This window comes from Arcticibacterium sp. (assembly GCF_055134445.1).
In genome coordinates, this window is the sequence record NZ_JBSRVI010000035.1 from 1 (window position 1) to 57,671 (window position 57,671).

At 37.4% G+C, this 57,671-nt stretch carries 50 protein-coding genes and 1 tRNA gene (1 of these 51 running past the window's edge); 31 read left to right on the forward strand and 20 right to left on the reverse strand.

Annotated elements, in window-relative coordinates; translation table 11 throughout:
* Window positions 1-114: 114 nt before the first annotated feature.
* Window positions 115-187 (reverse strand) — tRNA-Phe (locus ACTBZY_RS04335).
* Window positions 188-371: 184 nt separating this feature from the next.
* On the opposite strand from ACTBZY_RS04335, the gene ACTBZY_RS04340 reads away from it, so the two are divergent.
* From ACTBZY_RS04340 to ACTBZY_RS04355, 4 genes are all read left to right on the forward strand, one after another.
* The gene (locus ACTBZY_RS04340; protein ID WP_463045112.1) at window positions 372-1,697 is read left to right on the forward strand and encodes a 4Fe-4S dicluster domain-containing protein; all 1,326 of its coding nucleotides are present in this window, start codon (window positions 372-374) and stop codon (window positions 1,695-1,697) included.
* Window positions 1,698-1,772: 75 nt separating this feature from the next.
* Window positions 1,773-2,954, forward strand: a complete 1,182-nt coding sequence (locus ACTBZY_RS04345; protein WP_463045113.1) for an anhydro-N-acetylmuramic acid kinase — start codon at window positions 1,773-1,775, stop codon at window positions 2,952-2,954.
* A 50-nt stretch (window positions 2,955-3,004) separates the two neighbouring features.
* Complete coding sequence (locus ACTBZY_RS04350) at window positions 3,005-4,561, forward strand: DUF1800 family protein (protein ID WP_463045114.1); 1,557 nt, start codon at window positions 3,005-3,007, stop codon at window positions 4,559-4,561.
* A 1-nt stretch (window position 4,562) separates the two neighbouring features.
* The gene (locus tag ACTBZY_RS04355; protein ID WP_463045115.1) at window positions 4,563-6,200 is read left to right on the forward strand and encodes a DUF1501 domain-containing protein; all 1,638 of its coding nucleotides are present in this window, start codon (window positions 4,563-4,565) and stop codon (window positions 6,198-6,200) included.
* Between the two features lie 3 nt (window positions 6,201-6,203).
* Here ACTBZY_RS04355 and msrA read toward each other — a convergent pair whose 3' ends face one another.
* Window positions 6,204-6,752: a peptide-methionine (S)-S-oxide reductase MsrA gene (gene msrA / locus ACTBZY_RS04360; protein ID WP_463045116.1), complete on the reverse strand. Its 549-nt coding sequence runs from the start codon at window positions 6,750-6,752 to the stop codon at window positions 6,204-6,206.
* A 247-nt stretch (window positions 6,753-6,999) separates the two neighbouring features.
* Here msrA and ACTBZY_RS04365 point away from each other — a divergent pair, with 247 nt between their 5' ends.
* From ACTBZY_RS04365 to gldJ, 3 genes are all read left to right on the forward strand, one after another.
* The gene (locus tag ACTBZY_RS04365) at window positions 7,000-7,887 is read left to right on the forward strand and encodes a PPK2 family polyphosphate kinase (protein WP_463045117.1); all 888 of its coding nucleotides are present in this window, start codon (window positions 7,000-7,002) and stop codon (window positions 7,885-7,887) included.
* 83 nt (window positions 7,888-7,970) lie between these two features.
* Window positions 7,971-11,333: a transcription-repair coupling factor gene (mfd, locus tag ACTBZY_RS04370; protein ID WP_463045118.1), complete on the forward strand. Its 3,363-nt coding sequence runs from the start codon at window positions 7,971-7,973 to the stop codon at window positions 11,331-11,333.
* A gap of 60 nt (window positions 11,334-11,393) precedes the next feature.
* Complete coding sequence (gene gldJ / locus ACTBZY_RS04375; protein WP_463045119.1) at window positions 11,394-12,650, forward strand: gliding motility lipoprotein GldJ; 1,257 nt, start codon at window positions 11,394-11,396, stop codon at window positions 12,648-12,650.
* Between the two features lie 61 nt (window positions 12,651-12,711).
* On the opposite strand, the gene ACTBZY_RS04380 is transcribed toward gldJ, so the two are convergent.
* On the reverse strand, window positions 12,712-13,398 hold the full coding sequence (locus tag ACTBZY_RS04380; RefSeq protein WP_463045120.1) for a ComF family protein: 687 nt from the start codon (window positions 13,396-13,398) through the stop codon (window positions 12,712-12,714).
* 11 nt (window positions 13,399-13,409) lie between these two features.
* On the opposite strand from ACTBZY_RS04380, the gene ACTBZY_RS04385 reads away from it, so the two are divergent.
* The 10 genes from ACTBZY_RS04385 (at window position 13,410) to ACTBZY_RS04430 (ending at window position 29,080) form a co-directional block, all read left to right on the forward strand.
* Complete coding sequence (locus ACTBZY_RS04385; protein ID WP_463045121.1) at window positions 13,410-13,775, forward strand: hypothetical protein; 366 nt, start codon at window positions 13,410-13,412, stop codon at window positions 13,773-13,775.
* Between the two features lie 9 nt (window positions 13,776-13,784).
* On the forward strand, window positions 13,785-14,549 hold the full coding sequence (locus ACTBZY_RS04390; RefSeq protein ID WP_463045122.1) for an exodeoxyribonuclease III: 765 nt from the start codon (window positions 13,785-13,787) through the stop codon (window positions 14,547-14,549).
* Window positions 14,550-14,559: 10 nt separating this feature from the next.
* Window positions 14,560-17,859 (forward strand): DUF4175 family protein, encoded by a 3,300-nt coding sequence (locus tag ACTBZY_RS04395; RefSeq protein ID WP_463045123.1) that lies wholly within the window; start codon window positions 14,560-14,562, stop codon window positions 17,857-17,859.
* Window positions 17,860-17,984: 125 nt separating this feature from the next.
* Window positions 17,985-19,847 carry a tRNA uridine-5-carboxymethylaminomethyl(34) synthesis enzyme MnmG gene (gene mnmG, locus ACTBZY_RS04400; RefSeq protein ID WP_463045124.1) on the forward strand — a complete coding sequence of 621 codons (1,863 nt, stop codon included), beginning with the start codon at window positions 17,985-17,987 and terminating at the stop codon, window positions 19,845-19,847.
* A 2-nt stretch (window positions 19,848-19,849) separates the two neighbouring features.
* A complete protein-coding gene (locus ACTBZY_RS04405) occupies window positions 19,850-21,439 on the forward strand; it encodes an Ig-like domain-containing domain (protein ID WP_463045125.1) in 1,590 nt (529 codons plus the stop codon).
* Window positions 21,440-21,837: 398 nt separating this feature from the next.
* Window positions 21,838-23,637 (forward strand): tetratricopeptide repeat protein, encoded by a 1,800-nt coding sequence (locus ACTBZY_RS04410; protein WP_463045126.1) that lies wholly within the window; start codon window positions 21,838-21,840, stop codon window positions 23,635-23,637.
* A 124-nt stretch (window positions 23,638-23,761) separates the two neighbouring features.
* On the forward strand, window positions 23,762-24,880 hold the full coding sequence (locus ACTBZY_RS04415; protein WP_463045127.1) for an MORN repeat-containing protein: 1,119 nt from the start codon (window positions 23,762-23,764) through the stop codon (window positions 24,878-24,880).
* 130 nt (window positions 24,881-25,010) lie between these two features.
* Window positions 25,011-25,856 carry an acetyl-CoA carboxylase, carboxyltransferase subunit beta gene (gene accD / locus ACTBZY_RS04420; RefSeq protein WP_463045128.1) on the forward strand — a complete coding sequence of 282 codons (846 nt, stop codon included), beginning with the start codon at window positions 25,011-25,013 and terminating at the stop codon, window positions 25,854-25,856.
* Window positions 25,857-25,987: 131 nt separating this feature from the next.
* Window positions 25,988-26,446, forward strand: coding sequence for a hypothetical protein (locus tag ACTBZY_RS04425; RefSeq protein WP_463045129.1), 459 nt, complete (start codon window positions 25,988-25,990; stop codon window positions 26,444-26,446).
* 162 nt (window positions 26,447-26,608) lie between these two features.
* Entirely contained in the window at window positions 26,609-29,080 is a 2,472-nt protein-coding gene (locus tag ACTBZY_RS04430) for a tetratricopeptide repeat protein (protein WP_463045130.1), read from the forward strand.
* A 124-nt stretch (window positions 29,081-29,204) separates the two neighbouring features.
* Here ACTBZY_RS04430 and leuB read toward each other — a convergent pair whose 3' ends face one another.
* From leuB to leuC, 5 genes are all read right to left on the reverse strand, one after another.
* Window positions 29,205-30,266: a 3-isopropylmalate dehydrogenase gene (gene leuB / locus ACTBZY_RS04435; RefSeq protein WP_463045131.1), complete on the reverse strand. Its 1,062-nt coding sequence runs from the start codon at window positions 30,264-30,266 to the stop codon at window positions 29,205-29,207.
* A gap of 115 nt (window positions 30,267-30,381) precedes the next feature.
* Window positions 30,382-31,875 (reverse strand): alpha-isopropylmalate synthase regulatory domain-containing protein, encoded by a 1,494-nt coding sequence (locus ACTBZY_RS04440; protein WP_463045132.1) that lies wholly within the window; start codon window positions 31,873-31,875, stop codon window positions 30,382-30,384.
* 78 nt (window positions 31,876-31,953) lie between these two features.
* A complete protein-coding gene (leuD, locus tag ACTBZY_RS04445) occupies window positions 31,954-32,550 on the reverse strand; it encodes a 3-isopropylmalate dehydratase small subunit (RefSeq protein ID WP_463045133.1) in 597 nt (198 codons plus the stop codon).
* Between the two features lie 34 nt (window positions 32,551-32,584).
* Window positions 32,585-32,932, reverse strand: coding sequence for a four helix bundle protein (locus ACTBZY_RS04450; protein WP_463045134.1), 348 nt, complete (start codon window positions 32,930-32,932; stop codon window positions 32,585-32,587).
* Between the two features lie 55 nt (window positions 32,933-32,987).
* Window positions 32,988-34,385, reverse strand: coding sequence for a 3-isopropylmalate dehydratase large subunit (leuC, locus tag ACTBZY_RS04455; RefSeq protein ID WP_463045135.1), 1,398 nt, complete (start codon window positions 34,383-34,385; stop codon window positions 32,988-32,990).
* Window positions 34,386-34,669: 284 nt separating this feature from the next.
* Here leuC and ACTBZY_RS04460 point away from each other — a divergent pair, with 284 nt between their 5' ends.
* From ACTBZY_RS04460 to ACTBZY_RS04480, 5 genes are all read left to right on the forward strand, one after another.
* Complete coding sequence (locus ACTBZY_RS04460) at window positions 34,670-35,050, forward strand: DUF983 domain-containing protein (RefSeq protein ID WP_463045136.1); 381 nt, start codon at window positions 34,670-34,672, stop codon at window positions 35,048-35,050.
* Window positions 35,051-35,100: 50 nt separating this feature from the next.
* A complete protein-coding gene (trxA, locus tag ACTBZY_RS04465) occupies window positions 35,101-35,400 on the forward strand; it encodes a thioredoxin (RefSeq protein ID WP_463045137.1) in 300 nt (99 codons plus the stop codon).
* Between the two features lie 79 nt (window positions 35,401-35,479).
* Complete coding sequence (locus ACTBZY_RS04470) at window positions 35,480-36,451, forward strand: DUF6807 domain-containing protein (RefSeq protein WP_463045138.1); 972 nt, start codon at window positions 35,480-35,482, stop codon at window positions 36,449-36,451.
* A 46-nt stretch (window positions 36,452-36,497) separates the two neighbouring features.
* On the forward strand, window positions 36,498-37,268 hold the full coding sequence (locus ACTBZY_RS04475) for a TerC family protein (RefSeq protein ID WP_463045139.1): 771 nt from the start codon (window positions 36,498-36,500) through the stop codon (window positions 37,266-37,268).
* Window positions 37,269-37,277: 9 nt separating this feature from the next.
* Entirely contained in the window at window positions 37,278-38,033 is a 756-nt protein-coding gene (locus ACTBZY_RS04480; protein ID WP_463045140.1) for a lysophospholipid acyltransferase family protein, read from the forward strand.
* A 5-nt stretch (window positions 38,034-38,038) separates the two neighbouring features.
* Here ACTBZY_RS04480 and ACTBZY_RS04485 read toward each other — a convergent pair whose 3' ends face one another.
* Entirely contained in the window at window positions 38,039-38,542 is a 504-nt protein-coding gene (locus ACTBZY_RS04485; RefSeq protein ID WP_463045141.1) for a YdeI/OmpD-associated family protein, read from the reverse strand.
* 92 nt (window positions 38,543-38,634) lie between these two features.
* On the opposite strand from ACTBZY_RS04485, the gene ACTBZY_RS04490 reads away from it, so the two are divergent.
* The 4 genes from ACTBZY_RS04490 to ACTBZY_RS04505 all read left to right on the forward strand — a co-directional run bounded on the left by ACTBZY_RS04490 (window position 38,635) and on the right by ACTBZY_RS04505 (window position 43,088).
* Entirely contained in the window at window positions 38,635-39,756 is a 1,122-nt protein-coding gene (locus ACTBZY_RS04490; protein ID WP_463045142.1) for a glycoside hydrolase family 26 protein, read from the forward strand.
* Window positions 39,757-39,884: 128 nt separating this feature from the next.
* Complete coding sequence (locus ACTBZY_RS04495; RefSeq protein WP_463045143.1) at window positions 39,885-40,409, forward strand: gluconate 2-dehydrogenase subunit 3 family protein; 525 nt, start codon at window positions 39,885-39,887, stop codon at window positions 40,407-40,409.
* A 42-nt stretch (window positions 40,410-40,451) separates the two neighbouring features.
* Window positions 40,452-42,155 carry a GMC oxidoreductase gene (locus ACTBZY_RS04500; protein ID WP_463045144.1) on the forward strand — a complete coding sequence of 568 codons (1,704 nt, stop codon included), beginning with the start codon at window positions 40,452-40,454 and terminating at the stop codon, window positions 42,153-42,155.
* A 36-nt stretch (window positions 42,156-42,191) separates the two neighbouring features.
* Window positions 42,192-43,088 (forward strand): sugar phosphate isomerase/epimerase family protein, encoded by an 897-nt coding sequence (locus tag ACTBZY_RS04505; RefSeq protein WP_463045145.1) that lies wholly within the window; start codon window positions 42,192-42,194, stop codon window positions 43,086-43,088.
* A 58-nt stretch (window positions 43,089-43,146) separates the two neighbouring features.
* Here the strand turns inward: ACTBZY_RS04505 and ACTBZY_RS04510 are convergent, their stop codons facing one another.
* Entirely contained in the window at window positions 43,147-43,572 is a 426-nt protein-coding gene (locus ACTBZY_RS04510) for a YybH family protein (RefSeq protein WP_463045146.1), read from the reverse strand.
* A 134-nt stretch (window positions 43,573-43,706) separates the two neighbouring features.
* On the opposite strand from ACTBZY_RS04510, the gene ACTBZY_RS04515 reads away from it, so the two are divergent.
* Window positions 43,707-44,627, forward strand: a complete 921-nt coding sequence (locus tag ACTBZY_RS04515; protein ID WP_463045147.1) for a 2OG-Fe(II) oxygenase — start codon at window positions 43,707-43,709, stop codon at window positions 44,625-44,627.
* 5 nt (window positions 44,628-44,632) lie between these two features.
* Window positions 44,633-45,712, forward strand: coding sequence for a glycosyltransferase WbsX family protein (locus tag ACTBZY_RS04520; RefSeq protein ID WP_463045148.1), 1,080 nt, complete (start codon window positions 44,633-44,635; stop codon window positions 45,710-45,712).
* Here the strand turns inward: ACTBZY_RS04520 and ACTBZY_RS04525 are convergent.
* Together ACTBZY_RS04525 and fcl are read right to left on the reverse strand one after the other, a co-directional pair.
* Window positions 45,709-46,353: a TVP38/TMEM64 family protein gene (locus ACTBZY_RS04525; RefSeq protein WP_463045149.1), complete on the reverse strand. Its 645-nt coding sequence runs from the start codon at window positions 46,351-46,353 to the stop codon at window positions 45,709-45,711. The two genes, ACTBZY_RS04520 and ACTBZY_RS04525, sit on opposite strands and share 4 nt — an antisense overlap.
* 40 nt (window positions 46,354-46,393) lie before the next feature.
* Window positions 46,394-47,332 (reverse strand): GDP-L-fucose synthase, encoded by a 939-nt coding sequence (gene fcl / locus ACTBZY_RS04530; RefSeq protein ID WP_463045150.1) that lies wholly within the window; start codon window positions 47,330-47,332, stop codon window positions 46,394-46,396.
* Between the two features lie 98 nt (window positions 47,333-47,430).
* On the opposite strand from fcl, the gene ACTBZY_RS04535 reads away from it, so the two are divergent.
* Complete coding sequence (locus ACTBZY_RS04535) at window positions 47,431-48,420, forward strand: toxin-antitoxin system YwqK family antitoxin (protein WP_463045151.1); 990 nt, start codon at window positions 47,431-47,433, stop codon at window positions 48,418-48,420.
* A gap of 124 nt (window positions 48,421-48,544) precedes the next feature.
* Here ACTBZY_RS04535 and ACTBZY_RS04540 read toward each other — a convergent pair whose 3' ends face one another.
* Window positions 48,545-48,676, reverse strand: a complete 132-nt coding sequence (locus ACTBZY_RS04540; RefSeq protein WP_463045152.1) for a hypothetical protein — start codon at window positions 48,674-48,676, stop codon at window positions 48,545-48,547.
* Window positions 48,677-48,715: 39 nt separating this feature from the next.
* Window positions 48,716-51,049: a ribonuclease R gene (gene rnr / locus ACTBZY_RS04545; RefSeq protein ID WP_463045153.1), complete on the reverse strand. Its 2,334-nt coding sequence runs from the start codon at window positions 51,047-51,049 to the stop codon at window positions 48,716-48,718.
* Between the two features lie 164 nt (window positions 51,050-51,213).
* Between rnr and ACTBZY_RS04550 the strand changes: the two genes are divergently transcribed.
* Complete coding sequence (locus ACTBZY_RS04550; RefSeq protein WP_463045154.1) at window positions 51,214-52,269, forward strand: 2Fe-2S iron-sulfur cluster-binding protein; 1,056 nt, start codon at window positions 51,214-51,216, stop codon at window positions 52,267-52,269.
* 46 nt (window positions 52,270-52,315) lie between these two features.
* Here ACTBZY_RS04550 and ACTBZY_RS04555 read toward each other — a convergent pair whose 3' ends face one another.
* The gene (locus ACTBZY_RS04555; protein WP_463045155.1) at window positions 52,316-53,047 is read right to left on the reverse strand and encodes an outer membrane beta-barrel protein; all 732 of its coding nucleotides are present in this window, start codon (window positions 53,045-53,047) and stop codon (window positions 52,316-52,318) included.
* 208 nt (window positions 53,048-53,255) lie between these two features.
* Here ACTBZY_RS04555 and ACTBZY_RS04560 point away from each other — a divergent pair, with 208 nt between their 5' ends.
* Window positions 53,256-53,747, forward strand: a complete 492-nt coding sequence (locus tag ACTBZY_RS04560) for a DUF4136 domain-containing protein (RefSeq protein WP_463045156.1) — start codon at window positions 53,256-53,258, stop codon at window positions 53,745-53,747.
* A 6-nt stretch (window positions 53,748-53,753) separates the two neighbouring features.
* On the opposite strand, the gene ACTBZY_RS04565 is transcribed toward ACTBZY_RS04560, so the two are convergent.
* The 5 genes from ACTBZY_RS04565 to ACTBZY_RS04585 all read right to left on the reverse strand — a co-directional run.
* The gene (locus tag ACTBZY_RS04565) at window positions 53,754-54,662 is read right to left on the reverse strand and encodes an ROK family protein (protein ID WP_463045157.1); all 909 of its coding nucleotides are present in this window, start codon (window positions 54,660-54,662) and stop codon (window positions 53,754-53,756) included.
* Window positions 54,663-54,786: 124 nt separating this feature from the next.
* Window positions 54,787-55,383, reverse strand: a complete 597-nt coding sequence (gene yihA / locus ACTBZY_RS04570) for a ribosome biogenesis GTP-binding protein YihA/YsxC (RefSeq protein WP_463045158.1) — start codon at window positions 55,381-55,383, stop codon at window positions 54,787-54,789.
* Complete coding sequence (locus tag ACTBZY_RS04575; RefSeq protein WP_463045159.1) at window positions 55,383-55,796, reverse strand: Fur family transcriptional regulator; 414 nt, start codon at window positions 55,794-55,796, stop codon at window positions 55,383-55,385. Before ACTBZY_RS04575 ends, yihA begins: the two co-directional genes overlap by 1 nt.
* 16 nt (window positions 55,797-55,812) lie before the next feature.
* On the reverse strand, window positions 55,813-57,624 hold the full coding sequence (locus ACTBZY_RS04580) for an ABC transporter ATP-binding protein (protein ID WP_463045160.1): 1,812 nt from the start codon (window positions 57,622-57,624) through the stop codon (window positions 55,813-55,815).
* Between the two features lie 3 nt (window positions 57,625-57,627).
* Window positions 57,628-57,671, reverse strand: the 3' portion of a protein-coding gene (locus ACTBZY_RS04585) for a gliding motility protein GldB-related protein (protein WP_463045161.1). The gene runs 928 nt beyond the window's last position; 44 of the gene's 972 nt are visible here — the last part of the coding sequence; its start codon lies beyond the right edge, outside the window; it ends in the stop codon at window positions 57,628-57,630.

A 57,671-nucleotide genomic window follows, 5' to 3' on the forward strand; every position in this document is an offset into this window, starting at 1 on the left:
CTCTCCTACATAAAACTTATTCAGTTTTAACGAAAATATAATGTAAACGTAGTGTGGCATAATCAAAAGCTCTATAAACAAAAAAAGACCACCTCTTTCGAGATGGTCTTTCTGTGGTGATGGACGGAATCGAACCGCCGACACAAGGATTTTCAGTCCTTTGCTCTACCGACTGAGCTACATCACCGACCTGCCCTTGTTTCTAAGGGAATGCAAAAGTAAATAAAAAGTTATATCGAACAAACATTTTCTCAAATTCTGATAAAAATTTTCTTCTTTTTTATTTCATGCATTTTTTAGACCTTTGTTTAGTATGCAAGCATACTATTTTTTACGTTTACATTCATCACCTATTAGTACCTTAAAATACCATGGCCTATATCTCTCAAATACTGTTTGTAATTGCTTTAGGCATTGCAGCCTATTTTATTCTAAGAAGAGTCATACTCATAAAGAAGTCTATTCAGCTTGGAAAGGCGGAAGATCGTTACGACCAACCCGCTAGAAGACTGAAAAACATGATGCTCATAGCTTTCGGACAGAAAAAAATGTTTGAAAGACCCATAGTGGGCCTCCTTCACTTTTTAGTATATGCAGGCTTTATCTTAATAAATATAGAGGTTCTTGAGATTGTCATTGACGGGATATTTGGTACACATCGTGTTTTTGCAGAGCCTTTGGGCAGCTTTTATTCGGTAATTATAAACTTCTTTGAAGTCTTAGCACTAGGGGTTATTGTGGCCTGTGTGGTGTTTCTAGTAAGAAGAAATATTCTAAAAGTAAACAGGCTACATCCAAGCACTTCGAAAGAAATGAATGGCTGGCCAGCCATGGACGCTAACATTATATTGGTTTTTGAAATTATACTTATGGCTGCGTTTCTAAAAATGAATGCCGCAGATGCTATTTTACAAAACAGGGGAGTAGGGCACTTTGCCGAAGTCAACACCGGTAGTTTTCTCATTAGCCAGTCGCTTATTCCTATCTTTCAAAACTTCTCTAGCGATTTTCTGATTTTTACAGAAAGAGCCGCTTGGTGGTTTCATATTTTAGGAATAATGACTTTTGCATTATTCGTCACTTATTCCAAGCATTTGCATATCGCATTAGCTTTCCCAAACACCTATTTTGCGAACCTGGCTTCTAAGGGAGAAATGAAGAATATGCCTGCAGTGACCAAAGAGGTCAAGATAATGATGGAGTTAGAGCAGCCCGGCGACGAAACCGAAGTGGTGGCTCGTTTTGGTGCCAAAGACGTGGAAGATTTAAGCTGGAAAAGCCTGATGGACGCCTATAGCTGCACAGAATGCGGAAGATGTACTTCACAATGCCCTGCAAATCTAACGGGTAAAGCTTTGTCTCCTCGAAAAATCATGATGGACACGCGTGACCGTTTGGAAGACATCCAGAAAGGTTGGCTTAAAAATGGTTATGATTTTAAGGATGAAAAATCACTCAACGGTGATTACATAAAAGAAGAAGAGCTACTGGCCTGCACTACCTGTAACGCTTGTGTAGAAGCCTGCCCTATTCAAATCAGCCCATTAGACATCATCATTGAGCTTCGGAGATATAATGTGATGGAAGAGTCACAGGCACCTCAATCTTGGAATATGATGTTTCAAAACTTAGAAACCAGCATGTCGCCGTGGAAGTTTTCTCCAGACGATCGTTTCAAATGGGCCGAAGATATGTAATCCTCATCCCTAAATTTCTGACATTTTTTAACTCCTGAAAAGCATATAGTCTAAACGGTTAAGTAAGTTTACAATATGAATTCAGAAATTGAAAAGTTATATCAGATAAGTAAAAAACCGGAACGGTTGATCATTGGTCTCATGTCTGGCACATCCATGGATGGTCTAGATGTGGCATTATGTAGGTTTCATGGCTCAGGAGAGCATACTATGGTTGAAGTATTGGAATTCGAAACCGTTCCTTTTGAAGAGTCCGTAAAAACGGAGATCCGTAAAGTTTTTGCGAAAGAAACCATTGACTTCCAATTGCTTTGTATGCTTAATCCTTGGATTGGAAACCTACATGGAGAACTGGTCAATCAATGTCTTGCGAAATGGTCAATTTCTAAGGATGACATAGACCTCATTGCCAGCCATGGCCAAACCGTCATGCACCAACCCAAAAGGCTTCATAAAAACGAGAAATATCCAAATAGCACGCTTCAGATAGGAGATGGAGACCATATAGCTGTAAAAACGGGTATTTTAACCATTTCAGATTTCCGACAAAAACATTGTGCTGTGGGCGGAGAGGGTGCTCCTTTAGCACTTTACGGCGACTATCTTTTATTCAGCTCTTTAGTTGAAAACCGCATACTGATAAACATCGGAGGCATAGCTAATTTTACCTTTCTTCCTTCAGATGGAAATTTTGAAAAAGTCTTTGCCACAGATTCCGGACCAGGAAATACCATTATTGATGCTTATGTTCAGAAATACTTTAATATTCCTTTTGACGAAAACGCAGAACTGGCCTTACAGGGAAGTGTTAATTTAGAGCTATTAGAAAAACTAAAAAGCCATGTTTATTTTAAAGAAAGTATTCCTAAAACCACTGGTCCAGAGCTATTCAATCTATCATATCTGTCGGCATTTGAAAGTAAGGCGAGTCATTTAGACATACTCAGAACGCTCTGTCATTTTACGGCAGAAACCCTCTGCGAATGCATTATTAATAATACAGATATCATCGAAAAAACTGGCATTTATCTAAGCGGTGGTGGTATGCATAACCCGCTAATTGTAGACCTCATAAAACAACGCCTTCCTTCGCTCGTTATTAAAAACATGGATGAATTAGGAATGTCAGGGGACGCCAAAGAAGCTGTTCTTTTTGCTGCATTGGCCAATGAAACCATTGCGAGTAGGTCTGGCTTTAAAAAACCAAATAAAAGTCCAGACTCCTTTTTTATGGGCAAAATCTCACTTTCAAAATAAAATCCTCCATGCAAATATGTACCTTAGTACTTTAATTTCAGTAAAAATTAATGGCAAGCGTAAGTAGTAGACGAGCTTTTTTTGAAAACCTTCTCAATGGTTCTAACGCCCTCGCCGTTACGAGTCTTGACGAACATACTCAGCCTTTGGATATTGCAGATGTGTATCATTTGCTAAGACGTTGTTGTTTTTCTGTGGACGAAACTTTCGCCAATTCCCTTGTTGGGAAAAAAGCATCTGAGGCCGTGCAGCTATTGTTAAATAATGCTCCTGTTTTACAAAAGACCACCCCCGCATTTGATATAAAGCAAGGATTCAAAAATCCTAACCTACTCGGGGTAGGAAGCACGGCATATCAAAACCAAAGAAATGACAACCTGAATGCTCATTTTGCCCAGAACGCTATTTTGAAAGATTGGTGGGTGGACTTAATGAAAAAAGACAGCAAAAGTCTTTCTGAAAAAATGACTTTCTTTTGGCACAGCCATTTTACGACGGAATTTGTAGGAAATGAGCCTATTGCTGCTCAATGGATCTACATACAAAATGAACTTTTCAGAACATTATTCTTACCAAAGTTTAAGGAATTTCTTGAAAAAATAACGGTGGATGGAGCCATGTTACTTTACCTTAATGGTAATGAAAATGTAAGAGAAGCACCCAACGAAAACTACGCAAGAGAACTTTTTGAATTGTTCTCAATAGGCATAGACGATGGAAATTATTCCGAAGATGACATCAGACAAGCCGCCAAAGTATTAACCGGATGGAAGGCAAGCCACTTTATAGAAGATCAGAACTTATATAAGCCTTATTTCAATATTGGAAATTACAGTATCGAAGAAAAAGAAGTTTTTGGCGTGAAATTCACTGTAAATTATGAAGTCACAAAAGATAATGCCTACGTTCACTCCATCCAGAAATTAGCATCTACTATTCTTGAACAAAAGGGAAAGGCTGTATCTACTTTTATGGCCATTAAGTTTTATAGATATTTTGTTTATAGTAAGCCTATTAATAAATCAAACCCCCTTATAGATGAACTAGCCCTAACTTTTAAAAACTCGGGTTATGATTTTAAAGTTATGCTTGTCAAGCTTTTGACGAGTAAGCATTTCTTTGACAAAAATAATAGGGGAGTGCAGATTAAATCCCATTTAGAAAACCTGATTTCTTTCTCTCGTCATTTTGAAATCCCTACGCCTTTAATGAACACTTGGTTGAAAGAATTTGGGCTAGAGCCACTTAACCCTCCCAATGTAAGCGGATGGAAAGGATATAGAAACTGGATTACCACAAAAACACTTCCAGCCTATATTTATGAATATGGGAAAATTGTAACGAACCTTTCCAACCTGGAAGTGGGCAATTGGGCTGCTAAAAATGGTGGTTTTGCCGATTCTCGTAAATTAGTAGAAGAAATTGCATTCAAACTACTTGCGAAACTACCTAATCCGGATAGAATAGAGAAATTAGAAAAAACACTTTTAGGAGGTGCTCCCTACTATGAATGGCCGCAAATAGCTCAAAATAAAGAGAATGCGGGCTTAAGAGTTAAGGCTCTATTAAAAGATATTTTTAAAATGCCAGACTTTTATTTGACTTAATATGGACAGAAGAAAATTCATAAAAAACACTTCTGCTGGTCTGGGAGCAGTGGGCAGCCTGAAAGTAGGTGAAATAAACCTGTCTGCTTTCAATTCATTGTACCAAGTAGGCGAGGAAAACGACAATATTTTAGTCGTTGTGCAGCTTTTTGGTGGCAATGACGCTATAAACACCATCGTCCCTTTTGAATGGCCGGATTATTACAACAGGTTTAGACCTAGAATAAGTATTCCTAACAAAGTATGTATACCTTTTGCCGACCCTAAAGATGGTTCTGCCATGCACCCAGCTTTAGCAAGTGGAGTGAAAGGAGGAATGCACGGACTCTTTAAGGCCGGAAAACTATCCGTCATTCAAGGCGTAGGATATAGCAAACCCAATCTTTCGCATTTCAGATCGACAGATATATGGTTTTCTGGAATAGTGCCTCAATCTGAAGGTCAAGTGCTTTCTACTGGATGGCTAGGAAGATATTTTGACCAATATAAAAATAAAGAACTTCCTGAAAGCCCATACTGCATTCACGTGGGAGACAGCCCACTTTTAATGTTTCAAGGCTCCGAAGAAGAAAATGCCATTCTTTTAGAAGACCCTGAGGAGCTCTTTGAAAGAGGAAAGTCTGTAGAAACAGATATTATAGACGTCAAGGAACAAAACATTTTCTCTGAAGAATTTGACTATATCAATGATGTTGGCGTAAAAATTAATCATTTCTCAAAATCGGTTAAAGCGGCTTTTGACAAAGGAAAAAACACTGAAACTTATCAAAGCGATGAGCTTTCCAACCAAATGAAATTGGTGGCGAGACTGATAGATGGTGGTTTAAAAACTAAAGTTTATTCAGTAAGCTTAAATGGTTTTGACACACACTCTGGACAAGGGGGCTTAGAAGGTGTTCATAGCAGTTTGCTAAACAAAATGAGTGTCGCTATATCTTCTTTTCAGTCTGATCTAGAGTCTTTAGGACATTCTGGAAAAGTAGTGGGTCTAACGGTATCAGAATTTGGAAGAAGACCCTATGAAAATGGTAGCCAAGGAACAGACCACGGTACTTCTAGTGTCATGTTTGCCTTTGGAGATGGCGTGAAAGGGCAAACTTTTGGTGGAAATGTGGCATTTTTACCTTTTTACGACCACGAAAACCTCGCTTACCGTTACGATTTTCAAAGTATTTACCAAGAAGTGCTTAGAACCTGGTTTGGTGCCTCTTCCTTTTTTACCGAGGAAGTTATGGGTGGTAAATTTGCCCTAATTGATAAAATAGGCTTTTTAAAGGATACGAAACTGGATGCAAGTTTACCATCTCAGCCCGTTATACCAGAAATAAATGTGGATCCGCGTTCGCCACAAAACCCTTATAGTCCTTATAATGTCACAGAACAAGATGTTTTCAAGGTTTTTCCTAATCCTACCCCAGATGGAAAAATTGCTTTAAGCATGGTGCTATATGTGGGTTCTAAAATTGAAATTTCTCAATTTGATCTCAACGGAAGACCTTTTGGTATTCTCTTAAAAAGTAAAGAGTATAGACAGGGGAACTACATCGTTAATCTAGAGCTAAAAGGAGGGCATGGCTTTTATTTATTGCACATTAGTGCCAATAATAGAAACCATTACCTCAAAGTAATTAGGTTGTAAGTCCTATTTTAGACTGTTTGCAAACGCTTTTTTAAATTTTTCTACCTTTGGTTTCACCACCATGGCACAGTAAGGGTTGTGCCCATTTTCATTGAAATAATTCTGGTGATAATCCTCCGCTGGATAGAATACAGTTACCGCTTCAAGTGTCGTTTCAATCGGAGCATCGAAAGCTCCTTCGGCCTTAAGCTTTGAAATAACACTTTCAGCAATCAATTTTTGCTCCATGTCATGGAAAAAAACCGCCGAGCGATATTGCGTTCCCACATCATTTCCTTGTCTGTTAAGCGTGGTTGGATTATGAGTTTTAAAAAAAACTTCTAGCAGACCCTCAAAGGATATAACAGACTTATCATAAGTTATTTGAAGCACTTCTGCATGACCAGTTTCTCCTGTACAAACCTGTTTATAAGTAGGATTATCCACATGTCCGCCCATATAACCAGAGACCGCCGTCTCTACCCCGTTTAATTCTTGAAAGACCGCTTCAACGCACCAGAAACACCCTGCTGCCAAAGTAGCCAGCCCTATATTTTTATTCTTAGATTCCATATCGATTTTGTAGATTGCTTATGTAATAAAAACATAAGATTAGGTAAATTTAGTTCTAGAAAACACATCTAGGGTTTCTATTATACCCGGTTTATGCATTGGAGAATTGTAATGAGTAGCTAAAGTATAATAAATCAGACATTTAAGAACTGATTTGAAGCAATTTAGTTACGGTCCCGATAGCTATCGGGAGATTTTCTAATGCATAAAGCGGGTTAAAAAGATTAAAACTTCAATTAAAGCATATATGTCAAAAATAAAGGGAGAACATTACGCCATTAATGGCCATAAGTCATTCAAAATAAAAGAAGTAAAAACCAAAGAAAAGGACTTTTACGATGACAAATCTGACTACAACAAACAACTTGAGGAATTGCAATGTGAGATTGACGCTCTTCAAAACGTGATGTATGCCCATGACAAATACGGTATGTTGGTCATTTTTCAGGCTATGGACGCTGCAGGCAAAGACGGCACCATAAAAAGTGTTTTTGCCAATGTCCATCCTATGGGTACAGGCTTTTACTCTTTTAAAAGGCCTAGTTCAAAAGAATTAGATCATGATTTTATGTGGCGATGTTTCAAAGAACTACCGGAGAGAGGAAAAATCAAGGTGTTTAATCGCTCTTATTATGAAGAGGTTTTAGTGGTGAAAGTGCATCCCGAAATACTGACAGACTACCAGAAAATACCTGGGGAGATTTCCAGTAAAAAAGATGTCTGGGAAAAACGATATAAAGACATCAAAAACTTTGAAGAATACTTGACCAATAATGGTATAGTAGTGGTAAAGTTCTTCCTTAATGTTTCGAAAAAAGAACAAGGTGAAAGATTAATTGCGAGGATAAACGAGCAGGACAAAAACTGGAAGTTTGAAGAAGGAGATATCAAAGAACGTGGCTATTGGAATGACTACCAACAAGCCTTCGAAGATCTAATAAACAAAACAGCTACAGAAAATAGCCCTTGGCACGTGGTTCCTGCTGACGATAAAAAGAATATGAGGCTCATCGTGGCTACGGTCATACAAGAAAAACTTAAAACTTTGGATATGAAATACCCTGAATCTAGTGAGGAGAGACAAACCGAACTATTATCGTTTATAGATGTTATCAATAAGCAAAATGAGGAGTAAAGGATTTTGTGCTTAAATTTGTGTCGAAAAAGTGAGGCCGTGGCTTCGGATCTTACTTTTCAAATTGATTATAAAAGACTTACGTGGTAACAGCAGAATTCCTAAAAATATTTCAAGAAGATGGTTTTGTTCAAAATATTCATGAACAACTCAAAGGAAGCAAAAGAAGCCAAATTGAGGGACTACACGGTAGTCTGGATGCTGTTTTAGCCTCCAGTTTTTATAATATAAAACCCTATTCTGGACTTTTTATTCTTCCTGAAAAGGAGGAAGCTGCCTATTTTTATAATGACCTCAGAAATCTTCTTGGAGAAGATAATGTATACTATTTTCCTGCTTCTTACAAACGCCTTTTTGAATATCAGGAAGTTGAAAATGCCAATGTACTTCTAAGGGCCGAGCTAATTACCAAGTTAAATCAAGGTATTGAGAATCCTTTAATAGTGACCTATTCCGAGGCCCTGACAGAAAAGGTTATCAACAAAAAAAGCTTAGTTGCCAACACCTTAAAACTTAGATCTGGCGAAACGCTAGACCTGACTTTTATAACGGAACTTTTGGTTTCATATGACTTTGAAAAGACGGATTTCGTCTATGAACCCGGTCAGTTTTCTATTAGAGGAGGAATTGTTGATATCTTTTCATTTGCTTCGGATAAACCCGTAAGGTTAGAATTATGGGGGGATGAAATAGACACAATGAGATTTTTTGACCCCGAAACGCAGCTTTCCATTAAGGTGTTGGAAGAGGTCACTATCATTCCTGATGTGGAACATAAGTTGAAAACTGAAGATAGAGAATCCTTTTTTGAGTTTCTTTCCGACGATACCCAAATCTGGATTAGAGATATAAACTTCAGTCTAGAAAGAGCCAAGGAAAACTTTGAAAGAGCAGTCCAATCTGTTGATTCTATTGTGGCTAAAAGTGGTGATATTCAAGTTGTTTTTAACCCAGAAGTGTCTCTTTTAGATGACAAATCTCTCATAAACGAGATTGAAAAATTCACCATTATTGAGATTGGTAGACAATACTTCTATAATAAATCATTACGATTAAACTATCCTTCTAAATCTCAACCCTCTTTTAACAAAGAGTTCAATCTACTTATTCAGGATTTATCTGAAAGGCAGCTATCAGGATTTACCACACTGATCTGCTCCGACCAGAGTAAACAGCTAGAAAGGTTAAGAAGGATTTTTGAAGAGTTAGACCCCGAGAATAAATTTCTGCCTGGAAACTTTTCGCTTAGAGAGGGTTTTGTAGACCAGCAAACTAAAATGGTTTGTTACACAGACCATCAAATCTTTGAAAGATACCATAGGTTCAATATCAAAGAGAAATTCTCCAAATCTAAAGCCCTTACCATTAAAGAGCTGAAATCACTAAAACCTGGAGATTTTGTCACTCATATCGATTACGGCATTGGTAGGTTTGCGGGTATGGAGTTTATCGATGTGAAGGGTAGGAGGCAGGAAGCCATCAGGTTAATATACAAAGATAATGATTTGCTTTTTGTCAATATTCACTCGCTTCATAAAATAGCCAAATATTCAGGAAAGGAAGGCATTCCTCCTCCTATGAGTAAACTAGGGACTGGCGATTGGGAAACGAAAAAATCTAAAGTTAAAAAGCAGGTTAAGGATATTGCCAAAGAGCTCATTGCCCTATATGCCAAACGAAGATCGGCTCCAGGTTTTGCTTTCAGTGCAGATACGTATATGCAGATAGAACTGGAGTCTTCCTTTTTATATGACGATACACCAGATCAAGCTAAAGCCACTGCGGATGTAAAGGAAGACATGGAAAAACCGAACCCCATGGACAGGCTAGTCTGTGGCGATGTAGGTTTTGGTAAAACTGAAGTCGCGATTAGAGCAGCATTTAAGGCCGTTACAGATGGGAAACAAGCCGCTATTTTAGTTCCTACCACGATATTGGCCATGCAGCACGCCAAAACTTTCAGAGAAAGGCTAGAAAAAATGCCCGTAACCGTAGATTTTATCAACCGTTTTAAATCGGCTACGGCTTCCTCTAAAACGTTGAAAGAACTTAAAGAGGGTAAGATTGATATTATTATTGGGACACATAGACTGCTGAATAAGAAAATTGAATTCAAGGATTTAGGGCTTTTGGTGATTGATGAAGAGCAGAAGTTTGGCGTGAAAGCAAAAGACAGAATTAAAGAAATAAAGCATAATGTAGATGTGCTTACACTTACCGCAACACCAATTCCCCGAACGCTTCATTTTTCTTTAATGGGGGCTAGAGATTTATCGATTATTGCTACGCCACCACCTAATAGACAGCCTGTTACCACAGAAGTAAAAGTTTTTCAAGAAGAGGTTTTAAGAGATGCTCTTTCTCACGAGCTAAGAAGAGGTGGTCAAGCGTTTTTTGTTCATAATCGTATTAAAGATATTGATTCCATTGCTAATATCATCATGAGACTTGTTCCTGATGCCAAAATAGGCGTGGCTCATGGGCAAATGGAAGGTGACAAGTTGGAAAAAATAATGATGTCCTTTATTGAGGGAGACATTGATATTTTAATTTCTACAAATATCATAGAATCCGGATTGGATATTCCCAATGCCAACACCATCATTATTAATCATGCCCACATGTTTGGAATGTCTGATTTACATCAAATGAGAGGTAGGGTAGGGCGTTCTAATAAAAAAGCATTCTGTTATCTGTTAACACCACCGCTTTCAGGTCTTACTAGAGAATCCAGAAAAAGGCTTCAGACACTGGAAGAATTCTCCGATTTAGGAGATGGATTCAAAGTGGCTATGAGAGATTTGGATATTAGAGGTGCCGGAAACCTGTTGGGTGCCGAGCAAAGTGGTTTTGTAAATGACCTGGGTTATGAGCTTTACCATAAAATTTTGGATGATGCAGTTTCAGAATTAAAAGAGAATGAATTCAAGTCTCTTTTTGAAAAAGAATTGTCAGAAAAAGTGTTCAAAGTTGAAGACTGTCAGATTGAAACTGACCAACAAATCTTAATTCCAGATAGTTACATTACTAATATTTCGGAGAGATTATCCGTTTATAATTCAATAGATGGACTTAAAACGCAGGAAGAATTAGATAATTTCAGAGATTCAGTGATTGACCGATTTGGAAAACTTCCTACAGAGGTTGAAGATTTGTTTGAAATTGTAAAGATTCGCTGGAAAGCGGAAGAGCTCGGTTTTGAAAAACTAACATGGAAAAATAATATCCTGAAAGGCTATTTCGTTTCCTCAAAGCATGTTGAATATTATCAAGCAGATAAATTTGGCAGAATTCTTGATTATGTTAAAGTGCATCCTAAACGATGTACTTTAAAACAGATTAAAGAAAAATTGGTTTTAAGCGTTCAAAATGCTGATTCCATACTTAAAATCGAAAACTTCTTGGATTCCGTTTTAGAACATATTAATAATAGAAAATTACCTTAGGGTCAAACTTTAATTACATTTGCGATTGCTTTCGCACGAAATAAATAAATAATAAAACTCATGAAGAGACTATTTTTAGGTGCTTCACTCTTAGCTACTTCGCTTTTTCTTTTCACAGGCTGCAAAGATAACAAAAGGAGCAGTTTAAACCCTGGTAAAACCAATGGTGCCACTGGGATAGCCTATGGGGATAAAAAAACTGATGGTTATAAGGCTGCCAGTTTTCAAGGACAACCTGCTGGTCCTAATTTGGTTTTCATTGAAGGAGGTAGATTCACAATGGGTACCGTAGAAGAGGATATTACTTTCACAAGAGATAACTTGGAGAGAACAGTAACGGTAGCATCATTTTACATGGATGAAACCGAAGTCTCAAATATTGACTGGTTATTCTACCTATACAGCATTCAACAAGATTCTACGCAAGAGTTTGTGCAATCTGCATTGCCAGATACTACCGTTTGGGCTAATTCAATGTCTTTCAACGATCAATACGTAGACCATTATTTAAGATATCCTGGATTTAGAATGTACCCCGTAGTTGGTGTTTCTTGGATTCAGGCTACTGATTTTGCTGCATGGAGATCTAGAGCAGTAAATTCGGCTCTGGAAGGAGATGCTTCTGGCTCTAAAAAGAAACTTTTTTCTTTCGGAAAAAAGAAAAAAGGTGCGGAAGGCTTAGCGGAATCTGCTCCTGTAGCATCTGAAAGCGGTAGAGTGGCTATTGAAACCGGTAGAGTATTACCAAATTATAGGCTCCCTACGGAAGCCGAGTGGGAATATGCTGCAAAAGCGATGATTGGAACACAGTATAACGACGAGAATCAATCGAATCAAAGAATTTATCCTTGGGATGGTTCTTCTTTAAGAGAAGACAGCGGAAGACATAAAGGAAGCATGATGGCTAACTTTAAGCGTGGTCGTGGTGACTATGCAGGTATAGCAGGTCGTCAGAATGACGAAAACATTATTACTGCAGAGGTTTATTCATTTGCTCCTAATGATTTCGGTCTTTATAACATGGCTGGAAACGTAAACGAATGGGTTTATGACCTTTATCGTCCTGGGTCTTACCAAGACTTTAACGATTTAAATCCTATTAGAAGAAACGATTTTCAAGATGAAGCCAAAATGTATGACAGTAAGAACTATAACTCACTGATTGACAACAATCAAAGGGTTTACAAAGGTGGTTCTTGGGCAGATGTAGCATACTGGTTATCTCCTGGAACTAGAAGATATATTGATCAAGATTCTTCTACAGCCACTATTGGTTTCAGATGTGCGATGATTTCTGTAGGAGCTCCTGCGAGATAGAAAATGTAATTTGTCCTATAAATTTTTAGTAAAAAACCCTGGTAGAAATACTAGGGTTTTTTTATAGGGCTGCAGCGATGGTCAGAATAGATAATTCTTTGCAGCCAGAATTTAATACCTCTTTTCCTGCTATTTCTAAGGTCGCACCAGTGGTTAAAACATCATCTACCAAAGCCACTCTCTTTCCTGCAATATTTTCTGGCTTTAAGACCTTGAAAACACCTACTATATTTTCAAACCTCTTATATCTTGATTTATTGGTTTGCGTTTCCGTGTATTTAATACGGGTTATCGTTTCCGAATCAAAAGGCACGTTTAAAATTTCTGCTATTCCTTTTCCTATGTGATCTGCCTGGTTATAACCTCTTCTTTTAAGCTTTATAGGATGCAGCGGAACGGCCAAAATCAGGTCTATTTGTTTCTCGAATCCTATGGAAAGCAACTGGTTACCATACCATTTACCCATAAAATAGGCTAATTCAGGTTTGTTCTTATACTTTAAGTTATGTAGAACATTTTGAACAAGACCGTTTTTGGTAAATTGTAAAAATGAATAAGTATTTTTGATGTTAAGCTTACCCCAGAACTTCTTATCCAGCTTTTTTTGTTCAGACTCTTGAAGGCTGATTTTAGGAAGATCTAAGTGGCATTTGATACATATATGCGTTTCGTAAGCCTCTAAGGTTTTTAGACATGCCGAACAAAGTCTAGGAAAAATAAGATCTTTTGCAAGTTGTAAGGGATTCATTGATTGAAATTATGATAAAAAATACTGATAACCAAAGTATTGAGGAGCAGTGGAAGCAAATTTTAGCTTTTTTTAAACAGAGTATTGGGAAAAAACCGTCCGATTTAAAAGGTGTTCTTTTCCTAATTGGCATACAAGAATTGGGGAAAGGACCTGAACACTTTACGAAAGAACAAAAACAAGATCTTATTCATATTGCTACGTGCAAAGTTTTAAGCAAAGGCGGCTTTTATTCCCTCATAGGCGTAGATGAAGAGGGATGGCCCCATTGGGAGCTGGTTAAGAAACTGCCTCCTTTTGACTTGTTTTCGCAAGAAAACCTTCTTAAGCATTATGTTATCGAATATTTCAAGGACGAGATTGGTCTTCACATATAAACAAGCTTCATGAAAATTTTCACTTTTAATGTAAACGGAATTCGAGCGGCCATTAAAAAAGGTCTATTGGAATGGTTGGAAACGGTTCAACCTGACATTCTTTGTTTACAAGAAATTAAGCTCTCCGAAACGGAGTTAGTTGAAGCATCTTTTATTGAATTAGGTTTTAACTGCTACTGGTATCCTGCCCAAAAAAGAGGTTACAGTGGTGTAGCCATTTTAACCAAAATAGTGCCCGAAAGTGTAATGTACGGTATAGGCGTGGAACAGTTTGACAGTGAGGGACGAGTTTTAACTGCCCATTTTAAGGATTTTAGCCTAGTATGTGCCTATTTCCCTTCTGGCACTACTGGGGGCTTAAGACAAGACCTTAAAATGATATTCCTTAACGACATTCATGTCTATTTAAATGAACTAAGGAGTAAAACAGAAAAGATTGTTCTCTGTGGAGATGTAAATATCTGTCATAATGAGATTGACATTCATAATCCGAAAGGAAATAAAAATAGCTCTGGGTTTCTTCCAGAAGAAAGGGCATGGGTAGGGGAGTTCTTAGAAGCTGGATATATTGACACATTCAGGCTTTTCAACAAGGATCCACATCATTACACTTGGTGGAGTTATAGAGCAGGGTCACGTGGTAAAAATTTAGGTTGGCGAATAGATTATCTTTTCGTAACTGCCGAAATGCAACCATTTCTATTGAATGCTCAAATTCATCCGGAGATCAATATGTCGGACCACTGTCCTGTTTCGTTAGATTTACAGTTATAAACACTAAGTCATGAGCAATTCTTTAGCAACACTGAACCAAAAAATAGAGGAATATAAAGATAAGTTCTACAAAAATCAACTACTCCGTGGAGCATTGATTTGCATAGGACTACTGGTATCTCTGTATATTTTTGTCAATTTCATTGAATATTTCGGCAGGTTTGGAAGTGTTTTTAGAGGCATTTTACTTTTTACCTTTGTTACAGTGGCTTTATACACCATTGTTTTCTTATTGGTAATACCGCTTCTTCATTTTCTTAAAATAAGAAAACGCGTTAGTCATAATGATGCCGCATCCGAAATTGGCAAATTCTTTCCTGAAATAGGGGATAAGCTTCTCAATACTTTACAACTCTCAAATGGAAATGCCTCCAGTGATGCCCTTCTTCTAGCCAGTATAGAACAGAAAAGTAAGTCTTTGAAAGTTTTTCAATTTAGTGATGCCATAAACCTTAAAGAGAATAAAAAGTACCTAAAATACAGTCTTCCACCTCTTGTTATATTACTTTTCATTTCTGCTATTTCTCCTAAATTCTTCAGTAGTAGTGAGCGAATCATCAAGTTTAGAAAGGAATTCGTAGAAGAAGCCCCATTTCAGTTTGAACTCATCAATAAAGACCTTAACGCCTTTAGAAATGAAGATTTTGAACTGCAGCTTCAATTACAAGGAGACGCTATTCCGGAAGAAGTTTTTTTAGTTTATAATGATAGGAGATTCAAAATGACTGCAGCATCAGATAATTCTTTCACCTATACCTTCAATAAATTACAACAAGACGTAAATTTTAATTTTCTAGCCTCTGGATTTCAATCTGAGCATCATGAAATAAGTCTTTTAAATAGGCCAGAACTACTTTCTTTTGACATAGTGGCCGAATACCCGAGTTATACAGGGAAAAGGCCTGAGCGACTAGAAAACGTAGGAAATTTGATTGTTCCTGAGGGAACTAACATACGATGGTTATTCAATACACAATACGCAGATTCTCTTTCCGTCGTGTTCAGTCCTAATCAAAATTCTCAAATTGAAATAATTGTTCCAACAACTAAAAATCATACTAATGAGTTTACGCTAACAAAAAGAATGCGTGAATCCACAGATTACCGTTTGGTGATTAAAAACAACCAAGCCTTGGATAATGAACATATCGCTTATTATTTAAACGTCATACCAGATTTATTTCCAAAAATTAAACTAGAGCAAATTCAAGATACCACGCTTTATAACTACATCGCTCTTGGAGGTCAGATTGCTGATGATTATGGACTATCAAAATTTAAACTGAAATATAAGAGAAAGGGGGAGGAGCCTTTCAAAGAAAAAGATATAGCCTTTAATAAAGACCAATTATCTCAATCCTTCTTTTACCAATTTAATTTATCATCCCTTGGATTAAATAAAGATGACGAGATAGATTACTATCTAGAGGTATGGGATAATGACGGCGTGAATGGTGCAAAAAGCACAAAGACAAGTCTTATGACATTTAGCTTACCATCTTCAAAAGAGTACGACCAAGAAGTCGAGAAACAAATAGAAGAGACCGAAAACAAAATGGATGATCTCTTAAAGAAATCGAATGAGCTTAAAAAGAGCCTTGAGAAAATTGACCAAGATCTAAAAAGCAAAAAGAAACTTGATTTCAACGATAAAAAACGATTAGAAGAACTGGTGAAGAAAAGGGAAGAAATGCTCAAAGATTTAAAGGATCTTCAAAAGCAATTTGACCAGATGCAGGATAAACAAAACCGTTTTGAAAAACAGAATCCTCAGACCCAGGAAAAAATGGAGCAACTTCAAAAGCTCCTCAATGAACTCATGCAAGATGAGCAAAATAAACTCTTTAATGATTTAGAAGAGATGCTCAAAAAGAATGAAGATGATAAAATTCAAGATCAGATTCAAAAAATGAAAGAGCAAGACCGCAATCTTAACAAAGATATAGATAGGGCATTGAAACTATTTAAGAATATGCAGCTCAAACAGAAGGTGGAGCAGGTAACTAAGGAGCTTGAAAAACTGGCCGAAAAGCAAGAGAAACTGGCTGAGAAAACAGAAGAAAGTAAATCTCCTGCGGACAACAAAGAACTAAAAAAAGAGCAGGAAGAAATTACAAAGGAATTTGAAGATAAGAAAGAGAAACTGGATGATATTAAAAAGCTGAGCAAAGAGCTTCGCAAAGACATGGATACTCAAAAAGATAAGCAGGAAGAAGTATCCAAAGAACAAGAAAAGGCCGAAGATCAACTCGATAAGCAAGATAAATCAAATGCTAGCAAGTCTCAGAAAAAGGCTGCTAAAGGAATGAAATCAATGGCGGCAAAAATGGCCTCTGAAATGCAATCGGCTGAAATGAAACAACTGGACATTGATCTGGAAGCCCTTCGTGCTATTCTTGAAAACTTGGTCAAACTTTCTTTTGATCAAGAACAGGTGATGAAAGATTTAAAAGGTTTATCTAAGTCAGACCCAAGGTTTATAGATTTATCTCAAGTCCAACTTAAATTAACCGACGACGCTAAAGTGATAGAAGATAGCCTATATGCCTTAGCCCAACGGGTCATGCAAATTGAAGCTTTGGTTACAAAAGAGGTTACTGCTATGAAAAACTACATGGACCAATCTATCCAACTTTTAAAAGATAGAGATTTACCAAAGGCGGCCGCTAAACAACAATTTTCCATGACCTCTATAAACAACTTAGCTCTTATGCTGAGTGATACTTTTAATCAGTTACAAGAGATGATGGCGATGTCTATGCCAGGTGGGGGCAAAGGTGGCAAAAAGGGGACAATGCCTATGCCAGGAATAGGTGAGCAGCAACAAAAACTCAATGAAAAAATGCAGGGCTTAGGACAAAGCGGAATGAGCGGTTCTCAGATGTCTAAGGAATTAGCGAAATTAGCCAATGAACAAGCCAAAATACGGAAACAGTTAGAGAAAATGCAGGAATCTTTAAATGGCACAGAGACCGGTAAAAAAATAGGTAACGAATTAAAAGAGCTTCAAAAACAAATGGATGATTCCGAAAATGAAATTATCAATAAAAGGATTAATCCAGAATTAATCAAGCGTCAGTTAAAAATGGAAACCAGATTGTTGGAAGTAGAAAAAGCAGTCAAAGAACAAGAAATGGATACCAAGAGAAAATCAAAATCTGCCATTGAAATAAATAGAGACTCTCCACCATCTCTGGAGAACTTTATGAAAGAGAAAGAAAAACAAGTGGAACTCATAAGAACCACACCCCCTAGTTTTACGCCGTTTTATAAACGTGAAACCGATAGTTATTTCAGGCGAATTAACTAATACGATGAAATCTTTAGGGTCAATAATTAGTTAGTAGTAGTAAATAATATTTATCAAAACCTTAATGTTTCACGTGGAACCATAACTCAGCAAATAGCGAATGTTTCACGTGGAACGCTTTTAATATGTTTCCAGAATACGATGTAATAGTAGTAGGGGCAGGACACGCAGGCTGTGAAGCCGCTCATGCCGCAGCTACCATGGGTTCTAAAGTTCTTTTAGTAACCATGAATCTTCAAACCATAGCCCAAATGTCTTGTAATCCTGCTATGGGAGGTGTAGCAAAAGGGCAAATTGTAAGAGAAATAGATGCTCTTGGTGGGATGTCAGGTATCATATCCGATGAAACCATGATACAATTCCGCATGTTAAATCGTTCTAAAGGACCTGCCATGTGGAGTCCGCGATGCCAAAGTGACCGACAAAAATTTGCTGAACTGTGGAGATACAAACTTGAACAAAATCACAATGTAGATTTCTGGCAAGAAATGGTTACTGGTTTACTAACTTCCGGAAATCAAGTTACTGGAATTAAAACATCATTGGGTCTAGAAATAAAAGCAAAGGCCGTAGTACTCACTAACGGTACTTTCCTAAACGGTTTAATTCATATTGGAGAGAAACAATTTGGTGGCGGTAGGGCAGGAGAAAGAGCGTCAGTCGGTATCACCGAAGATCTTATTAAACTTGGTTTTGACTACGGAAGAATGAAAACCGGCACACCCCCAAGAGTAGACCAACGTTCTATAAACTTCCAGAAAATGGAAGAACAATTAGGTGACGAGATTCCAGATAAATTTTCCTTCTCCGACACTAAAATCATTACCGATCAGAAAAGCTGTTGGATTACTTGGACAAACCAAGAAGTACATGATGAACTAAAAAAAGGCTTTGATAAATCACCCATGTTTAATGGTAGAATTCAGGGCTTAGGCCCTAGATACTGTCCGTCTGTGGAAGATAAAATAAACAGATTCGCAGATAAAGACAGTCATCAGATCTTCCTAGAACCAGAAGGAAGAGATACCGTAGAGATGTATGTTAATGGTTTCTCCACTTCCCTGCCAGAAGATATTCAATACTCCGCCTTAAAAAAGATCCCTGGCTTCGAAAATGTTAAAATGTTTAGACCTGGTTATGCCATAGAATACGATTATTTTCCACCAACACAACTTAATTCAACCCTAGAAACTCAATTAATACATAACCTATATTTCGCCGGGCAAATCAATGGAACCACCGGTTATGAAGAAGCAGCATCCCAAGGATTGATGGCTGGTATCAACGCACACCTTAAAGTTAAAGAACAGTCCCCTTTTGTACTTAAAAGAAATGAAGCCTACATCGGTGTATTAATTGACGACCTTATCAATAAAGGCACAGATGAACCCTATAGAATGTTTACATCTAGGGCAGAATTCAGAACATTACTCAGACAAGATAATGCCGATATAAGACTTACAAAGAAATCTCATGACATCGGATTAGCTTCAGATTTAAGATTAGATAATGTAAACATCAAGATAGATTCCTCCAATAATCTAATAAAACAACTAGGTCAAATAAAAATTGAACCCAAGGATGTTAACAAATATTTATCCTCCGTTAACTCATCTCCATTAAGAGAGAAAACCGTTTTAACGAATCTTCTTAAAAGACCCGAACTAAACCTAGAAGATTTAAAAGTAATGTCTCCAGAATTAGAACTACTTATGGAAGAACTTACACCTGAAATTTCTCAACAAGCCGAAATAAATATAAAGTATGAACGATATATAGAAAAGGAAGTATCAATGGCGGAAAAGATGAATAAACTTGAAAATCTCTCCATAAATCCAGACTTTGATTACGACTCTTTAACTTCTCTTTCATATGAAGCTAGGCATAAACTAAAGCAAGTTAAACCAGAAACCTTAGGACAAGCTTCTCGTATAAGTGGCGTTTCTCCTGCTGATATTTCTGTCCTTATGATATTCCTTGGAAGATAAAAATGAAAATAAATCCAGTTATAATTTCTGCTCTACTAAGCAGCTGTGCCCAGTTTGTTCCACCCACAGGTGGACCAAAAGACGAAACACCGCCCTCATTAATCCAATCTTATCCTGAAAACAAAACCTTATCTTATAAAGGAAATACCATTGTTCTCGAATTTGATGAACTAATAGATGCCACAAGCATAAGACAAGAACTAGTGATTACGCCGACACCTAAAGGAATATACTCACTAAAAAAGAAACCGTATGGTATTGAGATTAAATTTGACGAGAGTTTTAAAGATAGTACCACTTATACTTTTAACTTCAGAAATGGTATAAAAGACTTGAATGAAAAAAATCCTGCAATTAATCTTAAACTTGTTTTCAGTACTGGCACAGAAATCGATTCTCTTGGCCTCAATGGTAAAGTAACAGATCTTTGGACTCATCTACCAGCAAAAGAAGTTCTCGTAGGTTTATATGCTTTAAATAGCAGCGACACTATTCCATTGATAAATCGAAAACCAGATTACTTTACCCAGACCGATACTTCGGGAAACTATCTCTTCGAGAATCTAAGATCATCCAATTACAGAATACTATCATTCACGGATAAAAATCTTAATCTGACCTACGACAGCAAAACAGAAATGTTCGGCTTTCTTCCAGACACCATTAAATTGGATAGTATTATTAAAAATATAGATCTAAGCATTTATCCAAATAATAATAATCCTCCAAAAGTTAAAAGAAGCTTGTCAAGACAATTAAACTATTCCGTTACTTTTGACAAGCCCATTAAAGATATAAATGTTACATTTCCTAATAAAGACTCATTAACTTATCAAATTAGGGACGCCGAACTACTTTTTTTTAACCATCCATTTACTAGTGATACAACTTTAACTAAAATAATAGTTTCAGATTCCTCAGAAAACATTCTTGAAAAAGATCTCAAAGTAGTATTTAATACTAATATCAAAACGGAACCAAAACCCGAACTTCTAAGTATTTCTTCCAAAATAATAAAGGCCAATGCTACAGTTAAAAAACCTGAAGAATATATTTTAAATTTTGAATATCCAATCATTGAACTTGATACAACCAAAATATCAATAACATCAGATACCACTAGTTTAGAAAAGTTCACAACATTATGGTTGGATAAATCACAGACTGAATTAGCAATACGCTTTCAAGCTTCTGCAAAAAGAGAATTAAAACTATTAATACTTTCTGGTGCCCTAACAAACTATAAGCTAGACACCAACAGCACTTATCAACTTATCAACAAACTTTATCAACAGGATTCCTATGGAAGTATGAAAGGTTCTTACCCTAATTTCATTGGGCAAAAGATTATTGAAATAATTCATCCAACAAGTTTCCAAAAAATTGAGAGTCAAATATTTAGGGATACATACCACTTTCCAGAGGTACTTCCAGGTACTTACAAAATCCGTATTATAGAAGATAGTAATAACAACGGACAATGGGATACAGGCTCCTTTGAAGAGAATAAATTACCTGAAAGAATAGTTATTTCTAAAGGGATAATAAAATTGAAAGCCAATTTTGAATTAAACGATATACAAATAGATTGATGTTGGTAAGTGTGTAGACAACCCAATTTAAACAGTTAATAACATGCTTAAACATTGGGGAAAAGTTTGAGCTAAATCAAAGAGCTTAAAAATTTAGTTGACTACTCACAGAAAAACAACTTTATACCCAAGTTCTAAAAGATATATTCACCGATACTTTACTATGAATTTGATATAAAGTAAAGCAAAATTGAATTATCATAACTTAAGTGGGTAACATTATAAACAGCTCTAAACGTGAAGAATAATTGTGGACTAACTTTTGATTTGTTAACAACTATAGAATCCTTAAAAACAATTATAAAAAACAATAGATCAGCCATAAAAAGATAAACACATATCCACAGCCCTAATAGTTAATAGTAATAAATAAATACATATTCTTATTTTTAATATATATGAACAAGGTTAAAGCACTAATAATAATTTTAATGATTGGGCTGAACGCTGCGGGCCAGTCTGTGGAATTAGCCAATGAATATTATACTAAAGGGGAATATGAAAAGGCCGTGGAAATTTTTGAAAAACTCAGTAAGAGAAAAGAAAACGCCAGAAACATCCATGATAACTATCTGAATTCCTTGATGAGGTTAAAGGATTATGATAAGGCTAAAGATTTTCTCAAAGGTCAGATTAAGGATTATCCTGATATGGTTTTATATGAGGCCGACTTGGCGTATCTTCTGGAGGTTTCAAATGATTTGCCTGCGGCAAACAAGGCTTATGCGGATTTGATTGAGAAGGCTTCCCAAAAGGATGCTTACGTGTATCAATTGCAGAATTTCTTTTATAGAACCAATAAGATTGATTTACTGATAGACATGTTAATGAAATCTAGAGAAAGGTCAAAAAGTGTCGACAAGCATAATATTCATTTGGCTAGAGCTTTTTTGTTTGCGGGTAAAAAAGAAGAAATGCTTAAAGAAGTTTTCTCTTATGGAATTGAGCATAAAAACTCCGATTACGTAGAAAGAACTATTCAAGATAATATCAAAGAGGAAGATGAAGTGGCAATGTTGGTTAGGCTCTTGTATACTCGGATTCAGGAAAAACCAGACGAAGTCTATTATAATGAATTGCTAATTTGGCACTTTGTTCAGGAAAAGGAGTTTGCAAAAGCATTTACACAAGCTAGAGCTCTAGATAGGAGGTTGAATCTTGGAGGAAGGAAGATATTTGAGTTGGCAGGATTAGCTTATCAGAATAGGGAATTCAAGGATGCTTCTAGAATGTACCAGTACATCATGAATGAATATCCAACCGGAGATTTCTACCCGTATGCCAGAAGATGGAATATCCAATGTAGGGAGCAAGTAGTTAAGAATACTTTTCCTATTGATGAAACAGAAATTAAAGAACTGATTGGTCAATACGAGATTTTGATTAAGGATATAGGTTTAAGCCCCCAAACAATAGACGCACTGCGTAATATGGCCTTGTTGTACGCCTTCTATCTTAATGACCAAGAACGTGCGGTACAAGTCCTAGAAATGGCTATTGCCCAATCGGGGTCAAATCAGAAGTTTAAAGATCAATGCAAGTTAGATTTAGGAGACATTTATATTCTGAAAGAAGAGCCATGGGAATCCACATTGCTGTATATGCAGGTGGAAAAGTCTCAAAAGGAGGATTTCCTAGGAGAAAACGCCAAGCTGAAGAATGCCAGACTTCATTATTACACTGGGGAGTTTGAATTGGCCAAAGACATTTTAGATATACTTAAGAAAGCTACAACCAGAGAGATAGCAAATGATGCTATGAAATTGAGTTTATTGATACAAGATAATCTTGGCTTAGACACCACTGATGCTGCTTTGAAAGCTTATTCTGCCGTGGATTTATTGTTATTTCAGAATAGAAATGCCATAGCTATTGCTAATTTAGACTCCTTATTCGAAGTATATAAAACGCACAGTTTAGCGGATGAAATTTTATGGCTGAGGGCCAATACCAATTATAAATTGGACCATGTAGAAGCCACCATCAAGGATTTAAATAATCTTTATGAAAACCATAAATATGATATTTTAGCGGACGACGCCTTGTACATGTTGGCTAAAATTTATGAAGAAAAATTGGACGACAAACCTAAAGCTATGGTTCTTTATAAACAGCTTTTAACCGAATTTCCAGGAAGTATTTTTGGTGCTGACGCACGAAAAAAGTTTAGAGAGCTTAGAGGAGATTTTGTTTATTAGGCTAGCTTTAACGACAGGTTTTATATCGCAAAAAGAAACTTTGTTTAATTTTTCGTGATAAAAAAAACAAAATAAAAAAAGACGTAGGGGCGTTGGTATAATGCAATAACTAAAATTTCTCAAGATGTCTAATCCGAAATTTACTTTTATCTTCTGCTATTTTCTGCTATTTCAAATTCCTCTTTTTGCTCAGGACGATTCTGGCGAAACCACAACATTCGTTTGTAGTTATACAGTGAGTGCCGGTATAATAAACGAAAAATCTATTTGTGGAATGTTGGGTTTTAAAACCAGACCGGAGGCTCAAAAGGCTGTGGAAAGAATTGTGAGTAGGTCAGGTTTAAAGCAAAATTTTTATGTGATGGAATGCCCTAATATTGACAATTGCTTTGCTGCAACAAAAAATGGGGAGCGATTGATAGTTTACGATGCGAGCTTTATGAGAAGGGTAAACAGCATTACGCAAACAGACTGGGGTGCTATGAGTATTTTGGCTCATGAAATAGGACATCATCTACAAGGGCATACGCTGAAAGAAGGGGGCTCAGATCCAAATAGAGAATTGGAGGCAGATGAATTTTCTGGTTTTGTAATGTATCAAATGGGGGCGAGTTTAAAGGACGCCCAATCTGCCATCTGGAAATTCACGACAGACTATGACACGGGAAGCCACCCGCCAAGGAGAAGGAGAATGGCTTCTATAAAAAAAGGCTATAATGCAGCGGAAGAAATGTACCCACAACTTAGCATAAATATGGATACTTCCGACGATACAGAAGAAGAGCCCGAGGTTGAAATAGTAAGAACTACAAACAGACTACCAGAAATAAAAAGAGAAATACCAGAAACCATTAAAACGGGATGTTTAGAAGGTGACTGTAGGGAAGGATTCGGAGTTGCGGTGAATAGAAGAACTTATGAAAAGTATGCGGGTAATTGGAAAAGTGGTGACAGAGCTGGATATGGTATAGAGTATTATGCAGATGGTAGAAAAAAGTTTGAAGGCGACTTTTCAGGAGGTAGATTTCACGGATATGGCACATTCTACTATAAAGACGGAACCAAGTATGTTGGTAAATTTAGACAGGGTGTCATGAATGACGACAAAGGAACCTTCTATTATCAAAATGGAGACCGTCTATTTGTTCGCTATGTTAACGGAAAAAGGGAAGGAAAAGCAAAAGTAATTTACTACGGCGGCGTAGAAGGAACTATTTATTTTGAAAACGACATTGAAATTTAAGTTGGTTAATTCCGACTTACGTGCTGTTTGATATTCAATGCCGTAAAGGGTATTTCTAAGAATCTCGTCTATAGATACAGTTTCTTAGCAGTACCCTTTATATATTTGCCTTTCAATTAACATTTGAATTATGTCTTGGTTTCAACGTACGGGTAAAGGAATAAATACACCAACGGAGTTAAAGAGAGAAGCTCCGGATGGTCTTTGGTATCAATGTCCTGAATGTAAACAGGCTACGCATACAAGAGAGCATAAGAATAATGCGTTTACCTGTATTCACTGCAATTATCACGAAAAAATTGGCTCAGAGGCCTATTTCAATCTTTTATTTGATGAGGGTAAATATGTGGAATTGGATGCTAATATGCGATCTGGCGACCCGCTAGAATTTGTAGACACAAAGGCCTATCCAGATAGATTATTACAAACGGAAAAGAAATCTGGTTTGGTGGATGCTTGTAGAACAGCGGAAGGTAAAATACATGGAAAGGGTATTACTATCTCCTGTATGGATTTTGGTTTTATTGGTGGTTCTATGGGTTCGGTAGTAGGGGAGAAGATAGCCAGAGGAATAGATAATTCCATAAAGAAGAAAATTCCTTTTTTGATGATCTCAAAGTCTGGCGGAGCCAGGATGATGGAAGCTGGTTTCTCTTTAATGCAGATGGCCAAAACATCAGGGAAATTGGCACTTTTAGATAGAGCAGGTATTCCCTACATATCTTTACTGACTGACCCAACTACAGGTGGTGTTACGGCGTCATTTGCTATGCTAGGAGATTTTAACATTGCTGAGCCAGGTTCACTTATTGGCTTTGCGGGTCCAAGAATTATTAGAGAGACCATAGGTAAGGATTTGCCAAAAGGTTTTCAAACTGCTGAATTTTTACTAGAACACGGTTTCTTAGACTTTATAGTAGATAGAAAAGACCTAAAAGATAAAATGGCTAGCCTGTTGGGCATGATTTATAAGTAAGAATCTTAATTCTCCATAAAATTGAAAAGCCGAAATCATTAAGATTTCGGCTTTTTTATGTTTTTAAGGTTGCTTTTTAACTATAAGTGTTTCAAAATATTATCTTTATTAGATTATACTTTAAATGCACGATGCCCATAACTTCTGCCCTTTTTACTAAGATTGGCTTATCTTCAGGAAGCTCCGCTTTATCCAAAATATTTGCTTTGGAAGGGCCTAAAGCTACAAAAGAAAAGAGTTTAAGAATTTTAAACTCTATCACAGGAGGCGTGGCTAGTAGTTTTATTCAGCAATACTCTAGCGAGATAAACTTTAAGGATTTAGGTAGGTTCCTGACAGATGAAATAGGGAAAGATAATGAAGAAATTGATCATAGCCTGGAGAAACTGATGATTAAATCAGTTGGAGAAACATATAGGTATTTGAGAGAAACCTATGAAGCTCGTTTTGAAACCAATAAAGGCGATATAAAATTTCTAGAAGAACTGGAAAAGCAAGCCAACGCCCGCCCGAATAACCAAAAGGATTATGAGTTAATTGCTAAGGATAGGAAAAAATGGCTGGGTAAAAATCAAGGTTATGCGTGGTAATTTGCAGAGGAATATATTGGAGAATCTAAGTATAATACGGAGGACTTAGATTTAGACCATATCAAAGAATTCATTGAAACTCATTTTGAAAGAGCTTATGATGTAGCATTTAATGAAGGACTGAAAGACCGAAATGATGAAAAGTCTTATAAAGCTTTTATCATGATGACTTTAAATGGTTTGGGTTCCCAAATTAGTGAGGGTAATACAGAGATTTTAAAGAAAATTTCTGAAATAGAAACTAATGGAAAGGTCTATTTGGAAAATGGTCGAAATTACCTTGATGAATTATGGGTTGAAAATGATAAAGATTTCAAGGAACTAGTTCTTAAATTCTTACCTCAAATTGCAGAGGATGCAGGCCATATTCGACAAGTAGTTGATAGAATTGAAAACAAAGTAGCCTCAACCTACCCCAAAACCCTAACAGCAGCCCCACCAAGAATAGACCTCACCAAATACGTAGAACGAGGAACATTTTTGGAAGATTTACATAAGGACTTAGAGGCCGGAAACAATGCATTACTGCTGAATGGTTTAGGTGGAGTAGGGAAGTCAACATTAGCGGCAGTTTATGTTCAGAAATATGAAAAAGAATATGACCACATAGCCTGGCTTTCTCAGACGGATACTTTTGAAAATATGTTGCTTAGTGCTAAAACCTTACATGATAGTTTAAAGTTAAGCATGGAAGGAATTGATACTCAAAACTTATCACCGACCATTTTTAACGCTATGAAGAAAGTATCTGGGAAAAAGCTTTTGGTATTAGATAATGTGGATGAAAGTCTAAATAATTTCAAAAATAATTTACCTGCAGACTATCGTTTATTATTAACTTCTAGAGAGAAAATAGGACTAGGGTTTACGGAAAAAGTAGTAGGAAAACTAAACCCAAATGAGGCAAAATCCCTGATAAAAAAACACTTATTTAAAACTACTCCTACGGAGAATGAGATTGAAACCTTCTGTGAACTATTAGATTATCATGCGTTAAGCATCGAATTACTGGTAAAAACATTGGAAGAATCCCTGGACTTAGAAAGGCTATCGGATTTATCGGATTATTTAAAAACCAACCAACTTGATGCAGAGGAGCTTCAAGAGGAAGTATTTACTAACCATAGTAAAGAAGATGTAGCCGTTTATGGACACTTAATTCAAAGTTTTACACTAGCCAAATTAGAAAAATACGAAATATGGGCCTTGCTACAGTTTGCTATTTTACCACCTTTTGAACACGAATACGTAGATCTAGCCGAATGGTTACAGGAAGAAAAAAAGGCTTTTGGAGAAGTATTAAGAACTTTACATAAGAAAGGCTGGATTGAGAAGAAAGGTTCGAAATTTTCCATGCACCGGATGGTGCAAACGCTAGTGAAATATCAAGAAAACCCCAACGAAATAAATACAAAAGAATTAGTAGCAACATTTAGCCAAAAACTAAAGATTGACCAAACAAAGGATAATCCGGTAGATAAATTTCAATGGATAGAATACGGCAAGTTTATTTATGATAGTAGAGAAACTGATAATCTTCATGAAAAAATTTCTGAATTAGCCAATAATTTGGCCTTAGTGCTTCAGGCTCTTGGATATTATTCAGGAGCAAAGACCTTATTAAAAAAAGCTCTAGAATCTGATGAGGCAAATTTTGGCGAAACGCATCCAAGAACGGCCGTTCGTTATTCAAATTTAGCCATAGTACTTCAAGATCTTGGCGACTTTGCGGGAGCGAAGAGTTTATTAGAAAAAGCCCTAAATTCTGACTTAGCAAATTTTGGTGAAACGCATTCAGATACATCAAGGACACAATCAAATTTAGCATTAGTTCTTCAGGACTTTGGTGATTATAAGGGGGCGAAAACCCTATTAGAAAAAGCTTTAAATGCAGATAAGATAAACTTTTGTGAAACGCATCCAATAACAGTAGGTCGTTATTCAAATTTAGCCTTGGTTCTTAAAGACCTTGGTGATTACTTAGTAGCGAAGAGCTTATTAGAAAAGGTTTTGATCTCTGATAGGGCAAACTTTGGTGAAACTCATCCTACAATGGCGGTTCGTTATTCAAATTTGGCTATGGTGTTTCAAGATCTTGGTGACTATTTAGGAGCGAAAGGGTTTTTTCTAAAAGCCCTAAGATCTAATAAGGCAAATTTTGGTGAAACGCATCCTAATACAGCAAGAGCACAGTTAAATTTGGCCATGGCACTTTGGTACCTTAAAGATTATTTAGGAGCGAAAGAGTTTTTAGAAAAAGCCCTAAGTTCTAATAAGGTGACATTTGGCGAGAAGCATCCAAATACTGCAAGAACGCTATCAAATTTAGCCTTAGTACTTCAGGATCTTGGAGATTATCAAGGGGCGAAATTATTATTAGAAAAAGCCCTGAAATCAGATGAGACGAACTACGGAGAAAAGCATCCTACGACCGCGATTAGTTATCATAATTATGGAACATTGCTTGGTGGGGCTATGAATAAGCCCTGCGAAGGCTTGAAATGGTGCCTGAAAGCATACCAAATCTTCAATGAACATTTGGGAATTTCACATCCCAATACTGAAACCGTTAAAAGTTGGGTAGATTATTTAACAGAGACATGTAAAAAGCAAAAACCCCAATCTCTCGATTAGGGCTTTTCTAGTTTATAGGTTAGGATAATGTTTTTAAAGTACCAGTTCTAATAAATTTAGTTGTGTAGTGGTTTCGAGTCCTTCAGCCACCAACACCTATTCTGTAGACTGAGGCACTCGAAGTCTACTTAATCTGAGCAGCTAACCAGTCACCTACTTCAGATGTACCGTAGGCCTTATCTTTTCCAGCGATATCTTCGGTTACTATTCCTTCTGCCAAAGACTTATTCACCACATCTTTAATTTCCTGAGCTTCATCCATTAGTTTGAAAGCGTATTCAAACATCATAGCAGCCGATAAAACGGTTCCAATTGGGTTTGCTATGTTTAGACCCGTCGCTTGTGGATAAGACCCGTGTATCGGCTCAAAAACGGACGTATGAAGGCCAATTGATGCTGAAGGCATTAATCCCATAGAACCAGAGATTACAGACGCCTCATCGGTCAATATATCACCAAACATATTTTCAGTCACCATCACGTCAAAACCTTCTGGCCATTGGATAATACGCATAGCGGCGGCATCTACTAAAAGATACTCCGTTTTAACCTCTGGATACTCTTTTTCTAAAGATTGACCCACTTCTCTCCAAAGCCTAGATGTTTCTAAAACGTTAGCTTTATCCACAATCGTCAACTTCTTCTTTCTGGCCATGGCATAGGTATAAGCCAAACGAATAATTCTTTCTACCTCAGGTTTTGTGTATTCACAAACATCCCAAGCTCTATCTCTAGCTTCGTTTCTTCCTTTGTCACCAAAGTAAATTCCACCCGTTAACTCACGAATGCATACGAAATCGGCGTTTTCTATCAATTCAGGTCTCAATGGAGACTTATGAAGAAGCGATGGAAAAACCAAAGTAGGACGAATATTAGCGTAAAGACCTAATTTCTTACGCATGGCCAAAAGACCCTGCTCTGGCCTAACTGGATTAGAAGGGTCATTATCAAACCTTGGAAGACCAATGGCACCAAATAAAACAGCATCAGAATTCATGCAAATCTCATGTGTGGAGTCTGGATATGGCTCGCCTACGGCGTCAATGGCCGCAGCACCTGTTATGGCTGGCGTCCAATTGATGGTATGACCATATTTTTTTGCTATCGCATCAGACACTTTCTGTGCTTGTGCTACCACCTCTGGTCCAATGCCGTCACCGGCTAATACTGCTATGTTTAAGTTCATTTGTTTTGAGCTGTTAGCTATTGGCTTTGGGCCTATAGCGTTTTTTTGAAATTGTAAGTTTTTGTTGCGGAATATTTTTGAGCTAATAGCTAACCGCAAATGGCTAAAAGCTAATTTATATCAAATTCAACATCTTAACGGTTGCCTCAATCGCTGATACGGTTTGGTCAGAATCAAGACCCCTTGTTTTCATTTCTTTATTTCCAACCTTCCAAGTAATAATGGTTTCGCAAAGTGCGTCCGTATTTCCTCCCGGCGGAATTCGCACGGCGTAATCTGCTAAAATTGGAAAGTCCATTTCCTTTTGTTTGAATATCTTTTTCAATGCATTCATAAAGGCATCGTACTGTCCATCGCCTTGAGCGTTTTCCTCATAAACCTCACATTCAATTTTGATTTGAAGTGTGGCAGAAGGTCTTAGGTTTCTAGAGTGAGTGAGCACATAGTTAATTAACTCTACCTTTTTTTCTTCAGGCTCACGGTCTAAAACATCAGCAATAATGAATGGAAGATCTTCACGGGTTACGGATTGCTTTTTGTCGCCCAGTTCAATAATTCTCTTGGTGACTTTCTTTAAATCTTCATCAGGTAAGGAGATACCTAACATTTGAAGGTTTTTCTCAATGTTTGCCTTCCCAGAAGACTTTCCTAAAGCGTAAAGTGTTCTTCTTCCAAACCTTCCAGGCTCTAAATCGCTAACGTAAAGGTTGTTTTTCTTATCACCATCGGCATGAATACCGGCCGTTTGCGTGAAAACGCTGTCACCCACAATCGGTTGGTTAGCCGGAATTCTCATTCCAGAGAAGCCTTCCACTAAACCACTAATTCTATAGAGTGATTTGTCGTCTACATTGATGCTTACTTCTGGAACAAAATCTCTTAAAACAGCTACTGTACTGGCTAAAGGGGCATTTCCGGCTCTTTCTCCAAGTCCATTAACGGTCACATGTAAGCCGTGAGCACCACCTCTTAAGCCTTCCATCACATTGGCCACGCTAAGATCGTAGTCGTTATGAGCATGAAAATCGAAATGTTGACCAGGATATCTGTCTACCAGAGCTTTTACAAAAACATAAGACTCGTTTGGTGTTAAAATACCTAGGGTATCCGGCAGCAAAATTCGTTTTATTGGGAGCTTGATAAGGTTTTCTACATGTTGGAAAACATATTCTTTCGAATGACGCATTCCGTTGCTCCAATCTTCCAAATAAACGTTGACACTGATGCCATTGGCGACAGCTTTGTTAACTAGAATTTCAATTTCACGGAAGTGCTGTTCAGGCGTTTTTTTAAGCTGATGCGTAAGATGATTTAAAGAACCTTTGGTAAGAAGGTTCATAACCTTGGCTCCAGCCTGTTGCATCCAATCTAAAGAAGCATCACCATCCACAAAGGTTAGTACCTCAATCTTATCCAGAAAACCTTTTTCGGCAGCCCAGGTTGTAATTTTTTTTACTGCTGTAAGCTCACCTTCCGAAACACGTGCTGAAGCCACTTCAATTCTATCCACTTTTACTTCTTCAAGTAAAAGTTGTGCCATTGTTAGTTTTTCAGATGCCGAAAAAGATACTCCGCTGGTTTGTTCACCATCCCGAAGGGTGGTATCCATTATTTCAATATGGCGTTTCATACATATTCCTCCTCCAAAAAATGTATTTAAGGAGGAGGATTTAGGGGTTTATTTTAATTAGAAAGGGCGAGCGATTTCAAAATCAGCAATTTCTGATTTCATAGACTGGAGATAGTCAATGTCATCAAATCCGTTGACCATATTGTTTTTCTTATAGCCATTGATTTCGAAACGCTCACTTTCGCCTGTAGAAACTATCGTTACCGTTTGGCTAGGAAGGTTAACTTCAACTTTGGCATTTGGATCTTTCTCAATGTCTTTGAATATTTTATCCAAAAATTCTGGACTAACGGTCACGGGAAGAATACCAATGTTCAATGAGTTTCCTTTGAAAATATCAGCAAAGAAACTAGAGATAACACATCTGAAACCATAATCATAAATGGCCCAAGCCGCGTGCTCTCTACTAGAACCAGAACCAAAGTTTCTACCCGCAACCAGTATTTTTCCGTCGTAAGTAGGATTGTTTAATACGAAATCTGCCTTAGGCGTATCGTCATTATTATATCTCCAATCTCTAAAAAGATTGTCTCCAAAAGCCTCTCTTTTAGTTGCTTTTAAGAAACGGGCTGGAATAATTTGGTCGGTATCCACATTCTCTAATGGAAGCGGTACACAAGTGCAATTTAATACTGTAAATTTATCGTATGCCATAATTGACTTTAGCCTTTAGCCCTTTGCTATCAGCTTATTTGTTTAAAGTTTTTATTAAATTATAGAGCTGCCTTTTAACAGGAATAAGTTTTTTAGAAACTATTTGAATCTCGTCCAAATATCCCAAATCTTTGGATAAAGAAAGGATCACTTCTAATTCTGATGAAGAACCAAAAGCTATTTGACGAAATTGACCGAAGTCCATTTCTCTTGATTTAGAAGCACCTTCCGCAATATTTGCAGGTATTGAAGAAGCCGCTCGTCCCATTTGTGAGACAATCCCGTACAATTCTACCTTCGGAAAGTTTTTTGTAAGCTCATAAACTTTCAAAGTTAGTTTGTAGGAGTTTTCCCAGAAATCAAGTTTTTTATAGTCTCTCATTATTTCAAGCTTACAGCCAATTGCTAAAAGCAAAAGACCAAAAGCAATAAAAATCTTAATCCATAAACCCACGAGGGTCACTCACTTTACCAGTAACCGCTGCTGCTGCTGCCACTAATGGAGAAGCTAATAGTGTTCTAGAGTTTGGTCCTTGACGGCCTTCGAAGTTTCTGTTTGATGTAGAAACCGCAAGTTTACCTGCAGGAACTTTATCGTCATTCATTGCTAAACAAGCAGAACATCCAGGCTGACGTAATACAAAACCCGCCTCAGTGAAAATGTCTAAAAGACCTTCTTCTTTAATTTGAGCCTCTACGATATGAGAACCAGGAACTAGCCATGCCGTTACATTATCAGCTTTCTTTCTTCCTTTAACGATAGAAGCAAAAGCTCTAAAGTCTTCAATTCGGCCATTGGTACAGCTGCCAATAAATACGTAATCTACCTCTTTGCCTATCATGCTTTCGCCTTCAGCAAATCCCATATAGTTCAACGACTTTTTATAACTCGCTTCGCCGTCAATGACTTCGCTAGATTTAGGAATAGTACTAGAAATTCCAGTTCCTAAGCCAGGGTTAGTACCGTAAGTAATTTGTGGCTCAATTTCTTCTGCTGTATAAGTTAACTCTTTATCAAAAACGGCGTCGTCATCCGTTTTCAACGTAGCCCAATACTTCAATAGTTTTTCCCAATCTTCTCCTTTAGGAGACATTTCTCTGCCTTTCAAATAAGCAAAAGTAGTTTCGTCTGGAGCTATCATTCCTCCACGGGCACCCATTTCAATGGTCATGTTACAAACCGTCATACGACCTTCCATGCTCATGTTTTCAAATACATCACCCGCATATTCTACAAAATATCCTGTTGCACCTGCAGCTGAGATTTGAGCGATAATGTAAAGGACAACATCTTTAGGTGTTACAGCTTTACCTAATTTACCGTTAACGGTAATTTTCATTTTCTTAGGTTTAGGCTGCATGATACATTGTGAAGAAAGTACCATTTCTACTTCAGAAGTACCAATACCAAAAGCGATGGCACCGAAAGCACCATGTGTTGAAGTATGAGAATCTCCACAAACGATGGTCATCCCTGGTAGCGTGATGCCGTTTTCTGGACCTACTACGTGAACAATACCATTTTTTTGATGACCAAGACCCCAGTGAGAAATACCATATTTGGCAGAGTTTCCTTCTAATGCTCTTAACTGATTAGCAGAGAGCGGATCTTCAACAGGCAGATGCTGATTAATTGTAGGTGTGTTATGATCTGCCGTAGCAAATGTTCTTTCAGGGAAAATTACGCCGACTCCTCTGCTTTCTAATCCTAGAAAGGCAACAGGACTGGTAACTTCATGGATAAAATGACGATCAATGAAAAATACATCTGGGCCATCTTCAATGCTTCTTACTACGTGAGCATCCCACACCTTGTCAAATAATGTTTTAGACATCTTAAATTATTTTTATTATGGTTTTGTTGTCAATTTCTAAACAGTGCTTATCGATCATTCTGATCTAAATCACCAACCAACATCACAAAGGTGGCAGTTTTTAAAGGCACATTACTAACGTATGGCGTTCAAAGCATGTCGTTTTTGGTTCACGAGACCCTTTTGAGCCATTTGGGCTTTTATATGGTTTTTAAGTTAATTTCAAGTTTCACAAGTGCCTTTTGTTACCAATTAGCAGAATTATATTCGGTATCTTTGTGCTCAATTTAAATACTAAAATAGCCATGGGAAATTTGAAAGGGGCAGTTTTTCTAAAATGTCCTAGATGTGAGAAAGGAAATTTATATGAAGCTCAGAATCCCTATGAAAAGGGGAAAATGATGGTGATGCACAAAAACTGTTCTAATTGTGGGCTGCGTTATGAGAAGGAAGCTGGCTTCTTTTATGGAGCCATGTATGTGAGTTATATGCTAAATATTGGCTTTTTTATTATTGCTACTGTTTTGTGGTATACCGTTTTTGAAGATAAATTGGACTGGAGAATTTATATCGGTAGTTATGTTTTAATAACGGTAATGTTGGTTCCTATTTTATTCAGATATTCTAGATCTATCTGGTTAATGATGATGATAAAATTTGAACCAGAAAAAAGAGGAGAACGTTAATATATCAAAGAGTTTATAGTCACAATCATCAACATAAAAGAACGCGTATTATGACAGGCACATTTGAAGAATTAATAAAAAGTGAAACACCAGTATTGATAGATTTTTTTGCTACTTGGTGTGGCCCATGTAAAGCCATGTCTCCGGCTTTACAACAGTTGGCAGATGAGATGGGGGATAAAGTAAGAATTGTAAAAATTGACATTGATAAAAATACGGCACTCCAGAGAAAATATAAAATAACAGGAGTTCCTACCATCATGGTTTTTAAAAATAGTAAACAGCTTTTTAGAAAGTCGGGAGCCATGATGCTTCCAGAACTAAAAAAGGCGGTTAATCCTCATTTATAGGGTGTAACAACTAAATTTTAAATCCCTTTTTGCTTAACAGTGAAAAGGGATTTTTTATTTTTGGTAAAACCTTATTGATATGAAAACATTATACATACTCCTGCTCTTACCTTTTTTGGGATATAGCCAATCCTTTCCTATATCTTTTAAGGAGCTGCCTGATCAGCATAAGGTAGAAGTGTATGTAGGCGGAAGTCTTTTTACCGCCTATTTTTATCCAGACCAAAGTCTATTAAAGAAGCCGGTTTTGTATCCCGTTTTGTCGCCAGAAGGAAATGCCATATCAAGAGGCTGGCCATTTGACCCAAGAGATGGAGAAAGGCATGACCATCCACATCATGTAGGTATTTGGCTGAATAATGGAGATGTGAATGGGAACGATTTTTGGAATAATTCGAATGAAAGAATAGGCGGTAATAATAAATATGGAACCATAGTTCATAAGGGAATTGAAAAGCTCAATAACGGAAAAAAAACTGGAGAGCTCATTGCATCGGCGGTTTGGAAGGATTTTGAAGGTAAGCACCTTTTAGAGGAGACTAGCAAATATGTTTTTTCTGGAAATAAAGAGATTAGAATTATTGACAGAACCACAACCCTTAAAGCAGTAGTTCCTGTAACCATTGCAGATAATAAGGAAGGAATGTTTGCCATAAGGCTGGCAAAGGAATTAGAAGAGCCGGATCCTAAAATGTCTTACGTGGCTACAGGAGAATATAATAATGACATGGGCTTAAAAGGTGAGAAAAATGTTTGGGGAAATCGTTCGGCATGGATGAACCTTACAGGTGAAATCAATAAGGAGGAAATCTCCGTCGCCATTTTTGATCATCCTAAAAATTCTAATTTTCCGTCTCACTGGCATTCAAGAGCTTATGGTTTGTTTGCAGTGAATAATATTGGGTCAAAGGTTTTCACGAAAGGACGTGATAACTCGGACATAATATTGGAAGTTGGCCAAAAAATTACTTTCAAATACAGAGTAGTCATTGCGTCAAAGCACTTGACGGAAGAAGAAATGAAATATTTGGCTCAGGATTTTTCTAAATAGTATTATCTTACATCGCAAAAAAAAGAAAGACGTATAATTTTAATTAATGGAACAACTACTGACCACCGCTGCCCTTACTAGCGTTCTTACGCTTACACTTTTAGAAATGGTTTTAGGAGTAGATAATATAATTTTTATCTCCATAATTTCTGGAAAACTGCCACAGAAAGATCAGAAAAAGGCAAGAAACATAGGTCTTGTTTCTGCTATGGTAATAAGAGTAGGTTTACTTTTCGTTCTTGGATGGATTTTAGGTTTAGAAAAAGACCTTTTTAACCTCCAAGATTTGGGTTTACCTTTTGATATTGGAATGAGTGGTAAAGGGTTGATTTTGTTAGGTGGTGGTTTATTCTTGCTTTATAAAGCCACTTCCGAAATACACCATAAATTGGAAGGAGAAGAAGATGATTTTGGTAAAAAGGCCATCGCTTCGTCATTGACTAGAGCTATTTTAGATATAACTGTTGTCAATATTATTTTCTCTGTAGATTCTATTATTACTGCGGTCGGAATGACGGATATCATACCAGTAATGGCTGTGGCAATCATTCTTTCTACGATTGGTATGTTACTGTTCGCTAAACCTGTTGGTGATTTTGTAGAGGCTCACCCTAGCATCAAGATGCTAGCTTTGTCTTTCTTGGTCATGATTGGTACCTTGTTAATTGCAGAGGCATTCCATTTTACGGTTCCTAAAGGCTATGTTTATTTTGCTATGGCGTTCTCATTTTTGGTAGAAATGTTAAATATCAAAATGAGAAATTCAGCTGTAAAACCTGTAGAACTGATTAAGCACATAACAGAGAACAAAGCTTAATTCATGTAAATGAAAAAGCTTTTTAGTGTTTTATATACTTTCTGGTGTGTAATGGTATTTGTAGTACCGTTCATCTTACTGTATCCATTTATTTTTATATGTATTCAGCGTAATAAATGGCATAGGTTTGGTCATAGAATTATTCGATTTTGGTCACAGATTTTCTTTTTTCTTACAGGTTTGTGGATTAAAAAAGAATGGAAATTTAGGCCAGACAAGAAGAAAGCATATGTCTTTGTGGCTAACCATTTTGCCTACCTAGACGTGGCGGCAGGAATGAATATTGTATATAATTATTTCGCATATGTAGGTAAGAGCTCGGTCGCTAAAGTTCCCCTGTTCGGCTATATGTTCGATAAACTTCACATTGCGGTAAATAGAAGCGACAAAAACAGTAGAACTAAAACAATGCGTAGGGGTATTAATGCACTTAAAAATGGTAGAAGTGTATTTATTATGCCGGAGGGAGGAATATTGTCTAGCGAAATTCCAAAAATGAAACAACCATTTAAGGATGGCCCTTTTATTATGGCCATAGAAAACCAAGTTCCGATAGTGCCCATTACCTATCTAAATAATTATGCGATAAATTCAGCAAACCTGTTTAAATGGGGTTTGCCTAAAGTAATTATTAACGAACCCATATACACTATTGGCCTAACGGCAAAAGATAGGGAAAGCCTAAAAAAAAGGGTTTATGATGTAATTCAAGGTGACTTGGATAAATATTATAGATTGGAAAAAACGGAATATATCGGGAAGTGAAATATCTATTTGCCTTTAAAATGCCTGATCATTTCTGGATATCCCATAGCATTAGAAAGACCAAAAATGCTGTTTGAAATTCGTTTACTTTTTGTTTCAATGGTTTTTGCCGACTCTATCCATTTAGAAAAATAACGTTGATGACCAGGGGTCAATGTCTTAAAATGTTCCATGGCATTAGGTGCATCTTCTAAACAAGCTAAGAAGTCGGGGGAAAACTCAAACTCACTTTTGTCTTCCTCTAAGCTCATAAGAACGGTACAACCGACTTCTTTTTTTATCCCTTTTCTAAGCACAGCATTAACAGGTAAAATAAAGTTGCCATCACCAATCGGAATTAATGCGAGTTGTTTGATGGGCATTTTATCAAGCAGGCCTTTAATTCTGAAAGATTTCTTGGTATTAGGCTTAATTTTATGTGCCACAGATGAAGGAACTGTCAAAAAAGTCCAACCAGTTTTTTCCCCATTTACATCATATTTATCCAAAACTTGTTCTAGTACTACCATCTGATATAATTCTTGACATCTGAGTTTTAAAGATAGTTCTATATGGTTTAACTTGAAACTATTATAGATTCAACCCCTTCTTCCTAAAAAGAATGAGACAAAAACAAACCGTGTTGTTGGCTTTACTTATAGCAATTAACGCAAGTGCCTTTGGTCAATTAATGGATAAAAATGCTACAAGAGAAACTGTAAACCTCTTTAGAGCAATGAAGAAAATTCAGAAAAGAAAAACGATTTTTGGTCATCAGCACGCCACTGAATATGGCAGAGGGTGGCGGAATGAAGAAGACCGTTCTGATGTTAAATCTGTTGTCGGTACTCATCCCGGTATGATTGGCGTAGACTTTAGTGGATTTACTGGACCCAACTCTGAGGAGTATAAAGTACAACTTAAAAAAGTGGTGGAAGATGCGTATAACCGTGGAGGTGTAATTACGGTGGCGTGGCATTTTTATAATCCAATGGGAAAAGGAGGTTTTTACTGGGCTGGCTCAGACTCTATCAAAGTGGTGCCAAGGATTATTCCTGGCGGAGATGGTCATGAAAAATACAAGGAGATTTTGGATGACGTGGCGGAGTGGGCTAATGCGTGCAGGGGTGTTAATGGTGAACTTGTTCCTATGATTTTCCGACCTTATCATGAGTTTGATGGCGGCTGGTTTTGGTGGGGGGCACCACACTGTACTGTAGAGGAATACAAGACACTTTGGAAATTTACGGCTTCATACTTGAGAGATGAAAAAAATGTCCATAATTTTATTTGGGCCTTTTCTCCAGACAATAACTTTAATACCGAGGCGGAGTATCTTGAAAGGTATCCAGGAGACGAATGGGTAGATTTGGTAGGAATGGATAATTATGCCGACATGGGAAGAAACCGATATGACCTGGAGGCAGCAACCCACAAACTGAGAATTGTTTCTGATTATGCGAGGGAACATAAGAAGCTAGCTGCTTTTACAGAGACTGGTTTGGAGTCTATTCCTAATGAAACATGGTGGACAGAGACATTGTTGAAAGTGATGAAAACAAAAAAAATGCGTCTGTCATATGTACTTGTTTGGAGAAATGATACGAGAAGTGAAACGCATTATTATGCTCCAGTGCCAGGACATGTAAGTGCCCCAGATTTTATAAAATTCTATAACGACAAGTACACGCTGTTTGAGAGTGATTTGGCAAAGAAAAATATTTATAAGAAAAAGGGAGAATAATGAGCCAGAGTATCTTTCCTGTATGTTTTGGTCTTTATACACTGACTTTTTATCTAGTATAAAGTTGGGATATAATATTATGGAATATTAAGTATTAAATTGATTTTTTAAATCAGAGATTAAATATTATGCAAAGACGAGAACTATTAAAAAAAATAGCTTTAGGTGCCGGTGCGGCTGTTGTTTTACCTTCTTGGGCGAATGCTTGGGATAGCTCCAGTATTTCGTCATTCAGCATTTTTAATAAGACAGAGTCTTCAACGCTTTCCTATGTAGCGGCTACGTTTATTCCTGAAGGTAAAACGGAACCAGGTGCTTTGGGCTTAGGCGTAGATAAGTTTTTAGATAAGTTAATAGCAGATTGTTATGATGAAGACCAGCAAGCCAAAGTAAAAGCAGGTTTGGGCTTACTGTCCTCAACAGCAAAAAGTATTTATAAAAAGGACTTTTCGGTGTGTACTCAAGAACAGAGAGAAAGCCTTTTGATTGGGTTTTCTGCACCTAGCGATGAAGAAAAAGAATGGTTTTATGATACTTTGAAAAGTGAAACAATTAGAGGTTATACCACCTCGGAATATGTGATGGTAAATCATTATGGCTACGAAATGGCTCCAGGTCATTTTGATGGATGTGTGGATGTTTCGGAGTCTTAATCATTTCACTAAAGAAAAATATTCTTAGAAGGAAATACATATATGGCAAACTTAAATTTAGAAGTAAAGAAAAAACATAAGTACGACGCTATCGTGATTGGCTCGGGTGCTAGTGGTGGCTGGGCGGTGAAAGAGCTGTGTGATAGAGGATTGAAAACTTTAGTTTTGGAAAGAGGAAGAGGTGTAAAACATATTGAAGATTATCCTACTGCTTCTAAAGCTCCCTGGGATTTTGAATATAGAGGTAGTGTTACTCAGGAAGAAAAAAAAGGTTTTGAAATGGCTAAATACATGCGTGCAGAAACATTGCATTGGGCATTGCCAGACAACGAACAGCCTATTGTTCAAGAAAAACCGTTCCGTTGGTTTAGGGGATATCATGAAGGGGGTAAGTCTTTACTATGGGCTCGCCAAACCCAAAGATGGTCTGACTTTGACTTTGAAGGCCCTGCTAGGGACGATTTTGCGGTAGATTGGCCCATTAGATATAAAGACCTATTGCCATGGTATGAGCATGTGGAGAAGTTTGCCGGAATAGCAGGTTTTAATGATAACATAGATGCTTTACCAAATAGCATTGTGCAGCCGGGTTGGGACCTAAACTGTGTGGAGCAGCATTTCAAGGAAACCATAGAAAAAGTTTATAATGACAGATTCTTAGTTTTTGGAAGATGTGCTCATTTAACAGACCCACAGCAGATTCATTACGACCAAGGCCGTGGAAAATGCATGAGCCAGAGAATGTGTAATAGAGGATGTAACTATGGTGGATATTTTAGTAGCAATTCCAGTACACTTCCTTGGGCCGCAAAAACAGGTAAAATGACACTTAGACCTTATTCGGTAGTGCATTCTATTATCTATGACGATAAAAAAGAGAAAGCCACTGGCGTAAGAGTGATAGACGCTACCAGCAATGAAATGGTAGAATTTTACGCTAACGTTATTTTTGTCAATGGCTCCGCCATTAACACCAATGCTATATTATTAAATTCTACTTCAAATCGTTTCGAAAATGGTTTAGGAAACGACAGTGGGGTGCTTGGAAAATACATTGCATGGCATAATTACCGAGGAAACATCTCTGCTAAATATGCTGGATTTAAAGACAAAAAAACGAGTGGAGCACATCCTAGCCATTCTTATATTCCTAGGTTTAGAAATCTTCGTAAACACGAAGAAAATTTCCTGAGAGGCTATGCAACGGGTATAGGTGGAGGAAGAGGTTCTTATACTTCTAAAGACGGAATTGGTGATGAGTTAAGAGATAACCTGCTGAGCCAAGAGCTTGGTGGCTGGGGTTTATCTGGTTGGATGATGGGTGAAACAGTACCAGTAGAAGAAAACCATATTAGACTGCATGAAACTTTAAAAGATAAATATGGTATTCCGCAAATTGTTTTCTCTTGTGAATGGCAAGAAAATGACGATAAAATGGTAGCAGACTTTCAAACCACCATGGCTGAAATGTTTGAAAAGGCAGGTTTCGAAGATATTCAAGTTAAAGATACGCACGCAGCTCCAGGTTCGGATATACACGAAATGGGTGGCGTGAGAATGGGGAAAGATGCCAAAACGTCTATGCTAAATAAGAATCATCAATTGCATGGCTGTAAGAATGTTTTTGTGACGGATGGTGCTTGTATGACATCCACCAGTACACAAAATCCTACTTTAACATATATGACCTTTGCAGCAAGAGCCGCCAATTTTGCTGCGGATGAATTGACCAAGAAAAATTTGTAAAAACAATATCAAGTATTAAATCAAAAACCCTGTTACATGAAAAAATCTGTTTTGTATTTATGTATGATTGGCCTGTCGGCCGTAATTTTTGCCTGCTCTTCTGGGAATAATACCACAGAAACAGGTGTCCCTCTTTTTAAGGGCGAGTTTGGTGTTCAAGGGTATACTTTTAGAAATCAATTTAAGGACACTACAAGAACATTGGAACAAAACCTTGATTTGATAGCCGAACTAGGCTTTACAGAACTAGAAGGCGGTGCTCCTAACGGTGTTTCTCCAGAAGACTTTAAGGCTATGTGCGAAGAAAGAGGGATTTCTATCCCGTCCGCTGGTTCAGGTTTTGAAGAGTTACAAGAAAATCCTCAAGCGGTTGCAGACAGAGCAAAAGCACTGGGAGCTAAATTTGTAATGTGTGCTTGGATTCCTCATGATGGGAGTAATTTTTCTTTCGAAGACGCTAAAAAAGCAGTGGAGGTTTTTAATACTGCAGGAAAAGTTTTAGCAGAGAATGGTTTGACGTTCTGTTACCATGACCACGGTTACGAGTTTAAACCAAACCCTGAAGGTGAAGGAACAATGATGGATTATATCATTCAAAACACGAATCCAGATTACGTTTCTTTTGAAATGGATGTGCTTTGGACAATACATGGAGGGGGCTCTGAGGCTCCTCAGCAGCTACTAGAAAAATACGGAAACCGCTGGAAGCTAATGCATGTTAAAGACTTGAAGAAAGGGATAGTAGGAGATGGTTCTGGAGGAACGCCTGCAGAGAACGATGTAGTCCTTGGAACTGGTCAGGCAGACTGGCCAGCAATATTAAAGTTGGCAAACGAGGTAGGCATAAAGCATTATTTTATTGAAGACGAAAGCGAGAAAGAAATAGAAAATATTCCTTTAAGCATAGGCTATTTGAAAAGCTTGAAGGAATAGTAAGAACATGTTTTTCTATTAAAAGCCCGAAATCAAATCGATTTCGGGCTTTTGTTTTTTATGAACTGTGGTCACTAATAATGAGCCATTCTCCTTTTATCTTCTCCATTATTACGGAAAAGTAGCCCTGACGGAGTTTTTGCTCTCCTTCATATTCAAGGTTATACCGTCCCACCACGTAATAGTATTTCGAGCTCAACTTTTTCATACTTAAGTCATCAAAATACAGTCGCCCCATGGTTTCGTCCGTATAATTATTTTCATAATTCTTAAGGATGTTATCTGCACCTATCGTTCTTCCTCGGTTAGATATCATTTCTGCAGTATTCTCATATGCTTTAACAAATGCTGCTAAATCATGGCCTGACCAGTTACGTTCTTGTTCTGAAAAGTTGGCTTTTATCTCCCGTTCGGCTTTAGGTATTTTCTGAGCAAGTAATGGACTGTAAGTGATTAAAAGACAGACAATGAGGATGTTTTTCATATGATTTCAATTAATGGATAGCATAAAACTAAAGACTTTGAGTGAAAATATTGAAAGGTAAATTCTACTTATTTTATTTAGAAAGACGGATTGATTTTGAGATAGTAATCCTATTATGAAATAATAAGGGCGGAATGCCTGCAATTCCTCATCAAGATTATTTAAATATTAATTACCTTTGGCAAAACGTTGAATTAACAATTTCTAAAGAAGAAATGAAGCTTTACTTTGATAACAATAAGTTAGCGGCTCTTGCCGAAAAGTATACAGAGCAGTATAAGCTGAACAGCCCATTCCCTCATGTGGTGATTGATAATTTTATGGATCCAGAGGCTCTGGATAAAATTTTGGAAGAGTTTCCTAAAGCAGAACAGAAAGTATGGCATGATTACAAAAGTGATTATGAGACAAAACAAGAACTTAATGGAGAAGGTCGTTTAGGTGACTTTACCCAGCATATTCTATATCAATTTAACTCAGCTCCTTTTTTGGTTTTTCTAGAGAAATTAACAGGAATTGACAATTTAATACCTGACCCTTATTTCTATGGTGGTGGGCTTCATCAACTCAACGGTAAGGGTAAATTAGGTATCCATGCAGACTATAGTAAGCACGTACGTTGGCCTTTAGACAGAAGAGTAAATGCCATTTTGTACCTCAATAAAGACTGGAAAGAAGCGTATAACGGAGGCTTAGAGCTTTGGGATACGGCAATGACAAAATGTGAACAAAGAGTAGCTCCTTTGTTTAATAGATTAGTGGTATTTAATGTTACTGATTTTAATATGCACGGTGTGCCAGATGAGGTGAAGTGTCCTGAGGGCATGAGCCGAAAATCTTTGGCCTTCTTTTATTTTACAAATGGTCGTCCGTTAGAGGAGGTAGACCCAAATAAAAAGCTTCACGTGAAGTTTACTCAAAGGCCAGGTGATCAGGAAATCGCATTCCAGGAAAAGAAAAATATAATTGGTTACGAAGCCAATCCAATAAAAAGATTCATTAAACAGGTTACCCCACCGTTTATCTATGACGCTTTTAAAAAATTAATGAATTAAACTTTATGGATCATAAAAAACTGCGTGCTTTAGCAGTCATCTTACCTCAATTTCATCCTTTTCCAGAAAATGATAATTGGTGGGGCAAGGGTTTTACAGAATGGACAAATACGACCAAAGCAACGCCAAGATTTAAAGGGCACTATCAGCCTCATTTACCTACGGATTTAGGCTTTTATGATCTAAGGTTAGAGCAAAGCAGAGAAGAGCAGGCGAAAATTGCCATGGAACATGATATTTTTGGGTTTTGCATCCATCATTATTGGTTTAATGGACATCAGCTTATGGAAAGTCCAGTTAATGAAATGCTAAGACTGGGCAAGCCAGACTTTCCTTTTATGCTTTGCTGGGCAAATGAGAACTGGACAAGACGTTGGGATGGTTTGGATCAAGAAGTTTTAATCAGACAAGACTATTCTCCTGAAGACCACAGAGCTCATGCAAAACACTTGTGTGAAACAGCATTTAAAGATGAGCGATATATCACGGTAGACGGGAAACCATTCTTTTTGTTTTTTAATACGCCTATTATTCCTGACTTGAAGGAGAGTATAGCTATTTGGAGAGATGAGGTTAAAAAACACGGTTTTCCTGATATCTATTTAGGAGGAGTTAAGACTTTTGAAGGGGCTATTGCGAACCCAGAAGAGCTAGGCTTTGATGTAGTGATAGAGTGGCAGCCAGATTGGAACAATTTGGATACGCAGCCAAATTTAATCCAGAGAGTCAAAAAGAAACTAGGTTTTGAAAATTCATATTTTAAGGACGACTACGCAGCAATAATTAAAAGGATGCTGGCAAAGAAATCGCCTGACACAAAGCATTATCAATGCATTTTTCCAAGTTGGGATAATTGTGCTCGTAAAAGAGTAAACGCCGTGGTGGTTGATAATGCTACGCCAGACCTCTATGAATATTGGTTAGAAGAGATATGTCAGCGTTTTGAGCCTCCTACACCTGAGGAAAATTTTGTCTTTATTAACGCCATGAATGAGTGGGCAGAAGGAAACCATTTGGAACCAGACAGAAAATGGGGTAGGGCTTATTTAGAGGCAACTAAAAATGTTCTCTCAAAATACCTTTAAACCCTTTTTACAGCCCTATTAATTACCCAAACAAGCCCAACAAGCGAAACTAAGATCAAGCCTATTAGTAGTATTTGTTGGAAATTACCATTATTGGGCTCCTTTAGTAATCTTTGAATTTCCTTGGCCTGTGTACCAGTCCATAAGGAAACGAGTGTTCTAGGAATCATTCCTAGGAAGCCGCCCAATAATATATTTTTGAGCTTGGCACCGGATAAGGTGAAAACGACATTGGTGAATGTAAATGGAAGAACAGGCGAAAGCTTGGTCAACGTGATAATCTTCAGTTCATCCGTTCTAATGCTTTCCATCAATTTTTTTGCCTTTGGACTAGCTTCAATAAAGCTTGAAAATCGGTGCTTATCTAACTTCCTGACGATTTGATTGATTAGAAAAATTGAAAGTAGGTTGATGAAAAACAATATTGGAAGTGTTTTCCAACCCCAAAAGTATCCAAGTACAAGTGCACAAAAAGTAGGAGGTGTAATGGCAATAGCCTGACTAAAAACACCCAAAAGAGCAAAAGCAATCCATTGGGCAGTACTCATGCTGGAGAAGTATTGCTCATTTTTAATAAAATATAAACTTAGGAATGAAGTAGCAACCAGTGGTACTATGATAAGTACCACTGATGTGAGCATAGGAATGCTTAGATATTTTTTAAATGCTTTCTTCAATGAGTTACATTTTTCTTACAAAATTATTTTTAAAGTCTTCGTAAACCATTTCAATACCATCCTTTAGTTCGATATTGTGTTTCCACCCAATATTATGAAGTTTAGATACGTCCATCAATTTTCTAGGCGTGCCATCTGGTTTATCAGTATTCCAATTTACTTTTCCCTCAAAGCCAACGGTCTTTTGAATGGTTTCAGCCAATTCTTTAATAGTCACATCTACGCCTGTACCAATATTAACCAAAGTTTCCCCATCATAATTCTCCATAAGAAAAACGCAAGCCTCTGCGAGGTCATTGGCATGAAGAAATTCTCTCATTGGATTTCCCGTACCCCATAGCTCTACGCTTTCTGCTCCGTTTACTTTGGCCTCATGAAACTTACGAATCATGGCGGGTAAAACATGCGAATTTTGAAGATCGTAGTTGTCGTTTGGACCATACAGGTTGGTCGGCATAACAGAGATAAAGTTACAGCCATATTGTGCTCTGTAAGCTTCACACATCTTGATTCCAGCAATTTTAGCTATAGCGTAAGGCTCGTTGGTCGGTTCTAGAACGCCAGTTAAAAGATAATCTTCTTTTAACGGCTGAGGAGCCAATTTAGGATATATACATGAAGAACCTAAAAACATCAATTTCTTAACGCCTATTTGGTAGGCACCGTGAATGAGGTTGTTTTGGATTTGTAGGTTTTCGTATAGGAAATCTGCTCTGTAGGTATTGTTTGCAACAATTCCACCTACTTTAGCGGCTGCTAGGAAGATGTAATCAGGTTTTTCGCTTTCTAAAAAAGCAATGGTTTCTACCTGATTTCTTAAATCTAGTTCTTTCGATGTCCTGACTAAAATATTGTCAAATCCATCTTCTTTTAGTTTTCTTACTATAGCAGACCCGACCATACCACGATGTCCGGCTACATAGATTTTGGCTGATTTTTCCAATTTTTCTTTACTTTTGACGTTTCTGGAATACTAATTGAACATTAGCTTGGCACGAAAGTACGATGCTTGATTCATAAATGAAATTGGCTCAAAAAAATATGCAACTAATAAGCCCTAAAACCTTATTTCTTAATATTCTTTTAATATCTGGCTCTAGTGTTATAGCCCAAGATATTATCCCAAAGGCTAAAACCAAGGCGGAAAGAAAGGCAGAGAGAAAAGGCATGACCTTAGAGGAGAGGATAGAAGACGCTTTGCCCGTGGATGTTACCTTACCCTCGGCTTCTGCCACTTTACCGGGAGGAAATAAAATAAGTACCGTAGAAGAGGCAAAGAAATATGTAACAGAAACGGTTCCTGGTTATGCTAAAGGAGCAAGAGAAAAAGCAAAAAAAACCAAAAAAGCCATAGCTGCGGCCAAAGAGAAGGTTTTTGATGGCAAGCAGTATGAGGGGATTGCGGTAGATAAACAAATTTATAGAAGAGGTTCGGGTAGCAGAATGAAATATATTGAGTTTTACACCCTCAAAGAATTTCAACAGCCAGACGTTTATGCTAAATCAGTCTTTTGGTATGACGAGAGAACAAAGAGGGTGGTAGAAGCCATATCTCGTGACAGAAAAACCAACCATTTAATGCACGGTCCTTACAGAGAATATGTAGGAGAAAACCTCATTAAAGAAGGGTTTTATTATTTGGGAACACTCGATGGAAGATGGGAGACTTACGATAAGGACTATATACTTCTAGATAAAGTTTATTATTATAGAGGATTTTACAAAGACTCTGAGATAACCTATTTTGACGATGCTCAGAAAAAGATAAAAGAAGTTAGCCCTTTACTTTACGGAAAGAAAACTGGGCAATATTACCGTTTTCACGAAAATGGAACTATCGCGGAAGAAGGTGAATTTGATGATGGCGTTAAAGTAGGAAGATGGGTGGAATACTATGAATCGGGCAATCGCCGAAAAATGGAAACGCAATACCCAAAAGACTGCTATGATAAAACAGAGGCTATAGTGATTCGTGAATATTCAGAAACTGGAAAAATGACTTTTGAGCACGATAGCGTGAAGAGGCTTTAGTTATTTTAAAACGCGACATATTCTATCGTTCGGCCTGTGAATTAGTACAACAGCCAACCCTAGCAGATAGTATTTGCAATCTTTGTTCCCGTAAGATAAAGGGAACATTTTTCCTTCCAATCAATTAACGAATTGATTGGTGACCTTTCGTTTCTATAATCAAACTGTCAAAAATAGACTTTACGACTATTTTTGACAGAAAGTGAAAAGTATTAAAAATGGCAACTGCTATGGCGGGTACTATTTTATCTTTCATTGACAGGTTAGACTTTTTGATGCCGAAAAAGAAGCAGAATTAGCGTTTCTTTCTTCTGTTTTTTTTATTCGGTGGTACCACTTTTCTGCTTTTAGGGCCCTTTCCACTTCTTGATGACCTTCCTTTTGAGAAGCTTCTTTCTCCTCCTGTATTAAGAAATGATTTTCCTCCCGCTTCAATGAGGTCGAGATCCATACTTCTTTTTTCTAGGTCAGTGGCCTTGATGCCAACTTTTACAGCGTCGCCAAAACCAATTATTCTACCATTTCTTTGTCCCGTTATTCTGTAGTTATCGGGGTCAAAGTCGTAATAGTCGTCGTTTAAATCGGCAAGTCTTACCATGCCTTCGCAACCCGTTTCTGCCACTTCCACAAAAATGCCAAAGTCAGTAACCCCAGTCACCACGCCGTCATATACCACGCTTCGGTCTTGAAGGCTCATATATTCTACTTGCTTATATTTAATAGAGGCTCTTTCCGCCTCAGCAGCTAGTTTTTCTTGATTGGAGGAGTGTTTACATTTTTCTTCAAAATCTTCTTTGCTCAGGCTCTCTCCCTTGTCTAGATAATGCTGGAGCATTCTGTGTGCCATGACGTCTGGATACCTTCTAATAGGAGAGGTGAAATGACTGTAATGTTCAAAGGCCAATCCAAAGTGCCCTTGAGGAGAAGTGGAGTATTTGGCTTTAGACATAGTTCTTACCGCCAGAGATTCCAACACATTTTGCATGGGCGTTCCCTCTATCTCTGCCATCAAGTTATTCAAAGAGTTGGAAAGAGCATCTTGAGAAGAGGCATTTACCTTAAAACCAAATTTACCGACAAACGCAGCAAAGGTGTTTACCTTGTCTGGGTTTGGTGGTTCATGCACACGATAAACCATGGTAGGTGTTTTCTCCTCGTTTTTCTTAACAAGAGCTCTGACTTTCTCGGAAAACTTGCCCCAATAAACAAACTCCGCTACACGCTTATTGGCCAAAAGCATAAACTCTTCAATAAGCTTATGAGCATCTTTTCTTACTTTATGGTATACGCCAAGCGGCTTGCCATCTTCGTCTAATTGGAATTTTACTTCGTTAGTTTCAAAATTGAAAGCCCCTTTCTTAAAACGTTCTTTCCTGAGATTTTTAGCGGTTTTATTTAAGAGAATAAGGCATTCCTTAAGCTCTTGCGTATTTCCCTCTGGAAGAATTCCATCCTCTGCCTCTAAGACATCCTGTGCCTGTTCGTAGGCATAGCGTTTGTCGGAATGAATAATACATCTACCAAACCATTCCTTTTGGACATTTCCGTTTAAGTCCATTTCGAAAACAGCTGAAAAGACCAATTTGTCCTCATGGGGTCTTAAAGAGCAAAGGTTATTTGAAAGCTTTTCTGGAAGCATGGGAATAGTCCTGTCTACCAGATAAACAGAAGTAGCTCTTTTAAAGGCTTCTTCTTCTAGTACACTTCCGGGCCTTACATAATGAGAAACGTCTGCAATGTGTATGCCGACTTCAAATGTGGTTTCACTGAGTTTTTTATAGCTTATTGCATCGTCAAAATCTTTGGCATCATGAGGATCTATGGTAAAAGTAAGGGTGTCTCTCATATCCCTTCTTTTTTTAATTTCTTCTTCCTCTATCTCTATTGGAATAGCTGCTGCTAAAGTTTCAACTTCTTCTGGAAATTGAATTGGCAAACCAAATTCAGCCATGATGGCGTGCATTTCTGCATCATTATCTCCCGATTGGCCTAAAACTTCAAGTACTTGTCCAGTAGCTTGTTGAGAACTTGAGGGGTATTCTATGATTTTTATAATCACCAGATCGTTCGTGGTGGCATGAAAAATATTGGTTTTAGCTATAAAGATATCTTCATGGAAGTTTTTATTGTCGGGTTTTACAATAGCGTAGTTAGCGTAAACCTTTATTTTACCTACTAAATTAATTTTCCCTCTTTTAATTACCTGAAGTACTTTTCCTTCAGGGTTTCCTCCTCTTCTGCTGCCTTTACCCGTTAAAGTGACTGAAACGGTATCGCCATGTATGGCACCATTAAGGTAATCAGCATCTATATAAATGTCTTTTTCACCATCGTCATATCTCACGAAACCAAATTTCGGATTGACATGGTCTAGCACGCCTATGATTTCTTCTTCATGTTTTGGTTTACCGCTGGATATTACAAATTTTCCTCTTCCTATCTGGCTAATTTTTCCTTCGTCCATGAGTTCTTCAACGAACAATTTTAAAAAGGTTCTGTCTTGATCGTCATAGACGTCAAAATGATTAAATATATCTGTATATGTGGCAGGTCTATCTCCTAGCTGATGCATTAATCCTAAAATGGCATCTTTTTGCTTTGTAATTTCTGACTTTTTCTTTCTTGCCATTTGGCTTAGTGTTTATGGAAAAGCGTAAGTTAATTCAATTGTTTCAATACATGGAAGAATTGTTAAATTCTTAATTATTGATGGTTTACCAAATCATTACCTTCTCTCTCTTGTTTTGAAAATGAGAATCGTATTTTTGCCAAATTCTCTGATTAAAATTGAAAATGAAAACATACTTTCTACAGGTTAAGAACATCGTAAAGGAGACATTTGATTCCATCACCATTGAATTTTGGCATCCTCTTTCGGAGCAAGTGAAATATAAGGCGGGGCAATTTATAACGGTTATTGTTCCAGCAGATGATGGAAAAAAAGTAAGGAGGAGTTATTCTATGTCTTCTTCTCCTCATGCAGATACGGCCGTGGCCGTTACCGTTAAAAAGGTCGAAGGCGGTCTGGTTTCCAACTATTTATGCAATAATGTTAAGGTTGGAGACTTTATTGAGGTCATGGAGCCTATGGGTCACTTTGTGGTTGAGCCTTCGGCGGAGAATGAAAGACATATTGTTTTAATTGGTTCTGGAAGCGGTATAACACCGCTTATATCTATTGCCAAATCTGTGTTGATGATAGAACCAAAGTCAAGGGTTTCTCTTGTTTATGGAAGTAGATCGTCGGACAATATCATTTTTAGAAAGGTCATTATGGATCTTGAAATAAAATATCAAGATCGGTTTCAAACCACATTGATACTAAGCCAAGCGGACGATACTTGGGTAGGTCAGCGGGGTAGAATCTCTAGACCTAATATTGTGATGATGTTAAAAGCTATGGATATTCATTTTAAAGAAGAATCCTTCTTTTTATGTGGTCCATTAGAGATGATGGACGAGGTCATCAGCTCACTGAAGATGTTTGATGTGCCAGATGAGCGAATTTATAAAGAAAACTTTCATGCTCCAATGCTAGAAGAATCTACGGAAGTAGCGAGCAAGGATGAGTTAATGAAAAGAGAGATAACGGTAAAATATGATGGCGTGGAGCATACTTTTATAGTAGAGCCTCATCAGTCAATATTAGAGGCAGCGTTAGAATTGGACATTGATTTGCCTTATTCATGTCAAGCTGGAATGTGTACAGCCTGTCTAGGGAAGTGTACTTCTGGAAAAGTGAAAATGGATGAGGATGACGGCTTAACAGATTCAGAAATTAAGGAGGGATTTGTATTGACCTGCGTCTCACATCCTATGTCCGATGGGGTGGTTGTTGAAATCGAATAGCATTTTAATCCCCAATTGACAAAGTCAATTGGGGATTAATTCAAACTTAGAGTCTTATTCCCACACTCATCACATTGGCATTGATCGGATTATTGTCGTTAAACAATGGGAGCATGTCGTATTTAGCGAAAATCCTGAAATCTCCTCTGCCAGCCTCTGCCATTAATCCATAGTTAAATTTCCTTAAGTTGTATTCACCTTTTTCACGGTATTTGGTGTCATCAAACTCCTTGAACTTTTGGTAGCTATTAATTCGTACACCGCCGTATGCACCTATACCAAAACGAAAGTTACTTTCCTTAAACCCGAACTGTAGCATTACGGGAATATTTAGATTGTTAACCACAAGTTTCGATTTTTCAACAGAATAGTCCAATAGTTCAAAATCGGAAATTTCTCCATTTTCGTAGTACTGTTCGTCGTTTTGCATCATGAAATTATTCCAAGCTATCTCTAAGCCTGTTCCTAGTGCCACGTCTACTTGTCTTCCAGTAATAAGCTTAGTGTTTCTTCTCCACTGTAGAGCGATGTATCTAGATTGCCATGTGTTTAAATCGGGCATATCCTTGGCTGCATCAAAACTGTTTATGGCTAGTATCACCCCGAAATCTTTCTTATTAAAAATATTGGGAGATCGGTTTTTTTTGTCGGAATCATAATGATGCTTACCATAATGATCTCTTTGAGAATTTCTGCTGTCATAATGCTCATAATTATCCTGCGACAAGGCAGGAAAAGAGAGCGAAATAAATGTTAAAATTTTAAATAGCTTTTTCATATCTGTATAAATAGTGTTTGGTGGCTAGATGTGAGATATGAATTTAGAGTTGCACCTAAGTATGAAATATTTGATTTATTCCCTCTTGCAGTATAAAATTTGTGGATAGGGGATAAAAGCCAATAATCTTCCTATTGTTAAAATAAATATTTGAAAAGTTAAATAAAGGGTGTGATAATTGCGAAATTTGTAGTTCAACGCCTTAGAAATGAATACAATAAAAATACTCGCTTTCCTGACAGTAATCGTCATATTTTCTTCTTGTTCCAAACGAGATTATACGCTTTTTGGGAATAAAAGTGTACCTAAATCCGAGAGCTTAAAGAGTTTCGCATTTGTATCAGATGGACTTACTAATCTCGAAAGTTCGGAGTGGTCTGCTACGGAGGATGCCATTTATAAAGAGATGAGAAGGAGGAACTATTTCTACGATAATGAAAAGCCAGAAATTTTAGTTTTTGTATCAGACTTTCCTGAGGGCGTAAAGTTTTTGACTGGAAATATGTATACCAATGCTTTAGGAGAGAAATATTTGGAGACAGGAAAAGTGAAAACGAAAGACAAAACGCTTTTCATCCAGATGATTGAAACACAAAAGTATCAGACGTTTTGGAGAGGTTTTTCCTACGCGAATGCGGGAAAAGTGCTTCCCCTAAATACAGGGAAGCCTTTATTATCTAGAGCTCTTTTAAATCAATAATTCTTATTAAAAACAAAGACTAGCAGCACCTAAAAGGCCGGCATCATTGGCAAGCGTCGCTCGCTTAATGGTTAAGCCTTTCTTATAATATGGTGACAGCCAAAAGTCAATTTGTTTATTGACCGCAGGTAAAATATAATCGAAAGAAGCAGATAAGCCACCGCCTATTAGAATGGTGTTGATGTCTAAAATCCTGACCATAGACACGAGACCATCTCCTAAAAGAGTGCCAACTTCTTCAAAGATTTTAAGAGCTAGTTTATCTCCGTCATTGGCGGCCGATACCAAGCCAGTAGTAGATATAGTGCCATTATCAACCAAAGAGGTCTTATCCGTCCAGTCGGCTCTCATTTTCGTGGCTAAGTTTAATAACTCTACCTTGCCAATGTTTCTTTCTAGAACTTTATTTCCTTTTGAAGGCATATGTCCGGGTTCCATGGCGTTTCCCCCACCACCTTTAAACACTTGCTTATCAATGATAGCGGCTCCGCCAACACCCGTACCAAGAGTGACGAAGATATAGTCTTCTGGAAGCTTTTCTTCTCCGAAGTAATATTCTCCTAAAGCTGCTGCATTCGCATCATTTTCTAGAAAGAAGTCTTTACCAGGAAACCTTTCTTTAAGGTCAGGGATAACAGAAATCCCATCTATTTCTGGAATAGCAGTTATTTCAATAAGACTTTGACGATCTCTGGTGATTAGGCCAGGAACACCAATGCCACATTTGTTAACTTCAGGGTTTTCTTTTAATTGTACCGAAATGGCATCACCTAGACTTTTGACGAAATGCCCAGATTTTCTCCAGCTCCCCGTGTCGTGACTATAAAAGTTAGTTATGCTACCAGTTTTGGCTTCTACTATGCCCATTTTGACGTTAGTTCCGCCGATATCAATTCCAAGATACTCTGTTGCCATTAATTTCTTAAGTTATAATTTGAAGAGGATGTCAAATATAAACCAAAATTACTTTTGGTCAGCTCAAAGATAATACCTAGTCAATAGATTTTAATATAAGAGCCCACCTTTTTAAGAAATTTTACTAATTAGATGCGTTTATTTCATCAATTAACTGAAGAATTTCTAATCGACCTAAACTTTTTTCAGAAGATGTGATATAGTGTTCTGGTAGAATAGACCATCTTTCCGCTAGGGCCATTTTAAAATCACTTACATTTTTTTGACCTTTTAAAGGTTTTACTTTATCCCATTTAGTGAAAATAAGCTTTAATGGAATGCCCTTTTCCCCTAATCTATGAACGAATTCCAAATCGATTTTCTGAGGAGGAATTCTGGAATCAATGAGTACAAAAACATAAAGTAGGTTTTCTCTTTGTTCAAGATAATCCCAAGTCATTTTTTCCCATTTCGCTTTTTCTTTAATAGGCACTTTAGCAAAACCATATCCAGGAAGATCCACCAAATACCATCTGTCTTCAATTAGAAAGTGATTAATAAGTTGAGTTTTGCCGGGTGTTGAAGACGTTTTAGCCAGTTTCTTTTGACCTGTCAACATATTTATCAACGAAGACTTTCCGACATTGGATCGTCCTATGAAAGCGTACTCCGGGAAGTTTGGACTTGGACAGCCCGTTACCACAGGTGTACTTTTAACAAATTCTGCTTTTATCGGGTGCATTAGTTTTTACAGTTTGGACAGCTCCCTTCTATCAGGAGGTTTATTTCTTCTCTTTTATAGCCTATTGGCAGCGTAATACTTGGAATATTTGTACTTTCTAGACAAGTAGTATCGCCACATTTCCGGCATTTGAAATGCACGTGATCATGCTGATGCGTCTCAGAGGTACAGTCGGTTTTACAAAGTGCATATTTAGTGCCGCCTTCCGCATCTAGGATTTTATGAATGATACCTTTTTCTAAAAATGTTTTTAATGTTCTGTATATGGTTACACGATCATATTTGTCTTCTACTGCCATTTCTAAGTCGCTATGTGATAAGGCCGCAAAGCTTTCAGCAAAAGTTCTAAGAACCTCTTCTCTGCACTCTGTGTGTCTTAAATTAAACGACTTTAATGATATAGTGTCTGCCATAGAAAAGATTGATGTTTTAAACTTCTAATGCGTTATTCTCCATTTGAAGCTTAACCAAATTTGAGTAAATTCCATCAGGATTCAAAATGAGCTCTTCGTGCTTGCCTTGTTCTGCAACAGCACCCTGATGAATGACGTAAATCTGATCCACGTTTTTGATGGTACCTAACCTATGGGCAATAATGATGGTGGTTCTGTTTTGCATAAGGGTAGCCAATGCATCCTGAACCAAACTTTCCGACTCGGAGTCCAATGCACTTGTGGCTTCGTCCAGCAAGAGTATTGCAGGATCTTTTAAAATAGCTCTTGCTATGGCTATTCGCTGACGCTGACCACCAGAAAGTTTTATGCCTCTCTCTCCAACAATGGTTTTTAAACCTTCAGGAAATCGATCTATAAATTCCATGGCATTGGCCTTTTGAGCAGCAGCCAGAAGTTCATCGTCGCTGGCATCGAGTTTTCCGTATCGGATGTTTTCCTCAATTGTTCCTCCAAACAAGATAACTTCTTGTGGAACAATGGCCATGTTTTGTCTTAGTTGAGTGACATCAATATTAGAAATATTTGTACCGTCAATCGTGATTTGACCGTTTTCTAAATCATAAAACCTTAGAAGCAGCTGGACAATCGTGGATTTTCCAGCACCACTTTGACCTACCAAAGCTATTTTTTCTCCTGGATTAATATGGAGTGAGAAATTTTCTAAAACAGGGAGGTCTTTACGAGTAGGGTAGGAGAAGTCGATATTCTGATAAGAAATTTGACCTTTGACTTTGTCAGTTTTTTTGATCTGATTTAAATCTACCTCCGAGTCTTCTTCTAAAATTTCTAGAATCCTTTCTGATGCCCCCACACTTCTTTGAATTTGGGCATATATATCACCAAGGCCATTCATGGAAGCCCCAATAAATGCGGTATAGAAAAGGAAAGACATTAAGTCTGCCAATTGTATTTCTCCTTTTTGTACCAGACCCCCGCCATACCAAACGACCAACATTATACCTCCAAATAATCCAACGATGAAGAATGTTATAAAGCCACCCCTGAGCGTGGCTGCTTTTAAAGCCAAATTGACCACATCCGTCATAGCATTGCTATATCTAGATGATTCTAACTTTTCGTTGGTAAATCCTTTTACTACCGTTATGGATTGTAACGTCTCCTCTACCACCGTATTGGCTTCCGCCAATTTCTCTTGAACTTGCTTGGATAAAACCCTAATGTATTTTCCAAAAAAGAAAGCTGCAATAACCACAATAGGAAAAGTAAGGAGCATAAATAGTGTTAACTCCCAAGAAATGTAAAGGATAATACCAATACCAACAATGAGTGTTACCACTTGTCTGAAAAACTCTGCAAGTGTAAGTGATAGCACATTTTGAAAAGCGGAGACATCTGAAGTTAGTCTACTCACTAAATCTCCAACGCGGTTTTTTTCAAAGAAGTTGATCGGGAGTGTAATAAACTTATTGAAAACTGTCGTTCTCACATCAGCGGAAACTTTTTCACTAACAATGGCGAAGAAATAAACGCGAAAAAAGGAAAATACACCTTGGAGAATAAGTATAACTCCGAAGAACAAAACAATTTGGTTTAAAGTATAGTCGGAGTTTCCTTCTATAACCCTTGTCACCTCACCTATTAAACTGGGAAATGTTAAGGTAGTGGATGTGGACAGGACTAGGAATATTAAACCAAGGGCAAAAGTCCACTTATAGGGTAATATAAACCGAAATAGTTTTATAGCTTTTTTGAAAGCATCCTTACTTATTTTTTTCTTCTTTTCTGAAGGCTCCGTTGCGTCTACCTCTTCTATTTTCTTTGCCATTTTTTACTCTTCTACCGCTCCTCGATACTTAGATTTTCGAAGTATAT

Coding starts and splice junctions, on each gene's coding strand:
- leuB (WP_463045131.1), bottom strand. CDS start 30,266: ATGAACTTAAACATAGCAGTATTAGCCGGTGACGGCATTGGACCAGAG.
- ACTBZY_RS04480 (WP_463045140.1), top strand. CDS start 37,278: ATGAAAAAGCTTTTTAGTGTTTTATATACTTTCTGGTGTGTAATGGTA.
- ACTBZY_RS04340 (WP_463045112.1), top strand. CDS start 372: ATGGCCTATATCTCTCAAATACTGTTTGTAATTGCTTTAGGCATTGCA.
- ACTBZY_RS04525 (WP_463045149.1), bottom strand. CDS start 46,353: ATGCTCACATCAGTGGTACTTATCATAGTACCACTGGTTGCTACTTCA.
- ACTBZY_RS04535 (WP_463045151.1), top strand. CDS start 47,431: ATGCAACTAATAAGCCCTAAAACCTTATTTCTTAATATTCTTTTAATA.
- ACTBZY_RS04505 (WP_463045145.1), top strand. CDS start 42,192: ATGAAAAAATCTGTTTTGTATTTATGTATGATTGGCCTGTCGGCCGTA.
- ACTBZY_RS04450 (WP_463045134.1), bottom strand. CDS start 32,932: ATGAGAGACTATAAAAAACTTGATTTCTGGGAAAACTCCTACAAACTA.
- ACTBZY_RS04415 (WP_463045127.1), top strand. CDS start 23,762: ATGTCTAATCCGAAATTTACTTTTATCTTCTGCTATTTTCTGCTATTT.
- yihA (WP_463045158.1), bottom strand. CDS start 55,383: ATGCACCCGATAAAAGCAGAATTTGTTAAAAGTACACCTGTGGTAACG.
- msrA (WP_463045116.1), bottom strand. CDS start 6,752: ATGGAATCTAAGAATAAAAATATAGGGCTGGCTACTTTGGCAGCAGGG.
- ACTBZY_RS04540 (WP_463045152.1), bottom strand. CDS start 48,676: ATGAAAGATAAAATAGTACCCGCCATAGCAGTTGCCATTTTTAATACT.
- ACTBZY_RS04365 (WP_463045117.1), top strand. CDS start 7,000: ATGTCAAAAATAAAGGGAGAACATTACGCCATTAATGGCCATAAGTCA.
- leuC (WP_463045135.1), bottom strand. CDS start 34,385: ATGTCTAAAACATTATTTGACAAGGTGTGGGATGCTCACGTAGTAAGA.
- ACTBZY_RS04345 (WP_463045113.1), top strand. CDS start 1,773: ATGAATTCAGAAATTGAAAAGTTATATCAGATAAGTAAAAAACCGGAA.
- ACTBZY_RS04475 (WP_463045139.1), top strand. CDS start 36,498: ATGGAACAACTACTGACCACCGCTGCCCTTACTAGCGTTCTTACGCTT.
- ACTBZY_RS04490 (WP_463045142.1), top strand. CDS start 38,635: ATGAGACAAAAACAAACCGTGTTGTTGGCTTTACTTATAGCAATTAAC.
- ACTBZY_RS04410 (WP_463045126.1), top strand. CDS start 21,838: ATGAACAAGGTTAAAGCACTAATAATAATTTTAATGATTGGGCTGAAC.
- ACTBZY_RS04575 (WP_463045159.1), bottom strand. CDS start 55,796: ATGGCAGACACTATATCATTAAAGTCGTTTAATTTAAGACACACAGAG.
- ACTBZY_RS04440 (WP_463045132.1), bottom strand. CDS start 31,875: ATGGATACCACCCTTCGGGATGGTGAACAAACCAGCGGAGTATCTTTT.
- ACTBZY_RS04550 (WP_463045154.1), top strand. CDS start 51,214: ATGAAAACATACTTTCTACAGGTTAAGAACATCGTAAAGGAGACATTT.
- ACTBZY_RS04395 (WP_463045123.1), top strand. CDS start 14,560: ATGAGCAATTCTTTAGCAACACTGAACCAAAAAATAGAGGAATATAAA.
- ACTBZY_RS04430 (WP_463045130.1), top strand. CDS start 26,609: ATGATGACTTTAAATGGTTTGGGTTCCCAAATTAGTGAGGGTAATACA.
- ACTBZY_RS04495 (WP_463045143.1), top strand. CDS start 39,885: ATGCAAAGACGAGAACTATTAAAAAAAATAGCTTTAGGTGCCGGTGCG.
- ACTBZY_RS04425 (WP_463045129.1), top strand. CDS start 25,988: ATGCCCATAACTTCTGCCCTTTTTACTAAGATTGGCTTATCTTCAGGA.
- ACTBZY_RS04470 (WP_463045138.1), top strand. CDS start 35,480: ATGAAAACATTATACATACTCCTGCTCTTACCTTTTTTGGGATATAGC.
- ACTBZY_RS04380 (WP_463045120.1), bottom strand. CDS start 13,398: ATGAATCCCTTACAACTTGCAAAAGATCTTATTTTTCCTAGACTTTGT.
- accD (WP_463045128.1), top strand. CDS start 25,011: ATGTCTTGGTTTCAACGTACGGGTAAAGGAATAAATACACCAACGGAG.
- ACTBZY_RS04555 (WP_463045155.1), bottom strand. CDS start 53,047: ATGAAAAAGCTATTTAAAATTTTAACATTTATTTCGCTCTCTTTTCCT.
- ACTBZY_RS04460 (WP_463045136.1), top strand. CDS start 34,670: ATGGGAAATTTGAAAGGGGCAGTTTTTCTAAAATGTCCTAGATGTGAG.
- ACTBZY_RS04405 (WP_463045125.1), top strand. CDS start 19,850: ATGAAAATAAATCCAGTTATAATTTCTGCTCTACTAAGCAGCTGTGCC.
- rnr (WP_463045153.1), bottom strand. CDS start 51,049: ATGGCAAGAAAGAAAAAGTCAGAAATTACAAAGCAAAAAGATGCCATT.
- ACTBZY_RS04580 (WP_463045160.1), bottom strand. CDS start 57,624: ATGGCAAAGAAAATAGAAGAGGTAGACGCAACGGAGCCTTCAGAAAAG.
- leuD (WP_463045133.1), bottom strand. CDS start 32,550: ATGGCATACGATAAATTTACAGTATTAAATTGCACTTGTGTACCGCTT.
- ACTBZY_RS04565 (WP_463045157.1), bottom strand. CDS start 54,662: ATGGCAACAGAGTATCTTGGAATTGATATCGGCGGAACTAACGTCAAA.
- ACTBZY_RS04350 (WP_463045114.1), top strand. CDS start 3,005: ATGGCAAGCGTAAGTAGTAGACGAGCTTTTTTTGAAAACCTTCTCAAT.
- gldJ (WP_463045119.1), top strand. CDS start 11,394: ATGAAGAGACTATTTTTAGGTGCTTCACTCTTAGCTACTTCGCTTTTT.
- mnmG (WP_463045124.1), top strand. CDS start 17,985: ATGTTTCCAGAATACGATGTAATAGTAGTAGGGGCAGGACACGCAGGC.
- ACTBZY_RS04510 (WP_463045146.1), bottom strand. CDS start 43,572: ATGAAAAACATCCTCATTGTCTGTCTTTTAATCACTTACAGTCCATTA.
- trxA (WP_463045137.1), top strand. CDS start 35,101: ATGACAGGCACATTTGAAGAATTAATAAAAAGTGAAACACCAGTATTG.
- ACTBZY_RS04520 (WP_463045148.1), top strand. CDS start 44,633: ATGGATCATAAAAAACTGCGTGCTTTAGCAGTCATCTTACCTCAATTT.
- ACTBZY_RS04385 (WP_463045121.1), top strand. CDS start 13,410: ATGATAAAAAATACTGATAACCAAAGTATTGAGGAGCAGTGGAAGCAA.
- ACTBZY_RS04560 (WP_463045156.1), top strand. CDS start 53,256: ATGAATACAATAAAAATACTCGCTTTCCTGACAGTAATCGTCATATTT.
- ACTBZY_RS04485 (WP_463045141.1), bottom strand. CDS start 38,542: ATGGTAGTACTAGAACAAGTTTTGGATAAATATGATGTAAATGGGGAA.
- ACTBZY_RS04355 (WP_463045115.1), top strand. CDS start 4,563: ATGGACAGAAGAAAATTCATAAAAAACACTTCTGCTGGTCTGGGAGCA.
- ACTBZY_RS04390 (WP_463045122.1), top strand. CDS start 13,785: ATGAAAATTTTCACTTTTAATGTAAACGGAATTCGAGCGGCCATTAAA.
- ACTBZY_RS04515 (WP_463045147.1), top strand. CDS start 43,707: ATGCCTGCAATTCCTCATCAAGATTATTTAAATATTAATTACCTTTGG.
- ACTBZY_RS04500 (WP_463045144.1), top strand. CDS start 40,452: ATGGCAAACTTAAATTTAGAAGTAAAGAAAAAACATAAGTACGACGCT.